Here is a 46108-nt window from a genome sequence, read left to right as displayed (position 1 = left end):
TTTTTTTTTTTTTCTGTTTTTGTTGGTGTGTTCCTTCTTCGCCCCCCCCCCCCCCCCCCCCCCCCCCCCCCCCCCCCCCCCCCCCCCCCCCCCCCCCCCCCCGGCCCCTGGACGTGTCTTCGGCGGGATCAGCTGCTGTAGACGCCGACCTCGTGGAGCGAGTACCCCCACTTCGTCGCGCGTTGCAGTCCCTGGATGCGGACATAGCGGGCCGTCACCCCGGCGAAGCGGGCCGTGTCCAGGCCGCCGTCACTCGCGGTCGTGGACCAGACGGTCTGCCAGTTCGTGTCGTCCGTGGAGACCTCGATGCGGTACGCCTTCCCGTACGCGGCCTCCCAGTCGAGCGTGATGCGCCCCACCCGGTTCGCGGAGCCGAGGTCGATGCGCAGCCACTGGTTGTCGTTCCACTCGCTCGCCCAGCGGGTGCCCGAGTCCCCGTCCACGGCCCGGCCCGCGGAGAAGTTCACGAAGGGGTTCCACCACTCCGCGCTCGACGCCGAAGCCGGGGAGCCCGTGGCGAGGTTCACTCCGGACTTGTGCTTCTCGGAGTTCCCCCAGGTGGTCAGGTAGGACTCGGCACCCCTGAACAGGTCGTCCACCACGCCCTGGCCGCCGACGAGGCGGATGTCCTCGATCCAGTCGGGGACCAGACCGTAGTGCGAGGCGCCGTCGGTGTTGAGGTCCCACGTACGCGAGCCGGTGGTCTGCCGGTCGATGACGGAGCCGCCGTCGGTGCTGCGGAAGGGGTAGCGCACCGGGTTCGGGGTGTCGGCCCCGCGCGGTCCGGGCCAGCCGCCGACGCCGTTCATGTCGGTGCCGTACCCGTAGCCGACGTTGTACTTGTCGCGCAGCGCGTCCGTCCGCTTCGCCTCGGCGCTGAATCCCTCGGCGCCGCTCATGTAGGAGGCGATGAAGCCGCCGAGCTTGTAGACCCGCTCGGTCCAGTCCATGTCCATCCAGCTGTGCGAGGAGATCACGCCCGGGTACGACTCGGACTCCATGATGTCGAAGGACCGGCCCGCGGCCTTCACGCTCATGTGGTCGACCTCGAGCATCATCTTGCGCTTCATCATGCCGCGCACCGCGTACTCGCCGAGTTCCGTGAGTCCGCGCGTATTGCACTGGGCGTCGGCGGAGTAGGACGGGACCGCCACCCCGGCGGGGAGCTTGCTCTGCACCGCGGGTGCGGCCGCCGCCAGTCCGATGGGGTTGTCGTGCTGCGGGCCGGTGCACTTCTCGGTCTTCCAGAAGGTCCCGGTCGACAGGAACTGACCCACGTTGATGGCCGTACCCAGGGCGCCCTCGTCGAAGCGGACCCCGCACAGGGCGTTGTCGAACTTGTGGCACAGGAACATGCTGCGCACCCCGAGGCGGTACAGCTCGTCCAGGCCGCGGTCGATGTCCGCCTTGCTGCACTGCGCGACGTCCAGGATCTGCTTGCAGCCGAAGGGCTCGGAGGTCTCGACCCCGAGGACCACGGCCAGCTTGCCCTGCTGGACGACGTCGCGGGCCTGCGCGGAGTCGGTGACGATCCGGAACCAGCCCTTGCCCGGGCCGCCGTACATCTTGTCGATGTAGGCCTGCATGTCGTAGGTCTTCTGCGCTTCGAGCCGGATGGCGGTCATCTCGTCGCAGCCGCGGTCCTTGAAGAAGTAGACCGAGCAGATGACGCCGTTGGTGACGAGGTCGTTCACGAGCACGCGCTGGCCGCCGCGCCAGGCCCGCTCGACCCAGGCGTAGTAGTTCTGCTGGTGGGTCAGCGAGTCGTGGGCGGGCCAGTCCTTGAAGGTCGGCCAGCCGTTCGGGTCGTGCTTGCCGTCACCGCCCTTGGTGATGAAGTCGAAGATCGCGAGCGTGCCGTCGGGGTAGTGCTCGGGGCAGTCCTTGAGCGCGTCGGCCACCCCCGCCTCGGAGAACGGCTTGCCGCAGATGAGGCGGCCGCCGAAGCCCTCGTTGGACATCAGGTGGTCGTGCGCGTCGACGAAGCCCCGGACCCGTCCCTGGGCGTCGGTCCCCTTGAAGGGTTCGCCCGTGACGTTGATGTCGGAGTCGGGTGCGGGCCGTGCGACCGGGTTCCACCAGCCGGGGTCGGCGGCGGAAGCGGGTACGGGGCCGAGCACCATGGCCACCACGGCGAGGAGCAATGACAGGACCGCCAGGGGCCTACGCCTGTGGTGCGTGTGTCGAGAAATGGTCATCACTCACGTCTTAAGGTCAGCCGGATGGCGCGGTCGGGGAGCCGGATCCGTTCGGGGGCATGACGTGCCACGGCCACAGGCGTGACTTGTCATGGACCCCACAATCGGTGGGACGAGAATCGCGACTGCCATCGACAGAGTCAATAGTCCGGGACAGTTGACCTGATGATTCATCAGATGGGCCGTTCCTTCACAAGGCCCACGCATCGTTCACGGGCCGGGCCGGGCCGGCCGGTGTCGAGCGCCCACCTCTGCCCGGCGAGGACCCCGGGCGGGGAGACCTGAGCGGGGGAGCGGCCCGGCTCGGCTCGGTACGAGGTGGAGTGCGCGAGCCGGGTCCGCCCCGCCCGGGGCGACGGCGCCGTGGCGTCAGCGCGCGTCGTGCTCCAGCAGGTCCATCTCGGCCGGGGCGATCCCGAATCCGCGCGCCGTGGCCTTCGGGGCCGGCTTACCGCAGAACGCCGCTTCGAGGGTCCCGCCGAGGGCCGTGTTCGCCTCCCCCTTGTTCGAGGTGTTCGCCATCGCGGAGAGGGAGCGGCGCCCGTCGCGGGTGGAGAAGGCGTACGTGTAGAAGCCCTGCACGGTACCCGTGTGCCCATAGACCGAGGTGCCGCACGACAGGTCGTAGCGGCGCAGGCCGAGCCCGTAGAACCGGGTGTTCGTGGCATCGGTCGGCGTCGCCGTGAGCATGGCGTCCAGCATGCGGGCGGGCAGCAGCCGCCCGCCGAGCAGCGCGGACGTGAAGGTGTTCAGATCGGCGGGATTGGAGATCACCGCTCCGGCGGACTGGGCCCACGACACCGTCTGTTCGGTGGAGTCGACCAGCGGCGCGCCGGCCTCGTCGGGGTGCAGGTAGCCGCGCGTGTGCAGCCCCTTGATCTGCGTGCTGGGGTGCACGTAGGAGGTGTTGCGCAGCTTCAGCGGCTTGAAGATGCGCCGCTCGTACTCCTGGGCCACGCCGTTGCCGGTGGCCTTCTCGATGAGCATGCCGACGACGACGAAGTTGGTGTTCGAGTACTTGTACGCGACGCCGGGCTCGGTCGTCCGGGGCTCGCGGAGCGAGAGGTCCACCAGCTCCTGGTAGCTGAACACCTTGTTGCGCACGGCCTCGAAGCCCGGCACGGTGTGCTCGAACATGGCGTTCGTGTAGTCCGCCAGCCCGCTGCGGTGGGTCAGCAGGTGACGCACCGTGATCCGGTCGTCGGGCAGCAGTCCGGGCAGGTACTGGTTGACGGAGGTGTCCAGATCGATCCGGCCCTCGTTCACCAACTGCAACAGGACGACGGAAGAGAACGTCTTGCTGACGCTCCCGATCCGGAAGCGGGCCTGGGGGTCCATCGCCGAGCCCGTGGTCCTGTCGCGTACCCCCTCGGTCCGGACAGTGACCCCGCCGGGTCCGCTGAAACGGGCCAAGGCGCCCGGCGCGCCGGCGGCGGTCGTGTTCCGCAACGCCTGGGTCAGCGCTTCGAGATCGGGGGTGGTCGCGGCGGCGTGGGCGGTGGTCGCCGGAGCCACGGCGGCCATCACCGCCAGCAGGGCCGCACTGAGGGCCAGACGACGGTTCATGGGCAGGGGCACGATGCTCCTCCGGTGGGGGGTCGTACGGATCGGGTGATACGAGCCTACGCAAGATCATCGGACCGGCCGGCCACCGGTATGAGCGGGAACGCGCCAATTACGAACGCCAGTTCAGCCACGCGGGCGGGCCGCCTCGCACATCCCGTTCCCGCCGGCGGCGCGGCGTGGCGTGTGCCCGGGTGCGCCGTACCCAGGCAACCGCGCGGGTGCGCGCCCTAGTCTGGGGCCGTGACCAGCAATGATCTCGGAGACTTCCTGCGTGCCCGGCGCGCACGGCTGCGGCCCGACGACGTGGGACTCACCTCCTACGGACGCCGCCGCGTGGCAGGGCTGCGCCGCGAAGAGGTCGCGGTCCTCGCCGGAATGAACAGCGACTACTACGCCCGGCTGGAACAGGGGCGCGAACGCGGCCCGTCCCCGCAGATCCTCGACGCGATCGGCGGCGCCCTGCGCCTGGACGAAGCGGCACGGGAACACCTCTTCCGACTGGCGGGCACCGCGCCGGACGGTGACCGGCCGCAGCCGAGGGAGTCGATCGGCGCCCCTCTGCGCCAACTGCTGGACGGGTACACGGGCACCCCGGCGTTCGTCCTGAATCCCGCCACCGACCTGCTGGCGGCCAACGCGATGGCCGACGCGCTGTTCTCCCCGTTCGCGCAACGGGACAACCTGGCGCGCATGACGTTCCTCGACCCCGCGGCCCGGCCGTTCTTCGTCCGCTGGGACCGTGCGGCCGAGGCGGTGGTGGCGGGCCTGCGCCACGCGGCCGGCCTCGATCCGCACTACCCGCGCCTGAGCGCCCTGGTCCGTGAACTCGGGCAGGTCAGTGCGGAGTTCACGGCACTCTGGGCCGCTCACACGGTCCGCGGCAAGACCCACGACACCAAGGAGCTCGACCATCCCGACGTCGGACCGCTCCTGCTCGGTTTCCAGTCCTTCGCCGTGCTCGGAGCGCCGGGCCAGCAACTGGTGATCTACCACGCCGAACCGGGAAGCCCGAGCGCCCGGGGCCTCGCCCTGCTCGGCAGCCTGCAAGCCACCCGCCGGAGGTCATGACCGCCGGACGTCATGCCCGCCTGGCGGCCCGGCCGCCCGCGGCGCCGAGCACGTACGCGCGGGACGCCTGGACCTGCTCGCGCAGGGCGGGCAGGTCCACGTCCAGGACCTGCCCGTTCCATTTGCGGGGCGTGCCGCCCACGAGGACGGCGCTGATGTTGCGGGCGTCCGAGCCGAGGACGACGGTCCCGATCGGATCGTTGAGGGGCATGTTGTTGAGGTCCTCGGCGCGGATGACCAGCAGGTCGGCCTTCTTCCCCGGGGTGAGGGAGCCGGTCACCGCGTCCAGGCCGTTGGTACGGGCGCCCTGGAGGGTGGCGAAGTCCAGGACGTCATGGGTGGTGATGCGCACCGGCTGCCCGTCGGTGCCGTGGACGGCGTTCACCGCCCGCATCCGCTGGACCGTGTGCAGGGCCCGCATCTGCGTGAACATGTCTCCGGCCAGGGCGACTTCGACGTCGATGCTCAGTCCCGGCCGGATGCCGGCCGCCAGGGCCTCGTCGACGGCCGGTACCGCGGTCTCCAGTCCGATCTGCGCGTCCGAGGTGGGGGCCAGGGCGATGGTCGTGCCGCTCTCCCCGATGGCTTGCCAGGCCTGCGGAGTCAGACCGGTGGCGTGGATGAGGGTCAGGCCGGGGCCGAGCAGGCCGTCCGCCGCCCACCGCAGTACCGCGCGGGAGGAGGGGGTACCGAAGACCGCGTCCACGCTCACGCCGACATCCAGATCACGGGCCGCACGCGCGAGTTCAGGTCCGTACGCGAGAGCGGGACCGGCGATCTCGTCGGTGGCCAGTGCGGCCACGCGCAGGGTCAGCAGCTGGTCGTCGCTGCTGAACCAGCGCTGCTTGAGCCGGGCCAGGTCGCCGGGCCACTGCCGGTCCCAGTCCCCGAAGTGCGGGCCCATGGAGGCGTGGACGCCGCGGATACCGGTGTCCAGCAGCGCCTGGACGGCGGCGTCGGAATGCTCGGGCGTGCGTGCGTTGTGGGAGAAGTCCAGCATGCAGGTGATGCCGCTGTCGAGGGCGGACAGCGCGGCCAGGCGGGTGCCGGCGTACATGTCCTGCGGCCGGTAGACCGGGGCGTAGCCGGCCAGGGTGGTCGAGACGTAGCCGCCGAGATCGTCCACGTCCGGCATGATCCGGCGCAGCTGGGTCTGCCAGGCGTGACGGTGGGTGTCGACGAAGCCGGGCGTCAGGATCGTGTCGGTGGCGTCGACGACCACGGCCCCGTCCCGGTCCAGGCCGGGCCCGACCGCCGCGACCGTATCGCCCACGACCAGCAGGTCCGCGTGGTCGAGGACACCGAGGTCCGGGTCCATCGTGACGATCGTGGCGCCGGTGAACAGGACGCGCCGTCCCGGATCGGCGGACCGGAGCCGGAGCCGATCGAGGACGGCGGTGCTGGTGGTGTCGTTGCGGGGCATGCGGAGGTCCTGCCGTGCGGGGATGTGGACCCTCAGCCTCGGCCCGCGGGGAGGTGGCAGCCAGGCCGCCCTCTGCCCGGGTGCGGCACACCCATGCTCACGGTGCGGCGGCCCGCGCCGCCCACGCGGCGAGCGCGCTCTCGCGCCCGGTGCGGCGCAGCCCGGCGTCGGCGCTCCTGGTGGCCCAGGCGACGTGTCCGTCGGGGCGGACCAGGACCTCGCGGACCCCGCCGAGCTCCGGGTGCTCCTCGGTCGCGCGGGCGGTGACGGCGCCGATCCGCGGGCCCCGTCCGGCGGCCGGGGCCTCGTACGCCTGGGGGTTCGGGTCCCGGGCGTCCGTGAGCCGGAGCAGGACGAAGCCACCCCGGTGCAGGAGCTCGTACACCCGCGTCGCGTCCGATCCGTCCGAACCGTCCGAACCGGTCACGCTCAGGCCGATGTCGGGCATCCGGCGGCCGGCCAGCGGATCCGCGTCGGGGGAGCCGGCCGGGTAGGTGGTACCCAGCGCGGACACCCGGTCGGCGAGACGGCGGTTGACCTCGGGCATCCCCAGCAGTTCCTCGAAGAGCCCGCGCAGCGCGGTGGCCGGCCGCCGGTACCGGGCCACCAGCGGCAGCTCCGCCAGGAGCGTCTGCACCTCGGTGTTCTCGGTGACGGCCCGGCCGACGGGGTGGCGCTCGGCGTGATACGTGTCGAGGAGCCCGGGCGGGGCCCAGCCGTGCACCTCCGCCGCCAGTTTCCAGCCGAGGTTCATGGCGTCCTGGAGCCCGGTGTTGAGGCCCTGGCCCCCGGCCGGGAAGTGGATGTGGGCGGCGTCGCCCGCCAGGAGGACGCGGCCGGAGCGGTAGGCGGCGGCCAGCCGGGTGGCGTTGCCGAAGCGCGAGAGCCAGCGGGGCCGGTCGACCCCGAAGTCGGAGCCGCAGATCCGTATCAGCGCCGTACGGAACTCCTCCAGGGCCACCGGCACCCGCGCCGGCGTCCGCATCCGCTCCGGATCGATGTACACGAAGCGGGTGAGCCCGTCCTCCAGGGGGACGGCGAGTACGCCCGCGGCGCGCGCGGTCGCGAGGGCCGCGGGGTCGGCCCTGACGGTGGCGAAGTCCCCGAGCACTCCGGTCAGGGTCTCGTCGGTGCCCGGGAAGCCGATTCCGGCCGCCTGCCGGACGAAGCTGCGCCCGCCGTCGCATCCCACCAGGTAGGCGGCGCGAACCATTCGCAGGTCCGCGTCCGGCCCGCGCACCTCCGCCTCGACCCCGTCCTCGTTCTGCCGCAGGCCCGTGAGCGCGTGCCCGCGGTGGATCCGCACCCCCAGCTCGTGCGCCCGCTCGGCCAGCAGGGTCTCGGTGCGCCCCTGGGCCAGGAACAGGGTGTGCGGGTGGCGGCTGTCCAGCGCGGCGAAGTCCAGCGGGGTGTCGAGGGCGGCGAAGTGCCATCCCGGCAGGGTCCGGCCGAGCTTCAGGAAGCGCGGGGCGAGCCCGCGCAGGTCCATCAGTTCCAGGCTGCGCGGATGCAGGGTCAGCGCCCGGGAGTTCTGGTGGGGCTCGGTGCGCCGCTCGACGACCAGGGTCCGTACGCCGGCCAGTGCCAGCTCGCAGGCGAGCAGCAGTCCGGTCGGTCCCGCGCCCACGACGATCACGTCGGTATCCATCGGTGAGGCCTCCCGCAATTAGTGAACAGCGTTCACGTGAACGATGTTCACTATAGTGAGGCGCATGAGCTCCCCGTCAACCCCGGCCCGGGGCCGCCCGGCCCGCCTCGACCGCGACCGGACGGTCGACACGGCCCTGGAACTCCTGGACGAAGTCGGCCTCGACGCGCTGACGATGCGCCGCCTGGCCGACGCGATGGACGTCCAGGCCGGCGCGCTGTACCGGTACTTCGCCACCAAGGACGACCTGCTGACCGCGATGGCGGAACGCATGCTGGCCGGCCTCGCGGCGACCAGGACCGACGGCGACTGGAGCGAGCGGCTGGCCGCCCTCGCCCGGGCCATGCGCACGGCACTGCTCGCCCGCCGCGACGGCGCTCGCGTCTACGCAGGCACGCATGCGACCGGGCCCCACACCCTCGGCTTCGCCGAAGCGGTCGTCGGAGTGCTGCGCACGGCCGGCTTCGGCGAGGAGGACGCGGCGCGCGCACTCATGGCGGTGGCCCACTTCACCCTCGGCCACACGCTGGAGGAGCAGGCCGCGCTCCGGCCGCCGGAGGGCGACGGGGTGGCGGATTCCGAGCGCCTGCGCCGGGCGGCCGAGCCCGAGCGGTATCCGCAGCTCGCTGCCGTGCTGCCCACGCTCGTCGGTGGCGACTTCGCGGCGCACTTCGACTTCGGGCTGTCCCTGCTCCTGCAGGGGCTGCGGGCCCTGGATCGGGTGCCGACCTGCGGCGATGGACCTGAAATATACTGTCGGGGTGACTGAGAACTCCCTGCCTCCCTGCCCCGAATGCGCGGGCGCGTACACCTACGAGATGGGAGCGCTCCTGGTCTGCCCCGAGTGCGGGCACGAGTGGCCGCTCGCCCCCGGTGAGTCCGGCGGTGTCTCCGAGGAGCGGGTGATCAAGGATGCGGTCGGCAATGTGCTGGCCGACGGGGACACCGTGACGGTGGTCAAGGGCCTGAAGGTCAAGGGCAGCCCGTCCGGCATCAAGGCGGGCACGAAGGTGCGCAACATCCGGCTGGTGGACGGCGTCGACGGCCATGACATCGACTGCAAGGTCGAGGGGTTCGGCGCGATGCAGTTGAAGTCAAGCGTGGTCAGGAAGGTCTGATCGGACCGACCGACCGACCGACCGACCAGACCGGATCCGAGTGGATCCGAGTGGATCCGGCCGTCTGCCGGCGGATGTCGGCGGAGCACGAAGGCGCCTGTCGGGCACAGTCCCGATCAGGCGCCTTCGTCGTTCCTCCGCAGCGGTGGAGCCGGTCCGGCGGGCGGCTCATGAGCCGGCGCGCTCATGAGCCGACGGGATCGGCGGAGGTCGCCCCGGCGGGGCCGGCCGGTCAGCGCGCGGCGTACAGCCGGAGGGGGACGGCTGTCGCGGTGGCGATGGTCGCCGTGGCGGCGAAGACGACCTCGCCGTTCTGGCGGGCGACGACGCGTACGGGATGACGGTCCGGCGCGGTCGCCTCCCCGGCGTTCGGGAGCGTCTCGATCCAGCAGGCCGAGGTCAGCTCCGCATAGCGGAAGAAACGAATCTCCATATCGGTCAGGACTCCCCGCCGGGGGAAGGCGGAACGGTAGGCGGCCTGGCGCACGGCTTCCAGGAGCAGCATGCCCGGGGCGTGGTCGACGGGGTGGTCGAAGAGGATCGGGTGGTTGACATCGGCCCGGAGCTGGGCGCGCCGCGTGGAGCTGGTGGGGGAGAGGACCACGTCGTGGAAGCGGTCGCGGCCCACGCGGCGGGGGGTCAGTGGTGGCGGAAGCGGGATCGTGCGGGCGGCCACCTCGGCGAGGTCCCCGTTCCCGCCGCGCAGGCGCTGGTAGACGGCCTCGGGCTGGTTGGTGAATCCGGCCTCGGCGGCGCCGAGGAACTCTCCGTCGCGGGTCGCGGTCACGTGCATGGTGAGACCCGCGAGTCTGCGACCGCGGCGCGAGATGCCGGAGCAGCGGATGTGCAGCGAAATATCGGCAGGAGCCGAACCGACCGCGAGGGCATCGGCGTTGGTCGAGTAGCTGAACGTGTCCCAGATCTGGCGGTGACCGAAGGGTACGTCGTAAGCGACATGGCTGAGGAGCGGGATGGCCTGGCGGACCGACTCGGCAAGGAGGAGGGGGTCGTGGTGACCCCCGTCCGGTGTGTAGAAGCTGTGGGTACGGGGCCATTGGGCGGTGACGACGTACTCGTCCGGCGCGACGGTGCGCCACCCGGTGAGCAGGACCTCCGAGTGTGCGCTCTTGTGTACGTACTCCCGCGGTAAGGCGCTGCTGAGCGCGGCGACGGGTGAGGCGGAGTGATCGGTTGACACAGTCATGGTTGAGCCCCCCTGGACGTCGGACATGAGCTGGTGCTTGATCGGCGCAGGTCCTAAAATAAAGGATGTTCGTTTTTTTTGTCGAGATTAGTTAGGTGCTCATGTCAGAACGAAAGCAGCAACGCGCCCCTCAACTAAGGGCAGTTCAGACCAAAGCGGCCATCCTGCGCGCCGCGGCCGAGGTCTTCGACGAGTTCGGCTTCAGCGGAGCCAGCATCAGCAAGATCATGAAGCGGGCGGACGTCACGCAGGGAGGCATGTACTTCCACTTCAGTTCGAAGGAGGAGCTCGCCTACGCCGTCATGGTCGGCCAGGGCGACGGCCTGGAGTTCCCCGCCGGGGAGGACGGCCTGCAGCACCTGGTGGACATCACGCTCTACCTCGCCGAGCAGCTCCAGCACAATCCGGTGCTCCGTGCCGGCGTCCGACTGGCCGTGGAGCAGGGCGAGTTCGGGCTGCGCGACGACGTCGCCTACCAGGCCTGGGTGCTGGAGTTCCGCCAGCAGCTGCGCTTCGCCCGGGCCAAGGGCGAACTCCAGCCGGACGTCGACGACCACGAACTGGCCTGGGTGCTGGTCAGCTCCTTCACCGGGGCGCAGCTCTTCTCCCAGGCGTCCACCGGCCGGGCCGACCTGCCGCAGCGGATTTCCTCCTTGTGGCGCTACCTGCTGCCCGCGGTCGCCGCCGACGACATCCGGGGCGGGCTGCGGCTGATACTGCCGCCGAGCGAGCCCAAGCCGGAGCCGGAGCCGGAGCCGGAGGCGAGGCCGAAGTCGGCATCGGGGAAGCGGGCGTGAGTGCCCCTCGTATCGTCGTCACCGGCGCAACGGGCTTCGTGGGGTCGGCGGTGCTGCGCCGGCTGGCCGAGCGGGACCAGCAGGCCACCGTGCGCGCGGTGTCCCGTACGCCGGCACCCGTGGCCTTATCCGGAGCGCACTGGGCGGGCGCGGACCTGGCGGACGGACCGTCCCTGCGCGGGGTGTGCGACGGCGCGGACGTCCTGCTGTCCCTGGCCTCCTACGTCGGCCCGGATGCCGGCCGGTGCGCCGCGGTCAACTCCGCCGGAACCGCAGCCCTGGTGGCCGAGGCCCGGCGGGCCGGAGTGCGGCGGATCGTCCACCTGTCCACCTGCGCGGTCTACGGTCCGGGGCCCCATCGGGGGCAGGACGTGGGCGAGTTGACGCCCGCCCCGGTATCGGCAGCCAGCGGCAGCCGGCTGGCGGGGGAGGAGCCGGTGCTCGACGCGGGGGGACTGGTCCTGCGCGCGGGGCTCGTGCTGGGGAGGGGCGACCGGTGGGCCGTACCGGCCCTCGTCGACGCCTTCCGGCGGGTACCGGCGGGGTGGGGCGGAGGGGCAGGACTCGCCTCCTTCGTGGACGTCGACGACCTGGCACGGCTCATCGTGGCGCTCGCGCTCGGTGGCGGCGCCGCGGCCGACGCCAGGGGCGTCCTGCACGCCCACCACCCCGAGCCGGTGCGCAACCGGGACCTCATGGACGCCCTCGCCGAGCACCGCGTGCTGCCGGCGAGACCTGACGCCGACTGGTCGTGGCGCAGATGCCTGGACGCCCTGGCCGCGACGCCGGGATGGGTGAGCGAGCGTCAGTTCACGCTGCTGGCCGGTGACCACTGGTACCGCGCCGACGAGGTATGGGAACGCGCTGGGATCGCACCTGGACCCGGCCCGCTGAGCCGGATCGGATCGGCGGCCCGGTGGTACCGGGAGAGAGGCGGGGTCGCCCCGGGGTGAGGGCGATCTGCCAAAGCCTCAGTGGGATGGGGCGTGGGCGGGCTGTGTCGAGCAGGGCGGCGGGTAGCGTCCGGAGCACAGCCGGTCACCCCCTGAAGGAGTGGAAATGTCCGACCTTTCGAACATCGTCAAGGCGTATGACGTGCGTGGCGTCGTGCCGGACGAGTGGGACGAGTCCCTGGCCGAGCTGTTCGGTGCCGCGTTCGTCGAGGTCACTTCCGCCACGGCGATCGTGATCGGCCATGACATGCGGCCGTCCTCCCCGGGCCTGTCCGCCGCCTTCGCCCGCGGCGCGGCCGCCCGTGGGGTGGATGTGACGCTGATCGGTCTGTGCTCGACGGATCAGCTGTATTACGCGTCGGGGTCGCTGGGTCTGCCGGGTGCGATGTTCACGGCCTCCCACAATCCGGCCAAGTACAACGGGATCAAGCTGTGCCGTGCGGGTGCGGCTCCGGTGGGTCAGGACACGGGTCTGTCGCAGATCCGGGCTCTGGTGGAGAAGTGGTCGGACGAGGGTGCCCCGGCGGTTCCGTCGGGCGCGGTGGCGGGCTCGGTCACGGAGCTGGACTCCCTTCCCGGTTACGCGGCGCACTTGAAGGGTCTGGTGGACCTGGCGTCGATCCGCCCGCTGAAGGTCGTCGTCGATGCGGGCAACGGCATGGGCGGTCACACGGTCCCCACCGTCTTCGAGGGCCTGCCCCTTGATGTGGTCCCGATGTATTTCGAGCTGGACGGGACGTTCCCCAACCACGAGGCGAATCCCCTCGACCCGAAGAACATCGTGGATCTGCAGGCGCGGGTGCTGGCGGAGGGCGCGGATCTGGGTATCGCGTTCGACGGTGACGCGGACCGCTGCTTCATCGTGGACGAGCGGGGTGTGGGTGTGTCCCCGTCGGCGATCACGGCGCTGGTCGCGGCGCGTGAGCTGGCGCGCAACGGTGGTTCGGGCACGGTGATCCACAACCTGATCACCTCGTGGTCCGTCCCCGAGGTCGTCCGGGAGAACGGCGGCACCCCGGTCCGCACCCGCGTCGGTCATTCCTTCATCAAGGAGGAGATGGCGAAGACGGGTGCGATCTTCGGTGGTGAGCACTCGGCGCACTACTACTTCAAGGATTTCTGGAACGCGGACACGGGCATGCTGGCGGCGCTGCATGTGCTGGCGGCGCTGGGCGGCCAGGACGGTCCGCTGTCGGAGCTGGTGGCTTCTTACGACCGTTATGCGGGTTCGGGGGAGATCAACTCGACGGTCGCGGACCAGGCGGCCCGTCTGGCGGCGGTGAAGGAGACCTTCGGTGCGCGTGAGGGTGTCGAGCTGGACGGTCTGACGGTGACGGGTGAGGGCTGGTGGTTCAACGTCCGCGCCTCGAACACCGAGCCCCTGCTGCGCCTGAACGTGGAGGCCCGTGACGAGGCCACCCTGGCCAAGGTCCGCGACGAGGCCCTCACCCTCATCCGCGCCTGAGGCGCTGCGGCACCCGGGAGCCTGGCTTCGCCAAACCCAGCCCGGCGTGTGAGGCGCCGGTCCGGGCGGCACCCGGGAGCCGGGCTCGGCCCCATCCAGCCCCGCCGGCGTTTGAGCCGGGGGCACCTCCCCGCGGTAGCTGGGGGAGGGTCCGGGCGGAGCCCGGTGCCCGGCGGAGCCGGGTTCCCCGGGCCCGCCCGCTCAGGCGGACCGCCGTCCACGCTCCTCGCGCTCCCGCACCGCATACGCATACGCCGCCGACATCAGCGTCATGTGATGGTGCCAGCCCGGAAAGGACCGCCCCTCGAAGTCGAGGAGCCCGAACTCGTCGGCCAGTGAGCCGAGCACCGCGGTGGACCCGGCCGACCGCCGCACCAGGTGCAGCAGGTCGTCCATCCGGTGGCGGTTCATGTTGGTGAGCCAGACGGGCCCACCGCCCCGCCGGCCCGGCGGCCGTTCGCCGAACAGCCGGTAGATCTGCTGCGCCCCCCGCCCTGCCGGTTCCCCCTCCGGCACCCGGACCAGCGCCGAGTGGATGCGCTGCCGCCGCGGACGCGCGTCGGGGCCGGCGAGCGGCGTGGTGTACGGGTGGCTGGTGTTGCCCAGCCGGGCGAAGTCTCCCGCGGTGGTCCCGCCGCGCCCGGGCGTGCGCGCGGGATCGACGCCGTGCGTCAGGGCGGCGGCGCTGACCGTGAGGGTAGGCGGTACGGACACCAGGAAGTCGTACCCGCGGCGGCCGAGCACGCCGATCAGCGCGCCCGCGGCGCCACCGAGGCGGCTCAGGTCGGCGACCACAGGGGGATGCGCCGACGAGGTGCGGGCGGCGATCGAGTCGACGAGCTCCAGTACGAGGGCCTCCGGGGCCTGGTGGACGGCCTGGGGAGAGATGCGTGCCCGGCGGCGCAGGACGGGATCCGTGACCCAGGCCTCGGGAAGTGCCAGCCGCCAGTCGACGGGCACGCTCATGCCGTCCAGGGACAGGAAGAGGCAGAAACCCAACTGGCAGTTGACGATGCGTCCGGCGACGGGGTCGAAGCGGCGGTGCACGCCGACCGAGTGCTCACCGCGCTTGGGGAAGCACACCTGCCCGATCGTCCAGGCCCGCACGGGGTGTCGTTCCTCCACCCACCGGAGCAGTTCGGTGCGGGCCGGATTCCAGTCCCAGGGACTCGCGTTGATGAACTGCTGCAGGGACTGGGAGGCGGTGGGTGACTCGGTGACGGACGCCGCGAGCCTGCGTACGGACTTTTTCCCCGTCGTGGTGAGCAGTCCCTGCAGGTAGACCCGGGCCCAGCGCCGCTGGTCGGCTCTCGGTAAGTGACCGAAGAGGCGTTCCGTGAAGTCGGCCAGGGCGGTGTCACCGGCAGTCAGGGCTCTGGTCCTTGTCCGTGTCGTCATCTGTCTCCCCCTCCACTGCGGACGTCGGCATGCGCCGTCGGTAGTACTCATAGAATACAGAACGTTCGTTTTTTTTCTAGCGAACCCATGGCGCCCCGCCCACGACTTCGGCACGTTGGATCCGGAGGCCTGTGGCGCCCGTGCCGCAGCCGTGCCGGGCCGTCCTCGGGGGAGGCGGGGCATGGGCGCTTCTTCGTCAAGTCGGCGTTGTCGGCGGGCGGTGCCCGGGCGACGCTGGAGGTGGCCATCTCCGTGCGGTGCTGCGGAGCGCAATGGCGAGTGAGGAACGACCTGGATGGCAGTGATAGTGCAGTGGTGAAGCAAGAGCGCGGCGTACGTACCCGTAATCATCTGATCTCGGTGGCTGCCGCTGAATTCGACCGCAACGGGTACGACGGGACCTCACTTTCCCGGCTGAGCCGTTCCGCCGGAATTTCGATCGGAGCGCTCACCTTTCACTTCGCGGCGAAAGGAGAGTTGGCTTCCGCCGTCGAGGATTCGGGACGCGCGGCCACCCGCAGGGTGGTCGAGGGGGTGACGGCCCGTGGCGGACCGGCGCTGGACACCGTGTCCGCGCTCGTCATCGCTCTCGGCCGGCTGATCGAGACGGACGCGGCCGTGCGCGCCGCGGCGCGGCTGACCCAGGAACGGGTCGGTGCCGGACCCGACTGGTGCGGCTGCTGGCTCCCTGACGTCAAGGAGCTGCTCGAACAGGCCGCCGAGCAGGGTCAGCTGGACCCCGAGGTCGACCCGTGCCCGGTGACCCTGCTGACGGCGCATCTGGTGGGTGGTGTCGTCACCCGGGTGCGCCGGGGCCGGGGCGAGCTTCCCGGCGCGGTGACCGGTGAGCTCAGGGAACTGTGGCGGCTCATCCGTCGGGGCATCGCAGCCCCCGCAGACCCGGAAATGCCCAAGTAGGAAGAAAAGCAAGGTTATTCAAGCCAGTGGAGCGCGATGCGCTCTAGCGTCGATGGCATGAATTCCACACCTCACCGGATAACGAAAGCCGTGATCCCCGCCGCGGGACTCGGCACGCGATTCCTCCCGCTGACCAAGGCCACCCCGAAGGAAATGCTTCCGGTGGTCGACAAGCCGGCCATCCAGTACGTCGTGGAAGAGGCCGTGGCGGCGGGGATGTCCGACATCCTCATGGTCACCGGACGCAACAAGCGCCCGCTGGAGGACCACTTCGACCGCAACTACGAGCTGGAGGAGGCCCTCCAGCGCCGGGGTGATCAGGACAAACTCAGGAGTGTCTGCGCCTCCACCGAACTCGCCGACATCCACTACGTGCGCCAGCGGGACCCCAAGGGCCTCGGGCACGCCGTCCTGTGTGCCGCGCCGCACGTTGGCCGGGAGCCCTTCGCCGTCCTCCTGGCCGACGACCTGATCGACCCCCGCGACCCCCTGCTCTCTCGTATGGCCGAAGTGCGGGAACGGCTCGGCGGCAGTGTCGTGGCGCTCATGGAGGTGGACCCGCAGGTCATCCACCAGTACGGATGCGCCGCGGTGGAGCGGCCGGCGGGCGGTGACGGCGTACGCATCACCGAGCTGGTGGAGAAGCCGGAGCCCGGTACCGCGCCCAGCAACCTGGCCGTCATCGGCCGCTATCTCCTCGACCCCGAGATCTTCGAGGTCCTGCGGAACACCGAGCCGGGACGCGGCGGCGAGATCCAGCTCACGGACGCGCTGCGCACGCTGGTCCAGGCCGGAAGGCCCGTGCACGGCGTGGTCTTCTCCGGCCGGCGCTACGACACCGGGGACCGCGCCGAGTACCTGCGCGCGACGGTCAGGCTCGCTTGCGAGCGCACGGACCTGGGCCCCGAATTCCTCGCCTGGCTTCGGGAGTTCGTGCGGTCGGAAGAGCTCGTTGGGGTCTGAGCGGCCGCTCGGTGGGCGACCGCGGAAGTTCCCCGGTCGCCCACCCCACCAGGCACTCCTTCGTCAACTTGCCCAGATCTCAACGGGGTTCGGCCTCCCGATTGGTTACCGAACGGTAATTACGTAATTTCTTCCCCGAGGCCGCCCCGCCGGACGGAGCGGCGCCCGAAGCACCGAGTGCAGAGAAGGAGGTGAACTTCATGGACAAGCCGAACCCGCGGCACGCGACGCCAACCCCCGACGCCGTGTCCGAGGTACCGGTCGGCGCACTGCTCGCCGCGGATTCCCCGCGCACGGTCCAGGTGGACGAGAGCCATGCACAGGCCCTCGCACAATCCGGCCGGACGCTGCCGCCGCTGCTCGTGCACCGCCCCACCATGCGGATCATCGACGGCACGCACCGGTTGCGGGCCGCCGTACTGCGCGGGCAGGACACGGTGGGAGTGACGTATTTCGACGGCAGCGCCGAGGACGCGTTCGTGCTCTCGGTCGAGGCCAACATCAGTCACGGGCTCCCGCTGACCCACGCGGAACGGACCGCCGCGGCGCTACGGATCCTGCGGTCCCACCCGGACTGGTCCGACCGCGGTATCGCGCGGCGGACCGGGCTGGCGGGCAAGACCGTCGGGGCACTACGACGCCGCGAGACTCCGGGGCCCGCCCCACCGGGCCGCGTCGGACAGGACGGCCGCGTCCGGCCGGCCGACCCGGTCCGCGGCCGGGAGGCCGCGGCCCGGCTGCTGGCCGGCCGTCCCACCGCGTCGCTGCGGCAGATCGCGCGGGAGGCGGGCATCGCGCCTTCGACCGTGCGGGACGTACGGCGCCGGATCGGAGCGGGTGCGGACCCCGTACCGGCCGCGCAGCGGCGCTCCGGCAACACCCCGGCCCCCGCACCGCCTTCGGTCCCCGCCCGGGTCGGGGGGCAGCCACTGCCCGTACTGGTCAGCAGCCTGTGCAAGGACCCCCTGCTCAGGCTGAGCGATGCGGGCAGGCTCCTGCTCCGCATGCTCGACCTCCAGGTGAGCGGACTGCGCCAGTGGGAGCGGATCGTCGCCGCAATACCCCCCTACCGCGTGGAGACGGCGGCCGCCGCGGCCGCCCAGTGCGCACGGGACTGGCAGGAACTGTCCGAAGAACTCCGGCGCCGCGCCTCGGCGCACACCCCTGTCTGAGCCGGCTTCCCCGGCGAGTACCGGCCTTCGTGTCCGAAGGCCTCAGTTGTGATCGAAAGGATGTATAGCGATGTCGGTTGTCGAGGGAGCGCGTGTTGACGCGGGTTCAGGGGAGGGGGGAGGAGCCGAGGGGCCCGTTCGTCTGGATGGGCGTCTGAGGTTGGTGCTGGTGGTGCTGCTGGTGGCGCAGTTCATGCTGGCGGTTGATTTCTCGATTCTGAATGTGGCGTTGCCGGTGATCGGTGACGGGCTGGGTTTCTCGTTGTCGAATCTGCAGTGGATCGCGACGTCGTTCGCTCTCTGCGCGGCGGGGTTCACTCTGCTGTTCGGCAGGGTGGCGGATCTGTTCGGGCGGCGCCGGCTGTTCCTCGTCGGGTTGGCGGTGCTGGGGCTGTCCTCACTGGCGGGTGGTCTGGCGAACAGTCCGGAGATGCTGCTGGTGGCGCGTGTGTTCCAGGGTCTTGCGACGGCGGCGGTGACTCCGGCGGGTCTGTCTCTGTTGACGACGTCGTTTCCGGAGGGGCCGTTGCGTCAGAAGGCGTTGGGTCTGAACGGTGCGTTGATGTCGGCGGGGTTCACGACGGGCGCGATCCTGGGTGGTGTTCTGACGGATCTGCTGTCGTGGCGGTGGGCGTTCTTCATCAATGTGCCGGTGGCGCTGGTGGTGTTGTTCATCGCTCCTGCGGTGATCAAGGAGTCGCGTCCGTCGGTGCGTCCGAAGTTGGATCTGCCGGGTGCGACGGCTGTGACGCTGGGTCTGCTTGCGCTGATCTACGGACTCACGCAGGCGGGTGAGCACGGTTGGGGTTCGGGCAGTGCGCTGGGTTGGCTGGCGGCGGGTGTGGTGCTGCTGGTGGTGTTCTATGCGGTCGAGTCGAAGAGCGCGGCTCCGCTGGTGCCGGTGTCGGTGTTGAAGAAGAAGACGGTGGCGTGGGGCAATATCGCGGGTCTGATCGCGTTCCTGACGGAGACGAGTCTGGTCTTCCTGATGACGTTGTATCTGCAGGAGGTTCTGGACTTCTCGCCGCTGACGGCCGGTCTGTCGTTCGGTGTGCTGGGTATTGGCACGGTGATCGGTGGTTCGATCGCGCCGCGGGTGATCGGGGCGACGAGCACGCGCACCACGCTGATCATCGGTGGTGTGCTGCAGGCGGTCGCGACGTTGAGTCTGATCGCGTTGGGTGAGACCTCCTCCAGCATGTGGCTGCTGCTGATCGCGACGTTCGCCGGTGGTATCGGCAACATGCTGGTGATCGTCGGGTTCATGGTCACCGCCACCACCGGTCTGCCGGATCACGAGCAGGGCATGGCGACGGGTCTGGCGACGATGACGCAGCAGGTCGGTATCACGATGGGCACGCCGATCATGTCCGCCATCGCCGCGGCGAACACCGACATTCATGCCGGGATCACGACCGCGGTCATCGTCAACACCGCGATCGTCCTGGTCGGCACCCTCACCACCGCCCTCTTCCTCCGCACCAAGCAGCCCAGCTGACGAAGTGCGCGCCTCCATTAAGGCAACTCCGCCTTGTGACAGCCCTGCCCCGGCCGCGAACGTTGGCCCCGGGCCCGGCGCGAGCGCCGGCTACCGATGGAAAGGAACCCCGATGGCCACACCCACCGTCGTCAGCTGGGAACAGGTGTCCGTGCCCACCCCGTCCGGGCGCCTTCCCGCCCGGGTGTACCGGCCCGGTACCGCTTCACCGCAGGGCTGGCTGGTGTGGGCCCACGGGGGCAGCTGGCGTGCCGGATCCGCCCAGGACTGGCACGGCGCCACCGCCGAACTCGCCCGCCACTCCGGCTTCGGCGTGGTGAGCGTCGACTACCGGCTGGCCCCGGACGTACGCCACCCGGCCATGGTCGAGGACATCCTGTCCACCCTGACCTGGGCCGGGGAACAGCAGGACGGGCCCGCCGGAGCCGTGCCCGTCCTGGCCGTCGGCGGGGACAGCGCCGGCGGCACCCTCGCCGCCTCGGCCGCCCTCGTCTGCCGCGACCGCGGGGTGCCGCTGGCCGCGCAGGTGCTGGCATACCCGCCGCTGGACCCCGGCTGCGCGGCGGCCTCGTACCACCGCTTCCCAGACCTGTTCCCGACGGCCTCCTACCTGATGGCGGCCTGGCAGGACTACCGGCACCCGGGCCGGCCGGTCGCCGCGGACGGCACACGGCTCCACAGCACCCCCTTCGAAGCCGCCGACCTGCGCGGACTCGCACCGGCCGTGATGGCCACCGGCGACCTCGACCCCGTCAGCGACGACGTGCACCACTACGGGCGCCTGCTGCGGGCGGCCGGGGTGGAAGTCGCCCTGCGGGAGTTCCGGCAGACGGGTCACGGGGCGTTCCTGCAGCCCGGCCGCGGCCCGGGCGGGCACCCGGCGGCGTCGATGCGCGGCTGGCTCGGGCTGACGCTGCGCCGGCTCACCTCACCGAACGCCCCCGAAACCGCACCCTCTTCCCCTCCCTGGAGCTGACATGACCACCTCCGACGTCCCCAACCTCGACGCCCTGCTGCGCCACTTCGCCGATCTGCGCGACGGCATTCACGGCGGCTCCGTCTCCCGCCCCGACAAGGAGGAGCACTTCCGTACCGCCGCGCGCCTGCTGGACCCGTACGCCCGCCAGGCGCTCGGCGAGCTCAACGACGAACTGCTCCTCGGACAGGGCGTGATCGACGCCAGCGGCGTCCAACGAGCCGACGACCGCAGCCTCTTCCACGCCTGGACCCTGTGGTGGGACGAGCAGTCGGCCGCCGACATCCCGCCCGTGACGCTGTACGCGCACTACGGAGCCTCCTTCCACCACCCGCACCTGCGGGGCGCGACGGTCTCCGACTGGCCGCTGAACGTCTTCGACGACGCACAGGCCGCCGCCGAACTGCCCACCCTGCGCGCGATCGCCGCCGCGGACCTCCACAACCTGGTCTTCGAACGGGACTTCAGGATCGTGCCCGCGACCATGGCGGGCGCCACCGGTCTCCCCGTCCACCAGCACTGAAAGGCGGCCCGTCATGACGAAGCTGCGACTGTCCGTACTCGACCAGACCCCGGTCGGCGAGGACCACACCCCGGACCAGGCGCTGCGCGCTTCCGTGGATCTCGCCCGCGCCGCCGAGGGCCTCGGCTACACCCGCTACTGGGTCGCCGAACACCACGACTCGCCCGGCTTCGCGAGCAGCGCGCCGGAGATCCTCGCGGGCGCCCTGCTCGCCCACACCTCGCGGATGCGGATCGGGACCGGCGGGGTGCTGCTGCCCCGCTACGACCCGGCGAAGGTGGCCGAGGTGTTCGGCGTACTGGCCTCCCTCCACCCGGGACGGGTCGACCTCGGCATCGGCCGGGCCGGCGGCCCCGCCCGCGACTTCCCGCAGCGGCTGGCGCAGCTGCACGCACTGCTGGGCGAGGGCGGAGTCGTCCCGCACGCACCGGTCCCGCCGCAGATGTGGCTCCTGGGCGCGGGACGCGAGTCGGCGCGGCTGGCCGGGCAGCTGGGTACGGAGTTCGCGTTCGGGCACTTCTTCTCCCCGGCGGGCGGCCAGGAGGCCTTCGAGGACTACCGCGACCGGGTCCGCACCTCCACGGGCGACCGGCCGGGCGGCGCGCTCGCGGTACGCGTGGTGACGGCGGACAGCGCCGGCCGCGCCGAGGAACTTGCCCAGAGCCTGTTGCTGTGGCGCGCCCGCAAGGACCTCGGCCAGGACGGCCCGCTGCCGTCGTACGAGACCACGCGCCGCCACCGCTGGACGGGCGCGGAACTGGAACGGGCCAAGGTGCACCGCACGGCCCTCGTCTCCGGGGCGCCGGAACAGGTGTCCGCGGTACTGAAGGCCCTCGCCGGGAGCCACGGCGTGGACGAGCTGATCGTCAACACCCTGACCTGCGACCCGGCGGACCGCCGACGCTCGTACGAGCTGCTGTCCGAGGCCTTCGCCCTCCCGGACCCCGATCCGCGATCCGCGGCCGCCCCGGTGGGAGCTTCCGGCCTGGCTCTCCGGGGTCAGGAGCGGTCGAGGCCCCAGGTCTGGAGCGCGTAGGCCCGGCCCTTCTCCTCACCCGTGATCAACGGCACGTCGAGGAGGCGGAATCCGGCCCGGGTGGCCACGCCGACGCTGGAGGCGTTCTCGGCCTCCAGCTCCAGGATCACCTGGTCCACCCCCAGCTGCTCGAAGGCGTACGCGGCCATCACCCGCACCGCGCGCGCGGCCAGGCCCTGGCCCCGGTGCGCCGGACCGAGCGCGTATCCGAGCTCCGTGCCCTCGGGCGCGCGCTTGAGCATCACCTCGCCGAGCGGGGCTCCGCCGTCGACGGTGATGGCCAGCAGGAGGGCCGTACCCTCCTTGCGCAGCTCCCGCGCCCGGTTCAGACGGTTGCGGGCGGCCTCGTCGTCGAAGGGGGAGACGATCGGCGTCCAGTACGCGATGTCGGGGTGGTCGAAGAGCTCGGGCATCGACGCCAGGTCCGCCGCCGTCCAGTCGCGCAGGACCAGGCCCTCGCCCGTCAGCTCCATCCGGTCGGGAAAGGACGGCGTGGTGCTGCTCATGCGGGAGGACCTCCGTGGTCGGTGCGGGACGCACCAAGATATCCGGCGACCGGTCACCAGTTCACCGGGATATCCGCCCGGTGTCATGTCCGTGCAGGCCCGAGCCCGAACGCGGTCGTACCGACCACCTGCCGGTGATCGGTACGACCGGCCGCCTCACACCGCTAGGGGGTGTCTTGCCGATCAGGCCGGGCTCGCGGTGGCCCCCTAGACCGCGTACCGGTCCGGGGCGAAGAGGGAGGGGTTCGCCGCGATCCAGTCCGAGGTGCGGCGCAGGCCCTCCTCCAGGCCGACCCGGGGCCGCCAGCCGGCCCAGTCACGGGCCCGGGAGTTGTCCGACAGCAGGCGCTGGACCTCGCTGCCCGACGGGCGCAGCCGGGTCGGGTCCACCACCACCTCCGCGTCCCGGCCGGAAGCCGCGATCAGGGCCTCGGCCAGGGCGCCGACCGAGATCTCCTCACCGGTGCCGAGGTTGACCACCTCACCCAGCGCCCGGTCGCACTCCGCCACCGCCAGGAAGCCCTCCGCCGTGTCCGTCACGTACGTGAAGTCCCGGGTCGGCGTGAGCGAGCCGAGGCGGATCTCCCGGGACCCCGCGTGCAGTTGCGCCAGGATCGTCGGGATGACCGCGCGCGCCGACTGGCGCGGCCCGAACGTGTTGAACGGGCGCACCACCGTCACCGGGAGCTCGAAGGCGTGGTGGAAGGAGAGCGCCATCATGTCCGCGCCGATCTTCGACGCGGAGTACGGGGACTGCGGCTGCAGCGGGTGGCTCTCGGAGATCGGGGCGGTCAGCGCCGTCCCGTAGACCTCACTGGTCGAGGTGTGCACGAGACGCCGTACGCCGTGCCGCCGGCAGGCCTCCGCCACGTTCTGCGTGCCCGTGACGTTCGTCTGCACGTACGCGCCCGGCGAGGCGTAGCTGTACGGGATCCCGATCAGCGCCGCCAGGTGGAAGACGGTGTCGCAGCCGGCCACCGCGTCGCTGACCCGGCCCGCGTCACGGACATCGCCCGCCCACATCTCCACGGGACCGTCCGGGTCGGCGAGGTAGCGCGCCAGGTGGCCCTTCTCGGCGTACGGCTTGTAGTGGACGAAGGCGCGCACCCGCGCCCCCCGCGACACCAGCAGGTCCACCAGCGTCGAGCCGATGAAGCCCTCCGCGCCGGTGACGAGGACGGTGCGGTCGGTCCAGCTGTTCATATGCGCTCCAGGTGAGGGGTGGGGACGAGGCCGGCGACGCGGAGGACTTCGGCGGCCAGCAGTTCGGCGGCCCGCGCGTGCGGGCCGGGGTCGGCGGCGCCGGCCATCGCCGACAGCCGCGCCGGGTCGGCCAGCAGCGGCCCGATGAGGCGGGCGAGACGTTCGGCGGTGGTCTCGGCGTCGGGCAGGAGCAGTCCCGCGCCCGCGTCCGAGAGCACCCGCGCGTTGTGGGTCTGGTGGTCGCCGGGCGCGTACGGGTAGGGCACCAGGACCGACGGGACCCCGGTCGCCGCGAGCTCGGCGACGGTCGCGGAGCCCGCACGGCACACCACCAGGTCGGCGGCCGCGTAGACGAGGTCCATCCGGTCCAGGTACGGCACGGCCCGGGCGATCCGCTGCCCACCGGACGACAGCAGCTCGGCCACCGTGTCCGCCAGCGCGTCCGGACCGGTCTTGACCAGCAGCTGTACGTCGTCCCGGTACTGCCAGAGGTCGGCGAGCGCGGCTGCCGCCCGCGTGAGGCGGACCGCGCCCAGGCTGCCGCCGTTGAAGACGATCAGCCGGCGCCCCGCGGGCACCCCGAGCGCGCGCCGGGCCTCGGCGCGCAGTGCCACCCGGTCCGGTCCGGGCAGCTCCGCGAGGCCGGACAGGGCCGCCGAGATCGGCATCCCGGTGGTCAGCGCCCGGTCACCGCCCGAGAGGTGGCCCCGGCTGCGGTCGAAGGCCACCGCGACGTGCGGGGTGAGCCGGGCCGCGAACTGGTTGGCCCGGCCGGGCACCGCGTTCGACTCGTGGATCACCGTCGGCAGCCCCGCCAGCCGGGCACCGAGCACGGCGGGCGCGCTCGGATATCCGCCCATGCCCACGACGACGTGGGCACCTTGCGCCCGGATCACCGCACGCGCCTGGTGCGCCGAGCGCAGCAGCGCCGCGGGGAGCAGGTACCGCTTCGCGCCCAGCGCGGGATCGAAGGGGATCATGTCGACGGTGTGCAGGCGGTAGCCGGCGCCGGGGATCAGCTCGGTCTCCAGGCCCCGCTCGGTCCCGATGAACGAGACCACGGCTCCGGGCACGGCGGCACGCAGCGCCTCCGCGAGGGCGAGACCGGGATAGATGTGCCCGCCGGTGCCGCCCGCACCGATCACGACGGAGAGTGCCGCGGTTGTGTGGGGTGTGGTGGTGGTCATGTGCGCACACTCCCGGTGCGCCCTAAGAACGTTCTAAGAGCCGCCCCGGCGGCCACAGCGGATAGCCGCAGTTCAGAGCCTCCCCGCCGCGCCCGCGCCCACCCCGAGGGAGCCAATCCGGGGGCCACGAGCCACATTTGGGCGGTCCTACGGTGCTTCGGCGTCGCCGTCGTGAACACGGCCGAAGATCTCGTCCATCGCCTCGGCGCCTTCGGTGATGACGGGCCGGATCTGCTTGCGGTACACGCGTTCCGTCGTGTTGCTCCCGTTGTGCCCGACCAGCCGGGAGATCGCTTCGATGGGCACCCCGTGGTCGGAGAGCAGGGACACGAAGCTCGTCCTCAGCTCCCGAGTCGTCCACTCTCCCGGATTGCTGAACCCGGCTTCCTTCAGCAGCGAGCGCAGGCTGATGCGCACCCTGCTGGCGTCCATCACACGGCCCACCCTCGACGGAAAGACGAGGCCCTGCTCCGTCCAGGCCTTGCCGGCGGCCTTGAACTTGGCCTGCTGCCGCTCCCGATGCCCCTCCAGCACCTCCACCGCCTGCTTCGGCATGGCCAGGGACCGCCGGCCCTTCCGCGTCTTCGTGTCCCCGGTCCTTCGCACGGACCGCCATACGTCGATGTGCGGCTTGCTGCCGTCGTCCGGCGCGGTGTGGACGTGGGCCCAGGTCAGGGGACGGGTCTCCTCCGGCCGCGTCCCCACCAGGAGCGACAAGACCACGTACACGTGGATCCACTTGCCTTCCTTGGCGCTGAGCAACGCGGTTGCCTGCTGCAGGGTCAGGGACTTGCTGGGCCGACCGGGCCTCCCCTCCGGCACCGCGACCAACTCGGCCACGTTGCGCGTTGCCCGGCCACGCCTCTGCGCATGCGCAATGGACCGCCGCAGGACCGAAAGCAGCAGCCGCAGCGAACTGGTGGCCAGTACCTCGGCCTTCTCGTCAAGCCAGTCGTCCAGCGTGTCCGCCTCCAGCACGCGCACCTTGGCCGCGCCGAGGGACGGGTAGATGTGCGTCTCGGCCAGGTACCGGTAGGTCTCCAGGCTCTTGGGCGCCCTGCCCTTGAGCCCCTGCGCCAGCCAGGTCTCCACGGCCTGCTTCACGGTGTAATGGGCAGGCGCCTTGGCTCCCTGCTCCAGCTCCTTGCGGAGCTCCCGCAGCTTCCGCCGCACCTCGGTCTTCGTCTTGCCGGACACCTTGGGACGGTGGCGCTTCCCTGTCGGGGTGTAGCCCAGCGAAACGGCCCCGATGAAGCGCCCCTTGGACTTGTCCCAGTAGATCGAGTCCTCGCCGTTGGGTGCCTTCCGGCCCGGCGCGCTCTCGTTGTCCATCTGGCACCTTTCAAGCATGAGGACGGGGCCGCACCGGCATCGGTGCGGCTCCGTGATGGGTTCGTTGCTGCTACGCGGCGGCCTGCGCCTCGCGCTTGAGGAGTTCGACGTACTCGTCGACGTACTCGGTCGGTACGAGCCGTCGCCTGCCGACGCGGACAGTCCGCAGGCGACCGAGGCGAATCTCCTCGAACGCTGTGGAGCGGCCGACGTTGAGCAGTTCTGCGGCTTCTTCCACGCTGTGCAGCCGCCTCTCGGGTACGACCATCAGTGCCACGTGATGACGTTCCTTCCGGTCCGTGAGTGGTCAGTCATGCGACGCCAGCCCTGCCGGAGGGCCGGAATCGCTGACAGAACTGACAGAACCTCGCCATGTGGCCTCTGACCTGCGGGTTTGACCGGTTTGGCCCGCGTGACAAAACCTCAACAAACTCTGACAGAACCTCGAAAACCTAGGTTCTGTCAGGCCGGACGGCTCGACCGCGGCGAGGTTTTTGGAGTTCTGTCAGAGTTTTCGGAAGTTTTGTCAGAGCTCCGAAAGTGCTCGTTTCCACAGGTCACAGGGCTAGTCGGGAGGTTCTGTCAGTTCTGTCAGTGGGTTGGGGGTTTTCAGGCGGCGGGGGTGATGCGGGGGTGGGTCTCGAAGCGGGGGGAAGGCGGCCGGCCGCCGCGTGTGGTGCGGGGCGGCGGGGGCTGCTGGCGGACCCAGCCGTGTTCTTCCAGTAGGTCGAGGGCGGGGTCGAGGTCGCTCATGGCGGGGAACTCGCTGCGGGGCATCGCGCGGAAGAGGTCGCGTTTGGTGAAGGTGGCGGTGCGGGTCTCGTGCAGGTGGGTCAGGACGGTGTGGGCGGCTTCCTGGGCGGGGTCGGCCTTCATGGCGTTGAAGACGTCGAGGGCGTGGGCGGTGAAGTAGTCCCCGAGGCGGGTGGCGGCGGCCATGGTCTCGGTGGCGATCGGTCGGGTCCAGGCGTCCTCGGGGCGGGCGGCGAGGTGGAGGAGCCCGGCGATGCGGGCGACGGCGCCGTCGCGTTTGCTGGCCCAGTTCACGATCGGTGCGAGGGTCCCGTCCTTGCGGAGGCGGGATTCGGTGACGCGCTGGTAGGCGAGGAGGACAGCGTCGGCCTCGGGGGTGAGGGTGAGCTCGGCGGTCTCGGTCCAGGCCGCGAGGGTCAGGGCCAGGCTCCCGAGCTTGCGGGCGTAGGTTTCGGCGGTGTCGGGGCTGAGGAGGTCCGGGGTGAGGTTGCGGTAGCCGACGAGGGACTGGGGCTTGGAGTAGAGGAACCGGGCGAGCAGGCCGCGGCCGTCGGCTCCTTTGATCTGCCCGATGGAGTCCAGGACCTCCGGCTGGATGGCCAGGCCCATGGTGATGGCAGGGTTCTCGATGTACTGGGGGTCTCTGGCCTGGCGGTTGACGCGGGCCATGTCGCCGGCGTGGCCCTTGAGGAAGATCCCCATGTTCGGGACGCCGGAGTAGCGTCCGGCGATGATCTCGAAGATCTCGCCCTCGGGTGACAGGATCGAGATCCGCCCGTCCTGCTGGGCGAGGAGGGTGGTCAGGCTTTCGGCGGTGATGTCGTCGGCGACGAGTTGCGGCTCGACCGGGACGACGGCCCGCTCGGCGGCTTCGGAGAGGGAGACGGCCTGTGCGGTCAGGCCGGCCTGCTTGTCGGCTTCGGCGTTGGCGGCCAGCTTCTCGGCCCTTTCCGCGGCGGCCTTCGCGATGCGCGCGGAGGCCGCGGCCTCGGTCCGCTGGGGTGCGGTGAGTTCGATGAGGGCTTTCTCGGCGGCGAGCAGGGGCTTGGTCATGAGCCCGAACACGGCGCTCTTGCGGTTGCCCGGCGGAAGGGCGACGGCGGTGTAGAGGTTGACCGGTTCGCTCCACTGCCCGCGCACGTTCACGGTGAGGCGTCCACCGGCGGCGGTGCCGATGACGGCGAGAGCGAGACAACCGGCGAGGTCGACGGGTGTCTGCGTCTCCTCAGCGACACCGGCCGTCATGGCGGCGAGCCAGTCGGGCAGGGCGTCCACAGGGAACACGGGGAGCTGCCCGCGCGGGTTGAGGGGTACGGGCTCGTCCCACCCGGGACCGGTGATGTCCTCCGGGGTCATCTCATCGAACCCGGCCCACAGCTCAGGGTCGTGCGGACTCATGCGGCTTCCCTTCGCTGGGTGAGGCGGGAGCAAGCTGTGCGGTGCTGTTCGTGGTCCGCGATGAGCGCGAGGGCGCGGGCGAGGCCGGCGGCGAACAGGTCGCGGCCGCAGGAGCACCAGGAGCGGACGCTCGGGCTGGCGGCGTACGAGGGCGGAGCGACGATGTGGAGCCAGGCCATGGGCCGGCGTCCGTCGTCGGCGTGCGGGTCAGGGCGAACAGATGAAGGGACGCCTTCGGCGACGACCTTCGGCGCGCCACTCGCGTCGAGGGCGGGGGTCGGTTCGGCGGAGCGGGGGCCGGTGGTCACGATGCCGTCACCGCAACCGCGCTGAAGCCGTTGGCGACCGCGCGGGCGGCGTACGCTTCGGGCACGCCGACGGCGACGGCCGCGTCGATGATCTGGCGCTCGATGGCCTCCAGGCGGCACGGTCCGGGGCATGCGGTGTGCTGCTTGGCAAGGAAGCGGGCCACGCCGTACGCCATGCTTCCCGCCCCCTCCTCGCGGCAGGCGGCCACCTTGGCGAGCCCACGGGTCAGGCCGGTCCGGACGAAGCTGTCACTGTGGCGGCATCCGGTTGCGACCGACCGCTCCCAGGTGGCGCGGGCGGGAGACGAAGAGTCCACTTCCCCGCGCCGGGGCTGGGTGGTCTCTTCCTTCACGACCAGCGCGCGGACGGCATCCGGCAGGGGTTCGATCGTGCCGGTGCCGGGGCCGTACCAGCGGGCGTAGACCATGAGGGACTTGATGTCGATGCCGGGTCGGACCCCGTTGGCGGACTGCATGGTGCCCCGGTAGATCCAGTGCTCCCCGCGAGTCGTCGGCACAGCCTTGGTTGCCGGGAGCATCTGTCGTGCCCAGGTGACGGCGTCGGCGTTGTCGAGGTCCACGACGGTAAAGCCCCCGCCGCCGGGGTGGTAGGCGACCGCTCCAGCCTGCTGCCAGGCCCGAGCCCACGCAGGAGAGGTCAGGACAGCCGGGTCGGTAGTTGCGGCAGCCCAGGCGTGGCAGGGGGCCGGGCACTGGCACGGCCCGGCGAACTTCATGTTCGGGCGGTCGCCGCACCGGCAGGGTCCGGCGGCTTTGCTGCTGGTGCAGGCGGTGCAGTTCCCGAAGGGAAGCTTGCCCTCCCGCAGCGGCAGTACGGGCAGCCCGAATTCGGCGAGCCAGAGCGCGGTACGCAGGTGCCCGGTCGCGGTGGTCATGCGGCTTCCTTCTGCCGGGTGTGGGTGAGGTACTGGGTGGCGATCCAGTGGGTGTAGGCGGGGGGTACGGCCTGGCGGGCTTCGGTCTTGTTCATCCAGGTGCAGCCCATGGCGTCCGCGTAGGCGCGCTCGCCCTTGTGCTCGAAGGCCAGCAACCCCTTGTGGTGCCAGCACGGCGGCAGGAGGTCCCCGCCACCGCCCCAGGAGGTTTCGAAGGTTCGGTGGCGGCGGACGTTGAGGCCGAACTGCGACCCGCACAGCAGGTAGTCCGGCCGGAGGGGTGCTTCGGGGACGTTTTCGATGACCCAGGGGATGCCGGAGGCGGCCAGGCGTTCGCGGCCGGGGGCGAGGAGGTCGGGGTGCTGGGTGCGGTCGCCGCGCCAGGCGGTGACGCGGGCGAAGTGCTGGCAGGGCCAGGAGGCGTGGATGAGGTCGAAGCCGTCGAGGGGAAAGGTGAGGGCGTCGGCCTGGTGGAAGGTGAACGGGTAGTTCGGCTGGGGCCGGTTGTCCACGCCCACGACGTCGAATCCGGCGAGGTGGTAGCCCATGGACAGGCCGCCGGCGCCGCAGCACAGGTCCAGCACGCGCAGGCCGTTCGGTCGCCGCAGTGGCAGGACGTGGGCGCTCATGCGGCCACCGCCTGCGTGTTGAGGAAGGCGAGGGCGGCGCGGCCGATGTGCTGGGTGTAGGCCGGGGGGACGCATTCGCGGATCCCGTCGCGGTTCATCCAGGGGACGCCCATGTCGGTGCGGGCGTCGGCGACGCCGGGGAAGTTGCCGACGTAGTGGGCGAACTCTCCGGCCCGGCGCGGGCGGCCCATCTTGGTGAGCGGGGCGGTGTGCGCCTGGTGGGCGGGCGGGGTGAAGGTGAAGCCGCCGCCGGTCTCGAAGAGGCGGTGGCGGTAGGTCCGCATCCCGAAGACTGCCGCGCACATCACCACGGGGTTTCGCAGCTCGGGGGCGGCTTCCTCAACGTTCTCGATCACCCACGGGCGGCCTGTGGCCTGGAGGGCTTCCCGGAGAGGGGCGATGAGGTCGGGGTGGGTGCGGCCCTGGATCTTCTGGGCCCGGCTGTAGCGCTGGCAGGGCGGGGAGGCGTGGATGAAGTCGAAGCCCTCCCCGAACTTCCCGATGAAGTCGAGTGCTTCGCTCTGGTGGAAGCCGAGCGGGTAGCGGGGCTGGGCTGCGATGTCGACGCCGGTGACGTCGAATCCGGTCCGGTGGTAGCCCATGCCGGCGCCGCCCTGGCAGCAGAACGCATCCAGTAACAGTGGCCGGTGCCCGGAGCCTCGCGGGTTGTCAGTGCGGTAGGTCATGCTGGTGACTCCAGTTCTCTGGTTTGGGCTGGGTGAAGGGGCAGCCGCGGTCTTTGGCGAGAGGGCGGCTGCCCCGGTCTTTGGGGGATCGAAGGGGGCGGGCTTTGACGACTGCGTGGCTGGTGTTGGCTGTTGGTGATGAGCGGCAGCACGGAGGGAACGACGGGTACGACGACGACCCGTCGCAGCACTACAGCTGGGACGACACCGTCCCCAACCACGCGAACCTGAAGGTGGGCGACGTGATTGCCCTGTGGGACAAGAAGCAGCTCCTCGGCCTCGGCGTGATCTCCGAAATCGAGACCGGCAGCGAGGTGAAGACGCTCTACTTCTGTCCGGTCTGCAAGAAGGCTGACTTCAAGCGGCGCAAGCGGCTGAAGCCGACCTGCCTGTGCAACAAGTGCGGCGCGCAGTTCGAGGAACCGGGCAGCAAGACCAAAACGGTCATCACCTACCGGTCCCGGCACGGGGAAACCTGGATGGACGGCCGTGGCCTGCTGACCGGCCCGGAGCTGCGGGCCCTGTGCGATTCACCCCGCTCGCAGCTGAGCATGCGCCCGGCACGGTGGGAGAAGCTCCGCGATGCTCTCCTGGCCCTCGAAGGTGTCGACTTCGAGGACATCGACCTGGATGAGGAGCAGCCCGGCGAGGACACGGTGCGCAAGCCGATTGCGGGCGGGCACCGGATGGCGAACGTCCGGACCAGGCTGGGGCAGCCTGCGTTCCGCAAGCAGCTGCTGCAGGACCACGGCCAGGTGTGCGCGTTCACCGGACCGGCACCCGCGGCGGCTCTGCAGGCAGCCCACCTCTACAGCTTCGCCGACGATGGTGAGCACCACCCCTGGGGCGGCCTGCTCCTGCGCAACGACATCCACAGCCTCTTCGACCGCGGACAGATCACGGTCAACCCCGAGACCGGATACATCGAGGTCGATGACGAGGTCCTCGGCTACCCCCACTACGCGGAACTGCACGGCAGGATCCCGGTGGCGAGGCTGCGGCCTGAACATGAAGTGTGGCTTGCCGCCCATTGGCGCAGCCACCGCCCCGCCGAGTAGAACCTGGCCGCAGCGGCCGCCCCAGGGCGCCGGTCTCGTCTGGCGGCGCCGGGGCAGGCCCGGGATGAGCAGCCGCACGATTTTCCTCAGCGGTTGGTGACGGTGCCGTTGGCGCGGCTGAACAGCCCGGACGCGGTGATGTGCTGGGTGACGTGCTGGACCGGCGCTGTGCTCCGTCCGGTCCCGCGTCCGGCGCGGAGGAGGAATGGGGCGAGGGTGCCGGCGGCGATAAGGGCGACGGCGGCCCAAAGTGCGTCGGCCATGGCGATCAGTCCCGGGGCGGCGTAGGAGATCCCGAACCCGGCTGCAGCGATCCCGCCGCCCACGGTAGGGGCGAGAAGCGCGGTCGTCTTGGCCCACGCTGGGACCGGCTGCGCGGCCGGCGGTGCCACCGTGGGCATGGCCTGGTGGGTGTAGGCGAGGGTGCGAGTGCCGTCGGGGAGAGTGACGTACTGGACGCCGGGCGGTAGCTCGGCGGGCAGCATCCGCGGCTCGGGAACGGCCGGCGGGAAGACGATCGCGTCCCCGTACCGGAGCGGCGCCGGAATGGTCGGGTGAGTGGGTTCGTAGGCCATGGCGGACTCCACGGGAAGACCGACAGGGCCCGAGCCGGGGTGGCTTGGGTCCTGTCTGGGTGGGGTGTCTGGGGTGTCAGGCAGAGTGTCTGGTGGGGGTGTCAGACGCGTCAGACACCCGTCTGACACCCCTCGCGCGCACGTATGACCTGTGTTCGGGGCTCTACGGCGTCAGGGGTGTCAGACACCGTCTGACGCGTCAGGCCGCTTGCTGGTACGGGACGATCCGGTAGCGGCCGACCTCGCTGGTCTCGGCGAGACGGCCCGCGAGGACGAACTGGGCGACCTGTCCGGAGACCCAGGAACGGCCGCGTCCGTAGCGGTCGCAGTACTCCATGAAGTCCGCCGGGCCGACCACGTCCCGGCCCTCGTCCTCGAACTCTTCGAGGACTTCCTCCATTGCGGCACGGGCCTCGGCAGTGCTGATCTTCGGACGCAGCTCCTGAGCGGGAGGGCGGGGGGCGAACTGGACGACCTGCTCGACTTCGGGGAGTTCCTGCTCCGCGTCGATGAACTCCCCCTCCGCGTAGTCATCGTCCTCGTCGCCGTTGCCGACCGGGCGCCGGTCGTAGTCGTCCTCGGCGGGGTAGTAGCCGTCCTCGTGGTCCTCGTCCGGGCCGTGGCCGTTGGGCATGGTGGTCTCCGGCTGGTCGGTGGTGCCGGGTAGGGGGTAGCGGGTGCGGCCGGTGAAGGCGCGGTCGGCGGAGCGTGCGGCTGCTCCGGCGGTGACGGGGTCGATGGCGGCGCGGGTGCCGTCGAAGGTGACGACGACCCAGTTGAGGTAGTCGACGCTGCACAGGTAGTCCCGCATGGGGGTGGCCCACGCGTTGTCGGGGACGCCGTTGGCGACGAGGTAGGAGTAGCCGGGCTTCTTGTCCTTCCACACGTGCGGGGCCGCCCCGGCGTCGAGGACGTCGTCGTCGAGGGCGAAGCGGGCGTCCTGCTCGGTGCGGACGCCGTGGCACCAGGAGGAGCCGAGGGAGGCGCGGGTGTCGGTGGAGACCTGGTTGCCTGAGGCTCGTTGCATGGACAGGACGAGGGAGACGCCGGCGGAGCGGGCTTCCTGGGCGAGGCCGGTGAACACGTCGTCGTCGATCTCCCGGATCGTCTTCGCGGCTTCCTCGAACCAGGCCACGAGGTAGGGCATGCCGGGGGCGCCGTCGGCCTGGGGTTCGGCGCAGGCGGGGACCCACTGCTTGTATCCGTACTTCGCCAGCCACGCCGTGCGGGCCGGGATGACCGCGGTGAGGGCTTTGATCATGGCTTTGGTGGAGGGCATGTCGAGGGCGGCCCAGTCGATCGCGGGCAGGAGCGGGCCGAGCGTCTGCTCCTTCTTCGCCGGGTCCGACGCCCACACGATCACGTCGCGGCGGGTGAGGATCTCGGCGAGGGCGGTCAGGCCGCCCTCGGACTTTCCGGAGCCGGTCATGCCCATGAGCAGGAGCATCATGGCGTTGCGGGCTTCGTCCGGGTCGCCGGGGAACCACATGACCGCCGGGGTGCCGTCCTCGTAGATCCCCACGACGACGGGGAAGCTGATCGACTCCCCGGGGGCGCTGGGACCCGGGCAGGGGACGGTGTTCTTGAGCAGGTCGAGCGGGACCACGGTGAGCATGACCCGGGACGCGGAGTCGGGGTTCTCCTGGATCCGGATCGCCGTCTTGGGCACGTCCAGGGCGCCCGCGATGCGGGTCAGGTTCTTGCTGACATCGTCGGGGGTGAGCTCGCCGCGGGGGAGCTGGAGGTCGAAGGCGGCCTTGTTCGGGCCGACCTCGGAGCGCAGGACTTGGGTCTTGGCCAGGCCGACCTTCTCCAGGAACCCGCCGTCCGCGCCGGCCGTGGGGCCTTCGACGTTCTTGCGGAGGATCTGGCGGATGTTCCAGGACAGGGCGAGGGCGGGGGCGCCGATGAAGTACAGCTCCCCCAGTGGTCCAGCCCCGGGTCCGGCGATCGCTGCGGCGGTGAACCAGGTGGATGCGGCGGCGACGGTGACGGCGGAGTGCAGGCGGCGCTGCTGGGTGGTCGACTTGCCCGCCCACCAGGTCAGGCCGGTGAGGGCGACGGAGGCGAGGGTGAGGCCGGCGGTGACGCCGGGCTCACCGGACCAGAAGTAGTGGGCGGGCAGGGAGGCCAGGCCCGCCCCGGTACCGGCGAGCCACGGCGGCAGGTGGGGCTTGGCGCGGTGGAGCAGGTAGTCGCCGATCCCGCCGCCCTCGCCGTGGGCGTCGTACTGCTGCTGCCGGGTGTCGTCGGGTGAGGTGGTTCGGGGCATGTTCTGACCTCCCTGCGATCAGGTGTCGTCGGTTAGCCGTTGAAGTCGAAACGGCGGCCCTGGCGAGGGCGGCGGTTCGGTGCGAGCTGGGGGTCGAACTCCCGCTGGAACGCGGCGTAGGTGGCGGCGAGGTTCTTCGCGGTGCCGAGGGCGTCTTCGGCGGCCTTCTTCATCCGCCGCGACACCCTGCGGGCCCGGGCCCGGGAGCCGAAGGGGCGGCCCTCGGGGTCGGGGATCTCCTTCAGGACGGCGTTGAGCATCTCGGCGGCGTTGGCCAGCTCGAACGACATCTGCAGGAACAGCCCACGGCCGCCCTCGCAGTAGTTGCGGATGTCCACGTTCGAGAAGAACTCCGGGTCACCCAGCGGCGAGTGCACCCGCCCGCCCCGCTGGCCCTGGCCGCCTTGCTGCTGGCCCCGGCCGTTCCGCGACCCCCCGCCACCGTTCTGCACACCCGGGTCGCTGATGTGGAAGTGGTACTCCCGCGACTTGCTGCGGTTCGTCGTCCGGGACCGGCTCGTCCCGCCGGTGGCGCCGGCCGGGCCCGGCTGCTGCCACGGACCCTGCTGCCATCCGCCCTGCTGCTGGCCGCCGGTGCCGTTCTGAGGACGGCGGGGGCCGGGAGTGCCGTTGTTGGGCATCCAGGTGTTGTTCGACATCAGCGGGTCCCCTTAACGGTGAGGGTGGAGCGCAGGCGGGCGAACAGCCAGGTGACCTGGGCGTGGAGGGTGATCAGCGACCAAAGGCCCATCAGGAGCGGTTCGGCGGGGCCGAACCAGAGCGCCAGGGCGAACCAGGTCAGCGAGGCCAGTGCGAGGACCGCCATGGAGGTGCGGCGGGCACGTTCGGCGGGCGTGCCAGCCGGGCGGCCCTTGGCCTTCCAGACCTGGACCGCCAGCGGGATGGCGGCGGCCGGGGCCGCGACGAGCGCGGCCCACGGGGTGATCAGGTGGACGATTCCCGTGACGGCCAGCAGCAGGACGGCGAGTCCGGTGGGGGCCCAGGTGCGGCGGTGCTTCCACAGCCAGCGGCCGGACGCGGCGGCGGCCCGCCGGGTCAGCGTCGGCTCGTCGGAGACGACCACGATGATCTGCGGGCCCTGGCGGCGGCCGCGCTGGCGGGGGATGTGAACGGTGGGCGCGGCGCCCTTCGCGGTGTGTGTGCGGGTACGGCGAGACACAGCAGAACTCCTTCAGGCAGCAGAGAGGGTTCGGGCGGCGCGCTGTTCAGGGAAGTCGTGGCAGGCCACGCACATGCCGAGCGAGGTCGGGATCACGTACGGGAGGTGATCGCGGCAGACCGGGCACCGGCGGCGGGCGGCGTCCGCCTTCGCGAGGGCCGCCCACCGGTTGGGGGTCATCGGCCGGACCGGCTTCGCGAGGTCGACCCGGTACAGGTAGGCGACCAGCGGGCCCCGCCGTCGGCGGGGCCTCTCCAGCTGGGCGACAACATCTTGACCGCCGGGCCGGAGCCCGGCGGCACGGAGCTGACGACGAGTGGCCAGCCCCTCGGGAGCGAGGCGCCAGCGGTAGACCGGCAGGGTGCTCATCGGCCGATGGCCGGAGCGGTGGCGGCGGTGCCGTTGTCGCGGTGTTCCTGGTAGCGGGCGGAGGCCCAGCCGACCGACCAGCCCGACAGCTCTGCGGCGACCCGGACCGGCACCCCGGCCGCGAACGCGGCGGCCACGGTGGCGCGGGCCTGCTCCTCCGGCAGCTTCACCGGCGGCGGGCCCGCAGCCAGGAGCGCGGCGCGTTCCCGCTCCATCCGCTCCTGCTCACGGACCCGTTCACGGCGTTCACGCTCGGCCCGTTGCTGCGCTTCCAGCTCGCGCTGCTGGGCGGCCTGGCGGTCAAGGCGTTCACGCTCGGCCTCGGCCTGTTCACGCATCTGTTCACGGCGTTCACGGGCCTCTCGCTCCGCCCGCTTCTCGGCCTCGGCCCGCTCCTGGTCCTCGCGCCGGATCCGGTCCTGCCGATCGGCTTCCTCGCGGGCCAGGCGCTCCTCGTGTTCACGCTGTTCACGGGCGATCGCAGCTTCGTGCTCGCGCTGTTCACGAGCGGCGCGGAGCAGGTTCTCCTCCCGCTCCGCCGCCGCCCGCTCCCGGGCATCCTGCTCGGCGCGCTTGCGGGCTTCCACGGCCAAGACGGCCGCGGTCAGGGCCCGTCGGTAGGCGAGTCCCGCTTCCGCCGTGACGATCAGGAGGAGCGGTGCGACGGCATGCACGGCGACCCCGACGAGGTCTCCGGCCAGGGCGGATACGCCGATGTTCAGGGCGAGGGTCATGGTGCCGGTTATCCACCGCAGCGCCACCGGCCAGGGCCCGCCGTGCCCGCCGAGACGGGCCAGGACGGAGTCGAGACGGACCACGATCACCACCGCCGCGTCCACGACGAGCGGCAGGATCGGGGCCGTCCACCGCCACTCGGCCGGGGTGTGAGCGGCCATGAGCGGGGTGACGGTGAGGACGGAGTAGAGCATCGCCCCGCCGACGATCAGCCACGTCCCGACCGACAGGGCACGCTCGGATGAACGGATCTGAACACGGTTCACGAGTCGACCTCCGCCCGTGAACGCTCCCCGTCGGAGACGGGGATCCTGGCGTAGCCGATCAGCTGAACGCGCCCGCCGGAGTAGCTGGTCTCGGCCGTCAGGACGCGGGTGCGGCCACCGTCCTGAACACTGTGCGACAGGTTCCGGAACGGGATCCCGAGAGCCACACACCACGTCTCGAACCCGTCGAGGTTGTTGTGGAAGGCGAGCTCCAGAACATCGGGGTAGACCGTGGAGATAGACACGGTCGGTGCCGGCAGGTGCCGGTAGCGGTCCTCGAAAATGCGCAGCGCCATCAGCGGCGCAGCCATGGAGGAGAGGGGCATCGTCGGTGTGGTCATGCGGCACCGCCCGGCATGCCCACCGCGGCGGCCTGGTTGGTCAAGTTCCGGCAGGCGGCGAGGATCCGCCGGCGGGCCCGGCGGATCCGCTGGCCGTCCAGCTCGGACGGCGCCCGGTCCAGCACGGTGATCTCCGCGTCGAGGAGGTCAACCTCCGCCAGGATCAGCGGCATCTCCCACTCGATCGCGTCCAGCTCCGCGTCCGACGGCTCCATGCCGTCGGACCACGAGGTAGCGGGATTTTGAAGTGCGACGATGTGCTTCATGAGTCGTGTTCTCCCTAGCAGGTGGACGGCTCGAAGCGGCCCCGGTGTTCCAGCACCGGGGCCGCACGCCTTTGAAGCGGCTGCTCAAATCCACGAACAGCCACGGCCGCCGACGCCTGGGGTGCAGAGTCGGGCGTCGGCGGCCGTGGTCGTTGGTGTGGGTCGGACTGGGCTTCGCACGGCGCCGCTCGATCCGGGGGCGGTCCGAGTCCCCGGAGGTCGTGGCAGCCAAATGTCTGGCCGTGCGGATCTTTAGAGCCGATGGCGTGCCACCCCTTCGGGGCGTAGGGACCGGTTGTGACGCGGGCCCGTTCTCAGTCGGCTGGTCTCCACTCGCATCGGCCGGTGCGGTCACGGCCGTCTTGCTGCGGTGGATCACGCTGTGGAGTTATGTGCGGTGAATTTGTGCAGCTCAGAGCAGCCCAAAGAAGGCCCCTCATGAGTGGTTCGTTGGTGACTGCGCCACCGTCGCCGGGGCGCCTTGTCCTGCGACAAGCCTGTCCGTGCGGTGCTCCGGAATCGAATGACGGCTTGTCATATAGGGGCTGCCGTCTGCTCGCTGCCCTATGAACAACATGGTGCACCTAGTGCACTATGTTGGCAAGTGGCTCGACCCTCCCCGCAGGGATATGGATGCGAAGAGACTGGTGTACTAGGTACAACATCCCCGACTGAAGGAAGACCCCGATGACCGAGTTCCGAGGGCAGCCGGCATACCTTCAGCTGGCTGATGACCTGCGGGAACGCATTCGCAGCGGCAAGATCCCTGACGGCGTCGCGCTGCCGTCGGCGCAGGAGCTGATCGACAGTTCCGGGGCCTCAAGCACTGTGGTGAAGAACGCGGTGTCCCTGCTGCGCGCGGAGGGATACGTGGTCGGCCACCAGGGCAAGGGGGTCTTCGCGCAGTTCCCGCCCCGCCTCGCAGACCACTCGCGCGGGGTGGCGGACTGGGCTCTGCCGCTGCTGCAGGCAGGCACGGAGCTCGAAGCAGCCCTTCGCGATGCGCTGAGCGAGACCGAGACCGCTTCGGCGCACAGCGAAGCGGCCCTTGAGCGCTGGCGGGAGGCGTTCGCCGACCTGCCGAAGAGCGTCAAGGACCGCTTGGCCAGGTCTTAGCGACTGCTGCCTGAGACAACCGACCAGGCATCGGTGACCTGCCGCTCCAAGCTGGAGCACTCCGGCTTCCATCCCAGGTCAGTCGTAATCCTGGAGATGTCCGCAACCAGCCGCGGCGGCTCGGGCTGCGGCGGGCGGTGCACAACGGGCACTTCCCGGCCCGATACCCGTTCGACCGTAGCCACGATCTCGCGCATGCTCGCCGGGGTCGCACCCACGTTGTAGGCCCGGAAGGGGGCAGAGGCGGGAGCCTCCAGGGCCATCACGTACGCGCGCGCTAGGTCGTCGACGTGCACGAAGTCCCGGACCGCCTCGCCGTCGCCGTTCATTTCGAGGTGCGGATGGCGGCCGGCTGCCACCGCCACGGCCTTCGGGATGATCCGGCTCTCATCCGCGTCCCCCACTCCGCTGACCGAGCCCGAGATGTTGAAGCACCGCAGACTCACAGCCTCGATTTGGCCCCTCTCTGCTCGCGCCTGAAGCGCCCTGTCGGCGGCCAGCTTCGACGTGCCGTAGGGGTTGCCCGGAGCGGGCACGGTGTCCTCGCCGATGGGCTGCCGCTCGGGCGCCCCGTAGATCGCTGCGGTGGAGCCGAGGACGACCGTCGGGGCCTTCGAACCAGCACGGGCAGAGGCAAGCGCGTCGAGCAGCGTCACCGTGCCGCCGGCGTTGACCGCCTGATACTCCTCCGAACGCTCGAAAGACTCGCGAACGCGGGTGAGAGCCGCGAGGTGGCACACGCCCTCGACGCCATCGAGAGCCGCAGTCAGAGCGTTCGGATCGCGGATATCACCGCGGAAGACCTCAGATATCGGCAGCTCTGGCAGGGGGACATCGGCCGGCCGATGCGTGAGGACTACGGTGTCGTGGCCTGCTTCGACGAGCCGTCGTACAACCGCGTTGCCCACGAATCCGTAGGCGCCGGTCACAAGTACGCGCACTGATCTGCCTCTCAGCCCAGGATGAGTCCGCGGTGCTGCCACGCCAGGTCGAGGCACGCGGCAGCGGCGGACGCCAAAGGTTCATTGTCCAGCAAGCGCCGGACGTTGGACTCGGTGAACTCAATTCCGGCGCTGCTGCTGCCAGGACTACCTGCTACGACGGCGCCTTCCGAGTTCCTGGACACCATGCCGGAGAAGACGGAGTCGTACACGTCGGCGTCGATGACCACGACGCTGAGGATCTCGCCCGCCAATGTGAGCGGGTCCAGACCGATCCCGAAGCAGTACGGGCGCACCTTGCCCTCGCGGCGGGCTTGATTCAGGGTTCGGAACGGCTCAGTCCCGTCGTAGTCGATCGGCTCGCCACTGCTCCCGTCCGCCTCGGGGTCCCCGAGGAACTCCTCGGCGTACTCGCGCAGTACGTTGCGCCAGAGGTTGAAGTCATTCGACTGGTCCCAGGGCATGACCGAGGACGGTTGGAACACTCCGGCTGGCATGACGTGGTAGGTCCCGCCGGCAAGAGCGACGTTGCTGGCAGAACGGTGATGAAGCGGGAACGACGCACCATCGGGGCCGAGCCGAATGGTCAGGGTGTCGATGGATGGCAGCAACGGCCGGTGCGCGAGGTCGAACGGGTCCCCGACCAGCGACCGGAACGGGAGTTCCGTCCAACTGGGATCACCGATCCAAGCCGGGTCACTTCCCGTCTTCAACCACGCCCTCGCCAGCTCGTGAGCCACCCCCTCGCAGACGTCAGCCATGTCGAAGTAGGTCGTGTACCCGAACGACAGCTTGGGGCGGCCTTCCGTCTGAGCTACATCGAGCAGCCGGAAGCTCGGCCGGTTCACGAAGAGGGACGGCCGGTCGATCATCCGGATTGCTTGGGTGTAGCGATCGAACTTGGCGCCATGCGGCGCGAGCGGCCGTACACCCTCCGCCTGCTTCTCCCGGCCGCTGACTTCCGGAGGGCTGGTCTGCGTCAGCCAGGCCAGCTCGATGTCCGCGAAGTCGACGGGCTCGGGCCACATCCATGACTCACGGGTGAGCACTGGACTGTTGCCCGCTCGGGAGACATCCGGGTACAGCCGGGCGGCGGCCTTCGTGAGATCGGCCCGGTGGCGATTGAGCTCGCGGCGCGTCATGCGCCAGCGCCGCTGGTCGTCCACGGCTGCGAGCGGACTCCGCTCGGCCGGTTCACCAGCAGACCCCCCGACGGTGATCGCAGCGTCGGCCGGCGGTAGCAGGCCCAGCTCGTCTTCGGGCAACGCCAAAGCGTGGGCAAGCCTGCGAAGTTCGGCCATGTCCCGAATGTTGCGCTTCCCCCGTTCGAGTAAGGACACGTACGACTGGTCGTAGCCGAGCAAGTCGGCGAGATCCTGCTGCTTGAGCTTGTGGAGTGCTCGATACGCCTTCAGTACGTCGGCCAGGTTCGAGCCGTCCGGAGGGGCACTCCTCTCGGCACTACCAGCGAGCCAGTGCGGCTCGGTGTCAGCCGGTACGACGCGCAACGGGCTGCCGGAGGCCTTCGGGCCGACAGCACGGCGGCAGGGGCTGCACACGGTGTCGGTGTTGCTGCGGCTCAACTTCGTGCCGCACCTGGTGCACAGGGACGGCGTGGGCGGTGCAACGGTCATCAGCTTCTGATCCCTTCAGGGGAGGCAGTGACTCTAACGGCCCTACTGAGAAACTCGGTTGTACGGCCTGGTGCCAGACCGGACCCCTACCCGAGCACGCTGGCAGGAGTTTCTTTACCTCATCAAGGGCGCTTCCGCCGCCAAGGCGGCGTCGCGCGCCCGTTGCCCCGGGCCTGCGCTCCTGTCTGCGCCCCGCTCCAGCCCGGACCGCCGGCCGCGCGCCAATGGCTCAGGACTGATGGACTGGACGAGCCCGGCCTGATCGGGTGAGCCGCCCGTCAAGACGATGCCCCCGGCGGGGGCGCTCTGACTCTGGGATGGCGGGGGCGCCGTACGCGGGTGCCGGTGCGTTTGTGGTGAGCGTGGGGGCTCCCATCCCATCTGCCGTCGACCCAGGCAAGCCGAGCAGACACGGGTCCTGGCGTCCAGGTCGTTCGTACAGTGGCGCGCTCCACCTGGACGCCAGGACCCGCACCCGCTCCACATACGTGTGGGTCGACGGCAGACGGGATGGCAGCAGGTAGCACTGTGGCTGCCGGCAGCCAGTCGTTGGACTTCGGCAGCTCGCTCGAATCCCGGCACGCTTCGCGGCGAGATTGCTAGGCTCCGGTCCCCGACAATGGGTGGCCGTAAGGGGAAATCATGGAAGCACTGACGGCGAAGGTGATCGTCAACCTTACGGAGTATCCAGGCATGCAGCCCGACACCTCCTGGGTGCTGTCCCTCGAGTCTCTGGACATCCCGGTCGAAGAGGCGTTGAGGGAGTTGCGGACGCTCTCACGGATTGGCCCGACGGGGCGACCCGTACCGAACAGCCTCAGCAGCCGTGCTGGCGAACACGACTGGGGCGGTTCCTCTTCGTCTGCGGAGTTCCTCCTCGAACTGTCCGCTGGTGGGCTTGGCGCGCTGAGCGCCGCAGCCATCGACGCTGCGGTCCGGGATGTCTTCAGGCGCTTGCGTGCCCGCGCTCGCAGCGACTATTGGGGGGAGCTCATCACAGAGGAGCAAGCACTCAGCGCGGCAAGGGCACGCATTGCGACTCAGTACGGAGTGCCGGCGGACGAGCTCGTGGTCCAGGTAGCAGAAGCCGACGCACGAGAAGGGATCCACGCCTTCACGTTCTCTCACGCCGATGGACGGTCCTTCGGTGCAGTCGTCGGACTCCTGAAGGACGCGCCGTCGTGCATGCGCGTCTGGCGAAAGGACCCAAGCAGCAACTGAGAGGCCGAAAGAACCGGGCCGTCTGTGAGCCGCGAAGCAGCCGGTACGACCGTCACTGACCGGTACGGCTAGAGCTACAGATCAGAGTGTGGCCGTGCTCTCCCCGTGTCCGTTCGGTGGGGAAACAGCGGGGAAGAGCGGTCGCCAGCAGACAGCACTAAACGAACGGCCCCTGACCGTTCGTCCTGGTCAGGGGCCGTTCAGTAGCGGTGGGTGTGGGATTTGAACCCACGGTGACATCGCTGCCACGACGGTTTTCAAGATTGTTTGCATCAGTGGACTCACCCCTTGGCACTCCACCGCCTACCTCATCCCACCCCTACGATTCACGATCGATGCACGGAGTGATAGCGGTACGGGGGTGTTGCCCGCAGGGAACCCGAATGCTCTGCTGTCGCAAACCCGTCACCTGTGTGCAAGCATAGATTATGGGCGTGTAAATCGCCTGCAGGATAGGGGATGCCTCATGAGAGCGGCGATATATTACCCGCAGATGATTCCCCCAATGATGTGGCTAAAGCAGTCCCTTCTGTATTGGGATCACGTCTGCGCCATCGTACCCAGTGATTTCTGGAATGACCCAGACCCAACTATTGTGTCATTGGCCGACGAGGGACTCTTCGAACCGCTGGTAATCGACAGCCTCAGCTCATCGGCGATGAGTGATTTCGAGTCAGAGGTCAAGGTAATCTTGAAACTTGCCAAGCGGCGGAGACTGCAGGTGCCCGTCATTGCGGAAGAGCATTTGGATTCCTTCCGCCTGGGCAAGTTGCCGTACATAATTGAGGACGACCTGAGGTCTCGCTCTCTCGTGCAAGATTCTGCCGAGGGGCACCTGATCACCCACAAAGAAATAGTTTGGTGCATTCTCGGCCTAGCGGCGAAGCACTTGTCTCGGGACTTTACCAAGGCAGACCGACACTACTCGGTACACACCGATTCAACCGCCTTCGCGCGGCTCGCGTTCCAACCTCTTCCAGACGAATTCTCCAGCCCTGAGTCGGCTACTCAAATTGTCCTCCGGGATCTGTTGCCAGTCCCCGGTGGAAAAGTGGCGCTACATGACGTTCTAGAGTTCAAAGAATCACACAGACAAGAGCTGCTACATTTCAGGCGTGCGCTTGACCGAATCCAGGCAGCACTAATCGCGGAACTCGCAGGGGATCCAAGTGCCGCCGCCGGAGTGCGGGATGAGCTTGAGATGACGCTACATGATTTGCGCTCAGCCTTTAGGAGGAAGCACCTTGCCTTCGCGACAATCGGCATTTCGATTCTCGTGGGAATGGCACTTGGTTCTGTCGCCCCAAGCCTTACAGATACCATCTCTTGGCAGATGGGAGGATTTGGCGCAGGTCATCTGAGCGCGGCATTCACTCAAGTGCGTGATGCCCCGCGCATCGGAGACTTCAGCTACCTCTACCGAGCCAGACAGGAATTCATGAACCGAGGTGACGATTCTTGATCATCATCGGGACGGAGTCCGAATATCTTATCTATGATGAACGGACGCAAATCCTGGGTTCTTCAAATCTGCTCGATCATTGGCGGCCGGCAAGCCATAACGACCTCATGTCGGTCGTGGACCAAGTCGCATCACATAACATATCAATGCGCAGCGGCGACAGACTTTGGCTTGCCAACGGCGCGTGCGTATACATTGATGGCAATCTCATTGAATACGCCACACCGGAGTGTTTCACTTCGATAGAGGCCGCTGCTGCCGAGCATGCAGGCCGGCAGGTCATAGGAGAAGCATGCGGAAGAGCGAGAATCACGACAGGAAAGCACCTCACGGCTTTCGCGCGCAGCTCAGGCCCTGACGGCCTCCAGGCAGGGCATCACGAGAATTATGGCCTGCCTAGTGAGCAGTATTTCAACCTATTTAACGAAACTTTTTGGCCAAGGCCGGTCTTCCTGAAATCCGTGGTCCCGCATCTAGTCTCTCGGATCGTCTGGTCAGGGAAGGGGGAGGCTTCCGAGGAGGGGTGGTTTTACTCCCCCCGAGCAGCCAGAATAGATCGGGTTTGGGACTGGGATACACAGACGCATCGACCAATCATTCATATCAAACGGCCGAACATGGAGGATGATCTGCTACGCGTCGAGATAACTTGTGGCGACTTCAATTCTGCTGCAATAACCACGCTGAAGCTTGGTTCGACTGCTGCGGTATTGGTAGCAGCGAGTCAGGGCGTCTTCGAAGAGGGCGATCTCACGCTTAGTGACCCGGTCGCTGCGATGCATAGCATGGCTGGTTCCGTCACGACTCCGATAGAACTTCGAAATGGAAGTCGCAAATCGGCGTTGTCTATTCAGCGCGCAATTATCTCAAAGATCGAAGACTGTAATTTGGGACTAGACCGTGGAGGGGCTCACTTCAATTGGGGTGATACTTTTGCCTTCTGGGATGAGATGCTAAGAATGTGCGAGCAGGGCCCTGGCGAAACAGTAGATTATGTAGCGCGTAGACAAGCTCTTGACCACTGGCGAAAACTGAATGGTTTATCTTTCAGTGCGATTCAGGTCGAGGGGCGGCAGCGATGTTCGTGGGCGCAGGGCCGAGGTCATGGAGTGCATGCTGGCTGACTCGCTCGTGGACCGTGGCCTATTCGTGGACCGGGCAGGCAACGGAAGGATCTTCGAGGTCCCTGACCTGCTGAAACACGAGAGAAGCACGCGCCCTCCGGAGCCGCGTGTGGATCGCCTGCTTCACCAGTGGCCACGGTCGCCCGGCACCGGCCGCGTCTCGGTGTGGATCCCTGCAAGCGTCGTCGGCCGGACAGCGCTCAGCGTGCTGGACTGGCTCGAGCACAGCAGGCTGGGGGCATGTCGGATCAGACGGAGATCATCGTGCATCCGGTGTCACCGCAGGGTGGTCGCAAGGTCACGGTGCATGCGCTCGGCGTAGACGCGGACCTTGGGCGTGCCGACACCCCCAGGGACGTTGCCGAGTTCCTGCGTCGTGCCGGCCTGGAGGACGTGGACCTGAGCGAGGACGGGCCGATCACTTGGGAGGGCGGCGGCCCCGAGGTATGGAAGCGCCCCGACGCCTGATGGTCAGCGGCGGCACTCGGGGAGCCAATCGGGGAGCCACCGGAGGCAGCACAGGGCGGATATGCCTGGACTTTCATGGACGGTGGGGAGCCGGAACCCTTGGGGTGCAGGGGCTCCGCGATGCCGCTTCCTGAGGCGACTCTTGTCCGTGCCTTAAGAAGGTTCTAAGAGGTCGTTTCATCCCGTTGTTTCATCCCGAGATGCGGCTTTGATGTGCTGGTGTCGGGTCGCGCCAGGAGATGGTGTTTTCGCCGGTGA

45 protein-coding genes are annotated in these 46108 nt (G+C 69.8%); 19 read left to right on the top strand and 26 right to left on the bottom strand.

All coding sequences use genetic code 11. From position 1 onward, the window contains the following. Positions 1–128 precede the first annotated feature (128 nt). Entirely contained in the window at positions 129–2198 is a 2070-nt protein-coding gene (locus ACZ4YL_RS27085; protein WP_468120083.1) for a galactose-binding domain-containing protein, read from the bottom strand. Positions 2199–2567: 369 nt separating this feature from the next. Next, positions 2568–3764: a serine hydrolase domain-containing protein gene (locus tag ACZ4YL_RS27080; RefSeq protein WP_468120081.1), complete on the bottom strand. Its 1197-nt coding sequence runs from the start codon at positions 3762–3764 to the stop codon at positions 2568–2570. Between the two features lie 240 nt (positions 3765–4004). Between ACZ4YL_RS27080 and ACZ4YL_RS27075 the strand changes: the two genes are divergently transcribed. Further along, positions 4005–4832: a helix-turn-helix transcriptional regulator gene (locus ACZ4YL_RS27075; RefSeq protein ID WP_468120079.1), complete on the top strand. Its 828-nt coding sequence runs from the start codon at positions 4005–4007 to the stop codon at positions 4830–4832. 10 nt (positions 4833–4842) lie between these two features. Here ACZ4YL_RS27075 and ACZ4YL_RS27070 read toward each other — a convergent pair whose 3' ends face one another. Both ACZ4YL_RS27070 and ACZ4YL_RS27065 read right to left on the bottom strand, forming a co-directional pair. Continuing rightward, the gene (locus ACZ4YL_RS27070) at positions 4843–6255 is read right to left on the bottom strand and encodes an amidohydrolase family protein (protein WP_468120077.1); all 1413 of its coding nucleotides are present in this window, start codon (positions 6253–6255) and stop codon (positions 4843–4845) included. A gap of 97 nt (positions 6256–6352) precedes the next feature. Next, positions 6353–7903, bottom strand: a complete 1551-nt coding sequence (locus ACZ4YL_RS27065; RefSeq protein ID WP_468120075.1) for a monooxygenase — start codon at positions 7901–7903, stop codon at positions 6353–6355. 64 nt (positions 7904–7967) lie between these two features. Between ACZ4YL_RS27065 and ACZ4YL_RS27060 the strand changes: the two genes are divergently transcribed. Continuing rightward, positions 7968–8672 carry a TetR/AcrR family transcriptional regulator gene (locus tag ACZ4YL_RS27060; protein ID WP_468120073.1) on the top strand — a complete coding sequence of 235 codons (705 nt, stop codon included), beginning with the start codon at positions 7968–7970 and terminating at the stop codon, positions 8670–8672. Further along, positions 8665–9021: a zinc ribbon domain-containing protein YjdM gene (locus ACZ4YL_RS27055; RefSeq protein WP_468120071.1), complete on the top strand. Its 357-nt coding sequence runs from the start codon at positions 8665–8667 to the stop codon at positions 9019–9021. The genes ACZ4YL_RS27060 and ACZ4YL_RS27055 overlap by 8 nt, the downstream gene beginning before the upstream one ends. 232 nt (positions 9022–9253) lie before the next feature. Here ACZ4YL_RS27055 and ACZ4YL_RS27050 read toward each other — a convergent pair whose 3' ends face one another. Further along, positions 9254–10225, bottom strand: a complete 972-nt coding sequence (locus ACZ4YL_RS27050) for a ScbA/BarX family gamma-butyrolactone biosynthesis protein (protein WP_468120069.1) — start codon at positions 10223–10225, stop codon at positions 9254–9256. Positions 10226–10326: 101 nt separating this feature from the next. On the opposite strand from ACZ4YL_RS27050, the gene ACZ4YL_RS27045 reads away from it, so the two are divergent. The 3 genes from ACZ4YL_RS27045 to ACZ4YL_RS27035 all read left to right on the top strand — a co-directional run bounded on the left by ACZ4YL_RS27045 (position 10327) and on the right by ACZ4YL_RS27035 (position 13440). Then, on the top strand, positions 10327–11022 hold the full coding sequence (locus tag ACZ4YL_RS27045) for a ScbR family autoregulator-binding transcription factor (protein ID WP_468120067.1): 696 nt from the start codon (positions 10327–10329) through the stop codon (positions 11020–11022). Continuing rightward, positions 11019–11975, top strand: a complete 957-nt coding sequence (locus ACZ4YL_RS27040) for an NAD-dependent epimerase/dehydratase family protein (RefSeq protein WP_468120065.1) — start codon at positions 11019–11021, stop codon at positions 11973–11975. Before ACZ4YL_RS27045 ends, ACZ4YL_RS27040 begins: the two co-directional genes overlap by 4 nt. 106 nt (positions 11976–12081) lie before the next feature. Further along, positions 12082–13440 carry a phosphomannomutase/phosphoglucomutase gene (locus tag ACZ4YL_RS27035; protein ID WP_468120063.1) on the top strand — a complete coding sequence of 453 codons (1359 nt, stop codon included), beginning with the start codon at positions 12082–12084 and terminating at the stop codon, positions 13438–13440. A gap of 201 nt (positions 13441–13641) precedes the next feature. On the opposite strand, the gene ACZ4YL_RS27030 is transcribed toward ACZ4YL_RS27035, so the two are convergent. After that, on the bottom strand, positions 13642–14838 hold the full coding sequence (locus ACZ4YL_RS27030) for an IS701 family transposase (protein ID WP_468120061.1): 1197 nt from the start codon (positions 14836–14838) through the stop codon (positions 13642–13644). Between the two features lie 315 nt (positions 14839–15153). Between ACZ4YL_RS27030 and ACZ4YL_RS27025 the strand changes: the two genes are divergently transcribed. The 7 genes from ACZ4YL_RS27025 (at position 15154) to ACZ4YL_RS26995 (ending at position 21924) form a co-directional block, all read left to right on the top strand. Beyond that, complete coding sequence (locus ACZ4YL_RS27025; RefSeq protein ID WP_468120059.1) at positions 15154–15756, top strand: TetR family transcriptional regulator; 603 nt, start codon at positions 15154–15156, stop codon at positions 15754–15756. A gap of 57 nt (positions 15757–15813) precedes the next feature. Further along, positions 15814–16719 carry a UTP--glucose-1-phosphate uridylyltransferase GalU gene (gene galU, locus ACZ4YL_RS27020; protein WP_468120057.1) on the top strand — a complete coding sequence of 302 codons (906 nt, stop codon included), beginning with the start codon at positions 15814–15816 and terminating at the stop codon, positions 16717–16719. A gap of 200 nt (positions 16720–16919) precedes the next feature. Beyond that, positions 16920–17891 carry a ParB/RepB/Spo0J family partition protein gene (locus ACZ4YL_RS27015; RefSeq protein WP_468120055.1) on the top strand — a complete coding sequence of 324 codons (972 nt, stop codon included), beginning with the start codon at positions 16920–16922 and terminating at the stop codon, positions 17889–17891. A 70-nt stretch (positions 17892–17961) separates the two neighbouring features. After that, the gene (locus tag ACZ4YL_RS27010) at positions 17962–19389 is read left to right on the top strand and encodes an MFS transporter (protein WP_468120053.1); all 1428 of its coding nucleotides are present in this window, start codon (positions 17962–17964) and stop codon (positions 19387–19389) included. A 112-nt stretch (positions 19390–19501) separates the two neighbouring features. After that, positions 19502–20365: an alpha/beta hydrolase fold domain-containing protein gene (locus tag ACZ4YL_RS27005; RefSeq protein ID WP_468120051.1), complete on the top strand. Its 864-nt coding sequence runs from the start codon at positions 19502–19504 to the stop codon at positions 20363–20365. Position 20366: 1 nt separating this feature from the next. Beyond that, positions 20367–20888: a hypothetical protein gene (locus ACZ4YL_RS27000; RefSeq protein ID WP_468120049.1), complete on the top strand. Its 522-nt coding sequence runs from the start codon at positions 20367–20369 to the stop codon at positions 20886–20888. 13 nt (positions 20889–20901) lie between these two features. After that, positions 20902–21924, top strand: a complete 1023-nt coding sequence (locus ACZ4YL_RS26995; protein ID WP_468120047.1) for an LLM class flavin-dependent oxidoreductase — start codon at positions 20902–20904, stop codon at positions 21922–21924. Here ACZ4YL_RS26995 and ACZ4YL_RS26990 read toward each other — a convergent pair. The 10 genes from ACZ4YL_RS26990 to ACZ4YL_RS26945 form a co-directional block, all read right to left on the bottom strand. Then, positions 21888–22430 (bottom strand): GNAT family N-acetyltransferase, encoded by a 543-nt coding sequence (locus ACZ4YL_RS26990; RefSeq protein ID WP_468120045.1) that lies wholly within the window; start codon positions 22428–22430, stop codon positions 21888–21890. The two genes, ACZ4YL_RS26995 and ACZ4YL_RS26990, sit on opposite strands and share 37 nt — an antisense overlap. 207 nt (positions 22431–22637) lie before the next feature. Beyond that, on the bottom strand, positions 22638–23633 hold the full coding sequence (locus tag ACZ4YL_RS26985) for an SDR family NAD(P)-dependent oxidoreductase (RefSeq protein WP_468120043.1): 996 nt from the start codon (positions 23631–23633) through the stop codon (positions 22638–22640). Continuing rightward, positions 23630–24820: a UDP-N-acetylglucosamine--N-acetylmuramyl-(pentapeptide) pyrophosphoryl-undecaprenol N-acetylglucosamine transferase gene (locus ACZ4YL_RS26980; protein WP_468120041.1), complete on the bottom strand. Its 1191-nt coding sequence runs from the start codon at positions 24818–24820 to the stop codon at positions 23630–23632. The genes ACZ4YL_RS26985 and ACZ4YL_RS26980 overlap by 4 nt, the downstream gene beginning before the upstream one ends. 147 nt (positions 24821–24967) lie before the next feature. Beyond that, entirely contained in the window at positions 24968–26152 is a 1185-nt protein-coding gene (locus tag ACZ4YL_RS26975; RefSeq protein ID WP_468120039.1) for a site-specific integrase, read from the bottom strand. A 70-nt stretch (positions 26153–26222) separates the two neighbouring features. Further along, the gene (locus ACZ4YL_RS26970) at positions 26223–26420 is read right to left on the bottom strand and encodes an excisionase family DNA-binding protein (RefSeq protein WP_319734227.1); all 198 of its coding nucleotides are present in this window, start codon (positions 26418–26420) and stop codon (positions 26223–26225) included. Between the two features lie 341 nt (positions 26421–26761). Beyond that, a complete protein-coding gene (locus tag ACZ4YL_RS26965; RefSeq protein WP_468120037.1) occupies positions 26762–28303 on the bottom strand; it encodes a YfjI family protein in 1542 nt (513 codons plus the stop codon). Continuing rightward, complete coding sequence (locus ACZ4YL_RS26960) at positions 28300–28611, bottom strand: hypothetical protein (RefSeq protein WP_468120035.1); 312 nt, start codon at positions 28609–28611, stop codon at positions 28300–28302. The genes ACZ4YL_RS26965 and ACZ4YL_RS26960 overlap by 4 nt, the downstream gene beginning before the upstream one ends. Continuing rightward, entirely contained in the window at positions 28608–29507 is a 900-nt protein-coding gene (locus ACZ4YL_RS26955) for a bifunctional DNA primase/polymerase (protein WP_468120033.1), read from the bottom strand. The genes ACZ4YL_RS26960 and ACZ4YL_RS26955 overlap by 4 nt, the downstream gene beginning before the upstream one ends. Next, entirely contained in the window at positions 29504–30136 is a 633-nt protein-coding gene (locus ACZ4YL_RS26950; RefSeq protein ID WP_468120031.1) for a DNA cytosine methyltransferase, read from the bottom strand. The genes ACZ4YL_RS26955 and ACZ4YL_RS26950 overlap by 4 nt, the downstream gene beginning before the upstream one ends. Next, positions 30133–30822: an SAM-dependent methyltransferase gene (locus ACZ4YL_RS26945; protein WP_468120029.1), complete on the bottom strand. Its 690-nt coding sequence runs from the start codon at positions 30820–30822 to the stop codon at positions 30133–30135. Before ACZ4YL_RS26945 ends, ACZ4YL_RS26950 begins: the two co-directional genes overlap by 4 nt. Positions 30823–30926: 104 nt before the next feature. On the opposite strand from ACZ4YL_RS26945, the gene ACZ4YL_RS26940 reads away from it, so the two are divergent. Continuing rightward, positions 30927–31880 (top strand): HNH endonuclease, encoded by a 954-nt coding sequence (locus ACZ4YL_RS26940; protein WP_468120027.1) that lies wholly within the window; start codon positions 30927–30929, stop codon positions 31878–31880. Positions 31881–31966: 86 nt separating this feature from the next. Here ACZ4YL_RS26940 and ACZ4YL_RS26935 read toward each other — a convergent pair whose 3' ends face one another. From ACZ4YL_RS26935 to ACZ4YL_RS26900, 8 genes are all read right to left on the bottom strand, one after another. After that, positions 31967–32455 (bottom strand): hypothetical protein, encoded by a 489-nt coding sequence (locus tag ACZ4YL_RS26935; RefSeq protein WP_468120025.1) that lies wholly within the window; start codon positions 32453–32455, stop codon positions 31967–31969. A gap of 199 nt (positions 32456–32654) precedes the next feature. Further along, positions 32655–34727: a plasmid transfer protein TraB gene (traB, locus tag ACZ4YL_RS26930; RefSeq protein WP_468120023.1), complete on the bottom strand. Its 2073-nt coding sequence runs from the start codon at positions 34725–34727 to the stop codon at positions 32655–32657. A 32-nt stretch (positions 34728–34759) separates the two neighbouring features. Next, a complete protein-coding gene (gene traA, locus ACZ4YL_RS26925) occupies positions 34760–35386 on the bottom strand; it encodes a plasmid transfer protein TraA (protein WP_468120021.1) in 627 nt (208 codons plus the stop codon). Further along, positions 35386–35907, bottom strand: coding sequence for a hypothetical protein (locus ACZ4YL_RS26920; RefSeq protein WP_468120019.1), 522 nt, complete (start codon positions 35905–35907; stop codon positions 35386–35388). The genes traA and ACZ4YL_RS26920 overlap by 1 nt, the downstream gene beginning before the upstream one ends. Positions 35908–35919: 12 nt before the next feature. Then, entirely contained in the window at positions 35920–36276 is a 357-nt protein-coding gene (locus tag ACZ4YL_RS26915) for an RRQRL motif-containing zinc-binding protein (protein ID WP_468120017.1), read from the bottom strand. Beyond that, the gene (locus ACZ4YL_RS26910; RefSeq protein WP_468120015.1) at positions 36273–37277 is read right to left on the bottom strand and encodes a DUF2637 domain-containing protein; all 1005 of its coding nucleotides are present in this window, start codon (positions 37275–37277) and stop codon (positions 36273–36275) included. Before ACZ4YL_RS26910 ends, ACZ4YL_RS26915 begins: the two co-directional genes overlap by 4 nt. After that, the gene (locus tag ACZ4YL_RS26905; protein WP_468120013.1) at positions 37274–37618 is read right to left on the bottom strand and encodes a hypothetical protein; all 345 of its coding nucleotides are present in this window, start codon (positions 37616–37618) and stop codon (positions 37274–37276) included. The genes ACZ4YL_RS26910 and ACZ4YL_RS26905 overlap by 4 nt, the downstream gene beginning before the upstream one ends. Next, entirely contained in the window at positions 37615–37884 is a 270-nt protein-coding gene (locus tag ACZ4YL_RS26900) for a DUF6284 family protein (RefSeq protein WP_468120011.1), read from the bottom strand. The genes ACZ4YL_RS26905 and ACZ4YL_RS26900 overlap by 4 nt, the downstream gene beginning before the upstream one ends. A gap of 687 nt (positions 37885–38571) precedes the next feature. On the opposite strand from ACZ4YL_RS26900, the gene ACZ4YL_RS26895 reads away from it, so the two are divergent. Further along, positions 38572–39000: a GntR family transcriptional regulator gene (locus ACZ4YL_RS26895; protein WP_468120009.1), complete on the top strand. Its 429-nt coding sequence runs from the start codon at positions 38572–38574 to the stop codon at positions 38998–39000. Here the strand turns inward: ACZ4YL_RS26895 and ACZ4YL_RS26890 are convergent. Beyond that, the gene (locus ACZ4YL_RS26890; protein ID WP_468120007.1) at positions 38997–39929 is read right to left on the bottom strand and encodes an NAD-dependent epimerase/dehydratase family protein; all 933 of its coding nucleotides are present in this window, start codon (positions 39927–39929) and stop codon (positions 38997–38999) included. The two genes, ACZ4YL_RS26895 and ACZ4YL_RS26890, sit on opposite strands and share 4 nt — an antisense overlap. 23 nt (positions 39930–39952) lie before the next feature. Beyond that, positions 39953–41524 (bottom strand): helix-turn-helix domain-containing protein, encoded by a 1572-nt coding sequence (locus tag ACZ4YL_RS26885; protein WP_468120005.1) that lies wholly within the window; start codon positions 41522–41524, stop codon positions 39953–39955. A 693-nt stretch (positions 41525–42217) separates the two neighbouring features. Between ACZ4YL_RS26885 and ACZ4YL_RS26880 the strand changes: the two genes are divergently transcribed. The 4 genes from ACZ4YL_RS26880 (at position 42218) to ACZ4YL_RS26865 (ending at position 45850) form a co-directional block, all read left to right on the top strand. Next, a complete protein-coding gene (locus ACZ4YL_RS26880) occupies positions 42218–42796 on the top strand; it encodes a hypothetical protein (protein ID WP_468120003.1) in 579 nt (192 codons plus the stop codon). A 466-nt stretch (positions 42797–43262) separates the two neighbouring features. Next, positions 43263–44258 (top strand): DUF6236 family protein, encoded by a 996-nt coding sequence (locus ACZ4YL_RS26875; protein WP_468120001.1) that lies wholly within the window; start codon positions 43263–43265, stop codon positions 44256–44258. Further along, complete coding sequence (locus tag ACZ4YL_RS26870) at positions 44255–45382, top strand: proteasome accessory factor PafA2 family protein (protein WP_468119999.1); 1128 nt, start codon at positions 44255–44257, stop codon at positions 45380–45382. Before ACZ4YL_RS26875 ends, ACZ4YL_RS26870 begins: the two co-directional genes overlap by 4 nt. A 240-nt stretch (positions 45383–45622) precedes the next feature. After that, positions 45623–45850, top strand: a complete 228-nt coding sequence (locus ACZ4YL_RS26865; RefSeq protein ID WP_468119997.1) for a hypothetical protein — start codon at positions 45623–45625, stop codon at positions 45848–45850. Positions 45851–46108: the final 258 nt, after the last annotated feature.

The organism is Streptomyces sp. NPDC030021 (assembly GCF_055574035.1).
The sequence above is the reverse complement of the archived record's forward strand: the minus strand, read 5'-3'. Positions and strand labels throughout refer to the sequence as shown.

Coding starts and splice junctions, on each gene's coding strand:
- galU (WP_468120057.1), top strand. CDS start 15,814: ATGAATTCCACACCTCACCGGATAACGAAAGCCGTGATCCCCGCCGCG.
- ACZ4YL_RS26955 (WP_468120033.1), bottom strand. CDS start 29,507: ATGACCACCGCGACCGGGCACCTGCGTACCGCGCTCTGGCTCGCCGAA.
- ACZ4YL_RS26990 (WP_468120045.1), bottom strand. CDS start 22,430: ATGAGCAGCACCACGCCGTCCTTTCCCGACCGGATGGAGCTGACGGGC.
- traA (WP_468120021.1), bottom strand. CDS start 35,386: ATGTCGAACAACACCTGGATGCCCAACAACGGCACTCCCGGCCCCCGC.
- ACZ4YL_RS27060 (WP_468120073.1), top strand. CDS start 7,968: ATGAGCTCCCCGTCAACCCCGGCCCGGGGCCGCCCGGCCCGCCTCGAC.
- ACZ4YL_RS27080 (WP_468120081.1), bottom strand. CDS start 3,764: ATGAACCGTCGTCTGGCCCTCAGTGCGGCCCTGCTGGCGGTGATGGCC.
- ACZ4YL_RS27010 (WP_468120053.1), top strand. CDS start 17,962: ATGTCGGTTGTCGAGGGAGCGCGTGTTGACGCGGGTTCAGGGGAGGGG.
- ACZ4YL_RS26950 (WP_468120031.1), bottom strand. CDS start 30,136: ATGAGCGCCCACGTCCTGCCACTGCGGCGACCGAACGGCCTGCGCGTG.
- ACZ4YL_RS26980 (WP_468120041.1), bottom strand. CDS start 24,820: ATGACCACCACCACACCCCACACAACCGCGGCACTCTCCGTCGTGATC.
- ACZ4YL_RS26945 (WP_468120029.1), bottom strand. CDS start 30,822: ATGACCTACCGCACTGACAACCCGCGAGGCTCCGGGCACCGGCCACTG.
- ACZ4YL_RS26970 (WP_319734227.1), bottom strand. CDS start 26,420: ATGGTCGTACCCGAGAGGCGGCTGCACAGCGTGGAAGAAGCCGCAGAA.
- ACZ4YL_RS26915 (WP_468120017.1), bottom strand. CDS start 36,276: ATGAGCACCCTGCCGGTCTACCGCTGGCGCCTCGCTCCCGAGGGGCTG.
- ACZ4YL_RS27005 (WP_468120051.1), top strand. CDS start 19,502: ATGGCCACACCCACCGTCGTCAGCTGGGAACAGGTGTCCGTGCCCACC.
- ACZ4YL_RS27030 (WP_468120061.1), bottom strand. CDS start 14,838: ATGACGACACGGACAAGGACCAGAGCCCTGACTGCCGGTGACACCGCC.
- ACZ4YL_RS26900 (WP_468120011.1), bottom strand. CDS start 37,884: ATGAAGCACATCGTCGCACTTCAAAATCCCGCTACCTCGTGGTCCGAC.
- ACZ4YL_RS26895 (WP_468120009.1), top strand. CDS start 38,572: ATGACCGAGTTCCGAGGGCAGCCGGCATACCTTCAGCTGGCTGATGAC.
- ACZ4YL_RS26995 (WP_468120047.1), top strand. CDS start 20,902: ATGACGAAGCTGCGACTGTCCGTACTCGACCAGACCCCGGTCGGCGAG.
- ACZ4YL_RS27065 (WP_468120075.1), bottom strand. CDS start 7,903: ATGGATACCGACGTGATCGTCGTGGGCGCGGGACCGACCGGACTGCTG.
- ACZ4YL_RS26975 (WP_468120039.1), bottom strand. CDS start 26,152: ATGGACAACGAGAGCGCGCCGGGCCGGAAGGCACCCAACGGCGAGGAC.
- ACZ4YL_RS27070 (WP_468120077.1), bottom strand. CDS start 6,255: ATGCCCCGCAACGACACCACCAGCACCGCCGTCCTCGATCGGCTCCGG.
- ACZ4YL_RS26905 (WP_468120013.1), bottom strand. CDS start 37,618: ATGACCACACCGACGATGCCCCTCTCCTCCATGGCTGCGCCGCTGATG.
- ACZ4YL_RS27050 (WP_468120069.1), bottom strand. CDS start 10,225: ATGACTGTGTCAACCGATCACTCCGCCTCACCCGTCGCCGCGCTCAGC.
- ACZ4YL_RS26875 (WP_468120001.1), top strand. CDS start 43,263: ATGAGAGCGGCGATATATTACCCGCAGATGATTCCCCCAATGATGTGG.
- ACZ4YL_RS27035 (WP_468120063.1), top strand. CDS start 12,082: ATGTCCGACCTTTCGAACATCGTCAAGGCGTATGACGTGCGTGGCGTC.
- ACZ4YL_RS27045 (WP_468120067.1), top strand. CDS start 10,327: ATGTCAGAACGAAAGCAGCAACGCGCCCCTCAACTAAGGGCAGTTCAG.
- ACZ4YL_RS27085 (WP_468120083.1), bottom strand. CDS start 2,198: ATGACCATTTCTCGACACACGCACCACAGGCGTAGGCCCCTGGCGGTC.
- ACZ4YL_RS26865 (WP_468119997.1), top strand. CDS start 45,623: ATGTCGGATCAGACGGAGATCATCGTGCATCCGGTGTCACCGCAGGGT.
- ACZ4YL_RS26965 (WP_468120037.1), bottom strand. CDS start 28,303: ATGAGTCCGCACGACCCTGAGCTGTGGGCCGGGTTCGATGAGATGACC.
- ACZ4YL_RS26985 (WP_468120043.1), bottom strand. CDS start 23,633: ATGAACAGCTGGACCGACCGCACCGTCCTCGTCACCGGCGCGGAGGGC.
- ACZ4YL_RS26880 (WP_468120003.1), top strand. CDS start 42,218: ATGGAAGCACTGACGGCGAAGGTGATCGTCAACCTTACGGAGTATCCA.
- ACZ4YL_RS26935 (WP_468120025.1), bottom strand. CDS start 32,455: ATGGCCTACGAACCCACTCACCCGACCATTCCGGCGCCGCTCCGGTAC.
- traB (WP_468120023.1), bottom strand. CDS start 34,727: ATGCCCCGAACCACCTCACCCGACGACACCCGGCAGCAGCAGTACGAC.
- ACZ4YL_RS27000 (WP_468120049.1), top strand. CDS start 20,367: ATGACCACCTCCGACGTCCCCAACCTCGACGCCCTGCTGCGCCACTTC.
- ACZ4YL_RS27015 (WP_468120055.1), top strand. CDS start 16,920: ATGGACAAGCCGAACCCGCGGCACGCGACGCCAACCCCCGACGCCGTG.